This window comes from Streptomyces sp. NPDC086147 (assembly GCF_040702165.1).
Lineage (GTDB): Bacteria > Actinomycetota > Actinomycetes > Streptomycetales > Streptomycetaceae > Streptomyces.
The window spans coordinates 112,695-169,557 of the sequence record NZ_JBFBJO010000010.1; the positions used below are offsets into that span (position 1 = coordinate 112,695).

Annotated in this window: 52 protein-coding genes (1 of these 52 running past the window's edge); 21 read left to right on the forward strand and 31 right to left on the reverse strand. The window is 73.0% G+C overall.

Annotation, left to right across the window (positions count from 1 at the left end; translation table 11 throughout):
• Positions 1-423: 423 nt before the first annotated feature.
• Positions 424-1,125 (forward strand): YoaK family protein, encoded by a 702-nt coding sequence (locus AB0398_RS22335; RefSeq protein ID WP_366377356.1) that lies wholly within the window; start codon positions 424-426, stop codon positions 1,123-1,125.
• Between the two features lie 28 nt (positions 1,126-1,153).
• Here the strand turns inward: AB0398_RS22335 and AB0398_RS22340 are convergent, their stop codons facing one another.
• Positions 1,154-2,071: an NADP-dependent oxidoreductase gene (locus AB0398_RS22340; protein ID WP_366377488.1), complete on the reverse strand. Its 918-nt coding sequence runs from the start codon at positions 2,069-2,071 to the stop codon at positions 1,154-1,156.
• Between the two features lie 257 nt (positions 2,072-2,328).
• Here AB0398_RS22340 and AB0398_RS22345 point away from each other — a divergent pair, with 257 nt between their 5' ends.
• Positions 2,329-4,335 (forward strand): regulator, encoded by a 2,007-nt coding sequence (locus AB0398_RS22345; RefSeq protein ID WP_366377357.1) that lies wholly within the window; start codon positions 2,329-2,331, stop codon positions 4,333-4,335.
• 43 nt (positions 4,336-4,378) lie between these two features.
• Here AB0398_RS22345 and AB0398_RS22350 read toward each other — a convergent pair whose 3' ends face one another.
• Together AB0398_RS22350 and AB0398_RS22355 are read right to left on the reverse strand one after the other, a co-directional pair.
• Positions 4,379-4,675, reverse strand: coding sequence for a hypothetical protein (locus AB0398_RS22350; protein WP_366377358.1), 297 nt, complete (start codon positions 4,673-4,675; stop codon positions 4,379-4,381).
• A gap of 93 nt (positions 4,676-4,768) precedes the next feature.
• Positions 4,769-5,182, reverse strand: coding sequence for an ATP-binding protein (locus tag AB0398_RS22355; protein ID WP_366377489.1), 414 nt, complete (start codon positions 5,180-5,182; stop codon positions 4,769-4,771).
• 212 nt (positions 5,183-5,394) lie between these two features.
• On the opposite strand from AB0398_RS22355, the gene AB0398_RS22360 reads away from it, so the two are divergent.
• On the forward strand, positions 5,395-5,772 hold the full coding sequence (locus AB0398_RS22360) for an STAS domain-containing protein (RefSeq protein ID WP_366377359.1): 378 nt from the start codon (positions 5,395-5,397) through the stop codon (positions 5,770-5,772).
• Positions 5,773-5,987: 215 nt separating this feature from the next.
• On the opposite strand, the gene AB0398_RS22365 is transcribed toward AB0398_RS22360, so the two are convergent.
• Complete coding sequence (locus AB0398_RS22365) at positions 5,988-6,800, reverse strand: DUF6042 family protein (protein ID WP_366377360.1); 813 nt, start codon at positions 6,798-6,800, stop codon at positions 5,988-5,990.
• A gap of 301 nt (positions 6,801-7,101) precedes the next feature.
• On the opposite strand from AB0398_RS22365, the gene AB0398_RS22370 reads away from it, so the two are divergent.
• Entirely contained in the window at positions 7,102-7,380 is a 279-nt protein-coding gene (locus AB0398_RS22370) for a GlsB/YeaQ/YmgE family stress response membrane protein (RefSeq protein ID WP_366377361.1), read from the forward strand.
• A 548-nt stretch (positions 7,381-7,928) separates the two neighbouring features.
• Here AB0398_RS22370 and AB0398_RS22375 read toward each other — a convergent pair.
• On the reverse strand, positions 7,929-8,630 hold the full coding sequence (locus AB0398_RS22375; protein ID WP_366377362.1) for a MerR family transcriptional regulator: 702 nt from the start codon (positions 8,628-8,630) through the stop codon (positions 7,929-7,931).
• Positions 8,631-8,717: 87 nt separating this feature from the next.
• On the opposite strand from AB0398_RS22375, the gene AB0398_RS22380 reads away from it, so the two are divergent.
• Entirely contained in the window at positions 8,718-9,191 is a 474-nt protein-coding gene (locus AB0398_RS22380; protein WP_366377363.1) for a DUF6194 family protein, read from the forward strand.
• A gap of 52 nt (positions 9,192-9,243) precedes the next feature.
• Here the strand turns inward: AB0398_RS22380 and AB0398_RS22385 are convergent, their stop codons facing one another.
• Positions 9,244-10,137 carry a PaaX family transcriptional regulator C-terminal domain-containing protein gene (locus tag AB0398_RS22385; protein WP_366377364.1) on the reverse strand — a complete coding sequence of 298 codons (894 nt, stop codon included), beginning with the start codon at positions 10,135-10,137 and terminating at the stop codon, positions 9,244-9,246.
• Positions 10,134-10,790, reverse strand: coding sequence for a GNAT family N-acetyltransferase (locus AB0398_RS22390; protein ID WP_366377365.1), 657 nt, complete (start codon positions 10,788-10,790; stop codon positions 10,134-10,136). Before AB0398_RS22390 ends, AB0398_RS22385 begins: the two co-directional genes overlap by 4 nt.
• Before the next feature lie 156 nt (positions 10,791-10,946).
• On the opposite strand from AB0398_RS22390, the gene AB0398_RS22395 reads away from it, so the two are divergent.
• Complete coding sequence (locus tag AB0398_RS22395; protein WP_366377366.1) at positions 10,947-11,999, forward strand: CocE/NonD family hydrolase; 1,053 nt, start codon at positions 10,947-10,949, stop codon at positions 11,997-11,999.
• Between the two features lie 55 nt (positions 12,000-12,054).
• Here the strand turns inward: AB0398_RS22395 and AB0398_RS22400 are convergent, their stop codons facing one another.
• Positions 12,055-12,528 carry an ATP-binding protein gene (locus tag AB0398_RS22400; RefSeq protein WP_366377367.1) on the reverse strand — a complete coding sequence of 158 codons (474 nt, stop codon included), beginning with the start codon at positions 12,526-12,528 and terminating at the stop codon, positions 12,055-12,057.
• Between the two features lie 387 nt (positions 12,529-12,915).
• Here AB0398_RS22400 and AB0398_RS22405 point away from each other — a divergent pair, with 387 nt between their 5' ends.
• Positions 12,916-13,581, forward strand: coding sequence for an MSMEG_1061 family FMN-dependent PPOX-type flavoprotein (locus AB0398_RS22405; RefSeq protein WP_366377368.1), 666 nt, complete (start codon positions 12,916-12,918; stop codon positions 13,579-13,581).
• A gap of 64 nt (positions 13,582-13,645) precedes the next feature.
• Here the strand turns inward: AB0398_RS22405 and AB0398_RS22410 are convergent, their stop codons facing one another.
• The gene (locus AB0398_RS22410; RefSeq protein WP_366377369.1) at positions 13,646-14,527 is read right to left on the reverse strand and encodes a winged helix-turn-helix transcriptional regulator; all 882 of its coding nucleotides are present in this window, start codon (positions 14,525-14,527) and stop codon (positions 13,646-13,648) included.
• Between the two features lie 138 nt (positions 14,528-14,665).
• Here AB0398_RS22410 and AB0398_RS22415 point away from each other — a divergent pair, with 138 nt between their 5' ends.
• From AB0398_RS22415 to AB0398_RS22430, 4 genes are all read left to right on the forward strand, one after another.
• Positions 14,666-15,922: an MFS transporter gene (locus tag AB0398_RS22415; protein ID WP_366377370.1), complete on the forward strand. Its 1,257-nt coding sequence runs from the start codon at positions 14,666-14,668 to the stop codon at positions 15,920-15,922.
• A gap of 276 nt (positions 15,923-16,198) precedes the next feature.
• Positions 16,199-16,882, forward strand: a complete 684-nt coding sequence (locus AB0398_RS22420; protein ID WP_366377371.1) for an HNH endonuclease — start codon at positions 16,199-16,201, stop codon at positions 16,880-16,882.
• A 226-nt stretch (positions 16,883-17,108) separates the two neighbouring features.
• The gene (locus tag AB0398_RS22425) at positions 17,109-17,645 is read left to right on the forward strand and encodes a hypothetical protein (RefSeq protein ID WP_366377372.1); all 537 of its coding nucleotides are present in this window, start codon (positions 17,109-17,111) and stop codon (positions 17,643-17,645) included.
• A 95-nt stretch (positions 17,646-17,740) separates the two neighbouring features.
• A complete protein-coding gene (locus AB0398_RS22430) occupies positions 17,741-19,258 on the forward strand; it encodes a hypothetical protein (RefSeq protein ID WP_366377373.1) in 1,518 nt (505 codons plus the stop codon).
• Between the two features lie 94 nt (positions 19,259-19,352).
• Here the strand turns inward: AB0398_RS22430 and AB0398_RS22435 are convergent, their stop codons facing one another.
• The 3 genes from AB0398_RS22435 to AB0398_RS22445 all read right to left on the reverse strand — a co-directional run bounded on the left by AB0398_RS22435 (position 19,353) and on the right by AB0398_RS22445 (position 22,712).
• Entirely contained in the window at positions 19,353-19,769 is a 417-nt protein-coding gene (locus AB0398_RS22435; RefSeq protein WP_366377374.1) for a hypothetical protein, read from the reverse strand.
• Positions 19,770-19,852: 83 nt separating this feature from the next.
• Positions 19,853-20,884 (reverse strand): winged helix-turn-helix domain-containing protein, encoded by a 1,032-nt coding sequence (locus tag AB0398_RS22440; protein WP_366377375.1) that lies wholly within the window; start codon positions 20,882-20,884, stop codon positions 19,853-19,855.
• 295 nt (positions 20,885-21,179) lie between these two features.
• Complete coding sequence (locus AB0398_RS22445) at positions 21,180-22,712, reverse strand: MFS transporter (protein WP_366377376.1); 1,533 nt, start codon at positions 22,710-22,712, stop codon at positions 21,180-21,182.
• A 103-nt stretch (positions 22,713-22,815) separates the two neighbouring features.
• On the opposite strand from AB0398_RS22445, the gene AB0398_RS22450 reads away from it, so the two are divergent.
• From AB0398_RS22450 to AB0398_RS22485, 8 genes are all read left to right on the forward strand, one after another.
• Positions 22,816-23,682, forward strand: coding sequence for a helix-turn-helix transcriptional regulator (locus AB0398_RS22450; RefSeq protein ID WP_366377377.1), 867 nt, complete (start codon positions 22,816-22,818; stop codon positions 23,680-23,682).
• Between the two features lie 377 nt (positions 23,683-24,059).
• Entirely contained in the window at positions 24,060-27,461 is a 3,402-nt protein-coding gene (gene car, locus AB0398_RS22455) for a carboxylic acid reductase (RefSeq protein WP_366377378.1), read from the forward strand.
• A 107-nt stretch (positions 27,462-27,568) separates the two neighbouring features.
• The gene (locus AB0398_RS22460) at positions 27,569-28,285 is read left to right on the forward strand and encodes a 4'-phosphopantetheinyl transferase superfamily protein (RefSeq protein ID WP_366377379.1); all 717 of its coding nucleotides are present in this window, start codon (positions 27,569-27,571) and stop codon (positions 28,283-28,285) included.
• Positions 28,286-28,577: 292 nt separating this feature from the next.
• Positions 28,578-29,750 carry a 3-deoxy-7-phosphoheptulonate synthase gene (locus AB0398_RS22465; protein WP_366377380.1) on the forward strand — a complete coding sequence of 391 codons (1,173 nt, stop codon included), beginning with the start codon at positions 28,578-28,580 and terminating at the stop codon, positions 29,748-29,750.
• 106 nt (positions 29,751-29,856) lie between these two features.
• Positions 29,857-30,513: an isochorismatase family protein gene (locus AB0398_RS22470; protein WP_366377381.1), complete on the forward strand. Its 657-nt coding sequence runs from the start codon at positions 29,857-29,859 to the stop codon at positions 30,511-30,513.
• Between the two features lie 28 nt (positions 30,514-30,541).
• Positions 30,542-32,425 (forward strand): anthranilate synthase family protein, encoded by a 1,884-nt coding sequence (locus tag AB0398_RS22475; protein ID WP_366377382.1) that lies wholly within the window; start codon positions 30,542-30,544, stop codon positions 32,423-32,425.
• 183 nt (positions 32,426-32,608) lie between these two features.
• On the forward strand, positions 32,609-33,484 hold the full coding sequence (locus tag AB0398_RS22480; RefSeq protein WP_366377383.1) for a YihY/virulence factor BrkB family protein: 876 nt from the start codon (positions 32,609-32,611) through the stop codon (positions 33,482-33,484).
• Between the two features lie 132 nt (positions 33,485-33,616).
• Positions 33,617-34,144, forward strand: coding sequence for a cupin domain-containing protein (locus AB0398_RS22485; protein WP_366377384.1), 528 nt, complete (start codon positions 33,617-33,619; stop codon positions 34,142-34,144).
• Between the two features lie 37 nt (positions 34,145-34,181).
• On the opposite strand, the gene AB0398_RS22490 is transcribed toward AB0398_RS22485, so the two are convergent.
• Complete coding sequence (locus AB0398_RS22490) at positions 34,182-34,844, reverse strand: DUF5701 family protein (protein ID WP_366377385.1); 663 nt, start codon at positions 34,842-34,844, stop codon at positions 34,182-34,184.
• 35 nt (positions 34,845-34,879) lie between these two features.
• Positions 34,880-35,746 carry a LysR family transcriptional regulator gene (locus tag AB0398_RS22495; protein WP_366377386.1) on the reverse strand — a complete coding sequence of 289 codons (867 nt, stop codon included), beginning with the start codon at positions 35,744-35,746 and terminating at the stop codon, positions 34,880-34,882.
• Positions 35,747-35,815: 69 nt separating this feature from the next.
• Here AB0398_RS22495 and AB0398_RS22500 point away from each other — a divergent pair, with 69 nt between their 5' ends.
• Positions 35,816-36,412 carry a short chain dehydrogenase gene (locus AB0398_RS22500; RefSeq protein WP_366377387.1) on the forward strand — a complete coding sequence of 199 codons (597 nt, stop codon included), beginning with the start codon at positions 35,816-35,818 and terminating at the stop codon, positions 36,410-36,412.
• A gap of 71 nt (positions 36,413-36,483) precedes the next feature.
• Here AB0398_RS22500 and AB0398_RS22505 read toward each other — a convergent pair whose 3' ends face one another.
• The 7 genes from AB0398_RS22505 to AB0398_RS22535 all read right to left on the reverse strand — a co-directional run bounded on the left by AB0398_RS22505 (position 36,484) and on the right by AB0398_RS22535 (position 44,815).
• A complete protein-coding gene (locus AB0398_RS22505) occupies positions 36,484-37,281 on the reverse strand; it encodes an alpha/beta fold hydrolase (RefSeq protein WP_366377388.1) in 798 nt (265 codons plus the stop codon).
• A gap of 5 nt (positions 37,282-37,286) precedes the next feature.
• A complete protein-coding gene (locus tag AB0398_RS22510; protein ID WP_366377390.1) occupies positions 37,287-38,060 on the reverse strand; it encodes an alpha/beta fold hydrolase in 774 nt (257 codons plus the stop codon).
• Positions 38,057-38,662 (reverse strand): 4'-phosphopantetheinyl transferase superfamily protein, encoded by a 606-nt coding sequence (locus tag AB0398_RS22515; RefSeq protein WP_366377391.1) that lies wholly within the window; start codon positions 38,660-38,662, stop codon positions 38,057-38,059. Before AB0398_RS22515 ends, AB0398_RS22510 begins: the two co-directional genes overlap by 4 nt.
• Positions 38,663-38,709: 47 nt before the next feature.
• Positions 38,710-40,323 carry an amino acid adenylation domain-containing protein gene (locus AB0398_RS22520; protein WP_366377393.1) on the reverse strand — a complete coding sequence of 538 codons (1,614 nt, stop codon included), beginning with the start codon at positions 40,321-40,323 and terminating at the stop codon, positions 38,710-38,712.
• Positions 40,320-43,481 carry an amino acid adenylation domain-containing protein gene (locus AB0398_RS22525; protein WP_366377395.1) on the reverse strand — a complete coding sequence of 1,054 codons (3,162 nt, stop codon included), beginning with the start codon at positions 43,479-43,481 and terminating at the stop codon, positions 40,320-40,322. Before AB0398_RS22525 ends, AB0398_RS22520 begins: the two co-directional genes overlap by 4 nt.
• Positions 43,482-43,493: 12 nt before the next feature.
• Positions 43,494-43,763: an acyl carrier protein gene (locus AB0398_RS22530; RefSeq protein WP_366377397.1), complete on the reverse strand. Its 270-nt coding sequence runs from the start codon at positions 43,761-43,763 to the stop codon at positions 43,494-43,496.
• A 131-nt stretch (positions 43,764-43,894) separates the two neighbouring features.
• Positions 43,895-44,815, reverse strand: a complete 921-nt coding sequence (locus tag AB0398_RS22535) for a LysR family transcriptional regulator (RefSeq protein ID WP_366377398.1) — start codon at positions 44,813-44,815, stop codon at positions 43,895-43,897.
• Between the two features lie 212 nt (positions 44,816-45,027).
• Between AB0398_RS22535 and AB0398_RS22540 the strand changes: the two genes are divergently transcribed.
• Entirely contained in the window at positions 45,028-45,237 is a 210-nt protein-coding gene (locus AB0398_RS22540) for a hypothetical protein (protein WP_366377399.1), read from the forward strand.
• Here the strand turns inward: AB0398_RS22540 and AB0398_RS22545 are convergent.
• The 10 genes from AB0398_RS22545 to AB0398_RS22590 all read right to left on the reverse strand — a co-directional run.
• Positions 45,231-48,173 (reverse strand): BTAD domain-containing putative transcriptional regulator, encoded by a 2,943-nt coding sequence (locus AB0398_RS22545; RefSeq protein ID WP_366377400.1) that lies wholly within the window; start codon positions 48,171-48,173, stop codon positions 45,231-45,233. The two genes, AB0398_RS22540 and AB0398_RS22545, sit on opposite strands and share 7 nt — an antisense overlap.
• Before the next feature lie 63 nt (positions 48,174-48,236).
• Positions 48,237-48,650 (reverse strand): nuclear transport factor 2 family protein, encoded by a 414-nt coding sequence (locus tag AB0398_RS22550; RefSeq protein WP_366377401.1) that lies wholly within the window; start codon positions 48,648-48,650, stop codon positions 48,237-48,239.
• Between the two features lie 22 nt (positions 48,651-48,672).
• Complete coding sequence (locus AB0398_RS22555; protein WP_366377402.1) at positions 48,673-50,271, reverse strand: AMP-binding protein; 1,599 nt, start codon at positions 50,269-50,271, stop codon at positions 48,673-48,675.
• A gap of 96 nt (positions 50,272-50,367) precedes the next feature.
• Entirely contained in the window at positions 50,368-50,889 is a 522-nt protein-coding gene (locus AB0398_RS22560; protein ID WP_366377403.1) for a flavin reductase family protein, read from the reverse strand.
• 10 nt (positions 50,890-50,899) lie between these two features.
• Positions 50,900-52,480 carry an amino acid adenylation domain-containing protein gene (locus tag AB0398_RS22565; RefSeq protein ID WP_366377404.1) on the reverse strand — a complete coding sequence of 527 codons (1,581 nt, stop codon included), beginning with the start codon at positions 52,478-52,480 and terminating at the stop codon, positions 50,900-50,902.
• The gene (locus tag AB0398_RS22570; protein ID WP_366377405.1) at positions 52,480-53,508 is read right to left on the reverse strand and encodes a hypothetical protein; all 1,029 of its coding nucleotides are present in this window, start codon (positions 53,506-53,508) and stop codon (positions 52,480-52,482) included. Before AB0398_RS22570 ends, AB0398_RS22565 begins: the two co-directional genes overlap by 1 nt.
• A 56-nt stretch (positions 53,509-53,564) precedes the next feature.
• On the reverse strand, positions 53,565-54,170 hold the full coding sequence (locus AB0398_RS22575; protein WP_366377406.1) for a 4'-phosphopantetheinyl transferase superfamily protein: 606 nt from the start codon (positions 54,168-54,170) through the stop codon (positions 53,565-53,567).
• Positions 54,167-55,309 (reverse strand): acyl-CoA dehydrogenase, encoded by a 1,143-nt coding sequence (locus AB0398_RS22580; protein WP_366377407.1) that lies wholly within the window; start codon positions 55,307-55,309, stop codon positions 54,167-54,169. Before AB0398_RS22580 ends, AB0398_RS22575 begins: the two co-directional genes overlap by 4 nt.
• A gap of 148 nt (positions 55,310-55,457) precedes the next feature.
• The gene (locus tag AB0398_RS22585; RefSeq protein WP_366377408.1) at positions 55,458-56,696 is read right to left on the reverse strand and encodes an acyl-CoA dehydrogenase family protein; all 1,239 of its coding nucleotides are present in this window, start codon (positions 56,694-56,696) and stop codon (positions 55,458-55,460) included.
• Positions 56,693-56,863: the 3' portion of a phosphopantetheine-binding protein gene (locus tag AB0398_RS22590; protein ID WP_366377409.1), read on the reverse strand. Its footprint extends 87 nt past the window's final position; 171 of the gene's 258 nt are visible here — the last part of the coding sequence; its start codon lies beyond the right edge, outside the window — the gene reads right to left on this strand; the stop codon is at positions 56,693-56,695. The genes AB0398_RS22585 and AB0398_RS22590 overlap by 4 nt, the downstream gene beginning before the upstream one ends.

Below are 56,863 nucleotides of genomic sequence, written 5' to 3' on the forward strand. Positions count from 1 at the left end.
GCGGAGGAATCCGTTCGTCAGTGGTTGTTCGATCATGGGCCGGGGCCGCTGCGCGGCATCCGTGGGCCATCGGGACCACAGGTTTTCTTCCCACGTGTTCCGCTTCGCAAGCGGTGCGACCGGTTCCCGTCTCGGCATCCTGTGCCACGGACCGGTTCCATGGAGGAGACTGCCCGTCAGAAGGGCTGTCCGCCAGGGCCGACACGCCCGTGCGGCGGCTCGGCAGCCGGGGGACGCCGGTAGCCGGAGTGACACCTGCACCCGGAGGGACACCTCCGCCCGGCGTGGGACGCTCGCCCTTCCTCATCGCCTCTGTTCCAGTGGAGGGGTGACACGGACACGAACCATCGGCGGGGGCGGCGGCCGCACGCTCGGGCAGGCCGCCTTCGCGGGCCGGGGCGGTAGCGGTCGGGAGGGGGCACGGTGAGCGGTGGAGGGGCGGTCGCACGGTGGCTGTTCCCCGACGGCCACCGCTACGCGCGGTTCGTTCCCCCGCTGCTCGTGCTGACGTTCGTCAGCGGGCTGGTGGACGCGGCGAGTTTCCTCGGTCTCGGCCGGGTGCTCGTGGCCAACATGACCGGCAACGTGGTCTTCCTCGGGTTCGCGCTGTCGGGGGCGGCCCAGTTGTCGGCCCCGGCCTCGGCGGTGGCGCTGGCGGGGTTCCTGGCCGGGGCCGCCGCGGGCGGTGCGTGGCGCCGGGAAGCCGAACCGGGAGGGCTGTTCGCGCCGCTGGTCACCGCCCAGGCGCTGCTGGTCGCGCTCGCTCTCGCCGGCCAGGCGGCCGGCTGGGGCCGGTACGCGGTCCTGGTGCCGCTGGCCTGCGGAATGGGGTTGCAGAACGCCGTCGTGCACCGCTTGGGGGTGCCGGACCTGACCACCACCGTGATGACGCGGACACTGACGGGGTTCGCCGTGGACCGGCCGGGGCCGGGCACCGTACGGCGCGGGGTGTCGGTGGTCGTACTCGCGGCGGGGGCTCTCGTGGGAGGCCTGCTGCACGCCCGTACCGGCGTGGAGGGAACCCTTGCCGTGGCCCTGGCCCTCCTGCTCGCCGTCGTACCGGCGGCACGCCGGTGGCACGACGAGCCCGCCGGTGGACGAGGGCCGTTGCCCGACCACGGTTAGGGCTCGCGACCGGTGGCGGGGTGCGGCTTCAGACCTCGATGACGATCTTCCCCGAGGCATGGCCCTCCTGGCTGAGGGTGAAGGCCGCCGCGAGTTCGGAGAGCGGGAACGTCTCGGCGACGTCGACCACGAGCCTGCCCTCGTCCACGAGCCGGCCGAGGACCGTGAGGTCCTCGCTGGACGGCCGGACCCACATCCACTGGCCACCCGCTCCGAGCACGGAGTCGTCGGCGATGGAAGCGTGTCGCCCGCCCTCGGCCAGGACGGCCAGGGTGGTTTCGAGGACCCCGCCCACGAAGTCGGCGACGACGGTGACGCCGTCCGGGGCCAGGGCGCGGACGCGTTCGGTCAGTCCGTCCCCGTAGGCGACGGGCTCGCAGCCGAAGCCGCGCAACCGGTCGTGGTTGCGCGGGGAGGCGGTGCCGATGACCCGCGCGCCGAACGCCCGGGCGAGCTGGACGCCGAAGGAACCGACACCGCCGGCCGCGCCGTGCACGAGGACGGTGTCGTCGGCGCCCGTGCCCAGACGCGTGAGGAGCTGGTAGGCGGTCAGGCCGGCCAGCGGCAGTCCGGCGGCCTGCGCCCAGTCCAGGGAGGCGGGCTTGGCGGCGAGGGTGCGGACGGGCACGCTGACGTACTCGGCGAAGGTGCCGCCGTGCACGTAGTCCTTGCGGGCGTAGGCCATCACCTCGTCACCGGCCGCGAACTCGGGCACGTCGATGCCGACCCGCTCGACGGTGCCGCTGACGTCCCAGCCGGGAACCACCGGATGAACGGTGTCCATCAGACCGTCGAGCCCGCCCGCCATGATCTTCCAGTCGACCGGGTTGACCCCGGCGCACCGGACCTTGACGAGAACCTCACCGGGGGCGACCTTCGGCACCGGCAGCCGGGTCTCGCGGAGCACTTCCGTCCCGCCGTAGGTCTCGTACGCCATCGCCCTCATGGTGTCCTCGGACATCCCTGCACCTTTCCCTGAACCGTCGGTCGTGCCGCTCCATCTGAGCACGACGGGCCCGGGACACCCCGAGAGGCTCGCCCGCACGCGGTGTCGCCCTCGGGGAAGGAGGACGCATCGGATCGGCCACGGCCCCGTGCCACGGATCCGGTCGGTCCGGCACCCGGCGGCGGGAGGGTACCGGAAGGTTCGTACTTCGCCGAACGCGTGCGTCCGGTTCCTCGTTCTGCCGGAGAATATGAAGAATGGATACGTGGATGCCGCCGGAGAGCGGGACGTTCGTCGGGCGGGCCGAGGAGGCCGAGGACCTGGCGTCCCTGTTGGGCGAGCGGCGGCTCGTGACGCTGGTGGGCATGGGCGGGATCGGGAAGTCCCGGCTCGCCTCGTACGTCGTCGGCGGCGGTGGGCCGGACGCCTTCGCGCGTGTCCACTGGGCTCCGCTGTGGTCGCTGGCCCACGACTCCCTGCTCATTCCCCTGGTCGCCGACGCCTGCGGCCTGTCGGACCACTCCCCCGGCGATCCCGTCGACACGCTGGCCGACTGGATCGGCGTGCGCCGCGTCCTGCTGGTCCTGGACTCCTGCGAGCACCTCGTGGCGGCGTGCGCGGCGCTGGTCTCGGAGCTCCTCGCCCGTTGTCCGGGGCTCGTCGTACTGGCGACCAGCCGTGAACCGCTGGGCGTGGAGGACGAGTTCCTGTTTCCCGTCGGTCCGCTGCCGGTCGACTCCGACGCGATGGAGCTGTTCGCCGATCGGGCCGGCGCCGTCGGGGTCCGCTGGACGCGCCCCGAGGACTTCGTCGCCGCCGCCGAGGTGTGCGGCTGGCTGGAAGGCGTACCCCTGGCGCTGGAGCTGGCCGCCGCGCAGTTACGGGAGAGGCCGCTGCCCGCGATGGCCCGGCTCCTGCGCGGCAGGCTGTCCCTCTCCGAGGGTCCCGAGAGCCGGGTCCAGCCGTCGCGCCACCGTGCGTTGCGTACCACGATCGGGTGGAGCCACGAATTGTGCGAGCCGCGGGAGCGGCTGTTGTGGGCGCGTCTGTCGGTGTTCCGTTCGGCCGCCGCGGTGGACGACGCGGTACGGGTGTGCGGCGGCGGGCCGTTGACCGGAGCCGCCTTGGAGCAGGCCCTGGAGGGGCTGGTACGCAAGAGCGTCGTGACCCTGTCCGGCGGCCGTCTGCACCTGTTCGACTCCGTTCGTGAGTACGGGGCGATGTGGCTCGCGGAGCTCGGTGAGACCCGGATGACGGCCGACAGCCACGCGCGGCGCCTCCACGAGCTGGCGCTCGCCGCCGAGGACTCCTGGTGGGGGCCGGGACAGGCGGCTGCCTACGCGCGGCTGGTCGGCTGCTACGGCGATCTGTGCGCGGCGTTGGAACACCTGCTGGCCACCGATCCTCCGGCGGCCGCGGAGCTGGCGGGGGCGCTCGGCTTCTTCTGGGCGTGCTCGGGTCATCTGCACGAGGCGGCGCACTACCTGGAGGAGTGCGTGCGACTGGTCTCCGGGCCCGAGGCCGTCGTGGGCAAACTGGTGTGGGCGCTCGGGGTGGTGCGCTGCCTGCGGGGCGAGTACGACGTCGCGGCCCGGCTGGCGGGCCGTGCCGACGAGTGCGCGGTACGGGCGCGGGACGCGACGCTCCTCGTCGACGCCGGCTATCTGCGCGGCCTGGTGATGCTGCTGCGGGGCGAGCCCCGGGAGGCGCTGGCGGTCGCGGACCGGGCGCTGGCGGAACGGGGGGCGGCGATGCCCGCGGTGGCACGGTGCCGGGTGATGCGGGTCTTCGCCCTGACGGCGTCCGGCCTGCTCGAAGAGGCCCGGGCGGGGGCCGAGGAGCTGCGGCACGACGCGGCGTCGGCGGGCGAGCAGTGGACGCGGTCCTACAGCGAGTACCAGCTGGCGGTGATAGCGCTGCGGGAACGGCGCTCGGCCGATGCCGCCCGCCACGCCCGGGCCATGCTGCGGGGCAAGCGCCTGATAGGTGACGTCTTCGGCCTCGGTCTGGGGCTCGACCTGCTCGCGGTCGCGCTGTCGGCGCTGTCCCGGGGCGAGGAGGCGGCCTCGGCGTACGGGACGGGTGAGGTGTTCTGGCGGATGGTCGGACATCCTCAGCGGGGCACTCCCGAATTGCAGCCGCTGCGGCACAGTGCGGAGCTGTCGGCCCGGAAGCAGATCGGCGACAGCGTGTACGACGGCGCGTACCGCCTGGCCACGCTGACGGATCCGTTCGCCGCGCTGGAGGCGATCCTGACGGAGTGAGCGGGGCGCCCACCTTGCTCGGCCGGCGGCCGGGGAACGCGGGTCAGGGGATGTCTCCGGTGTGGTAGAAGCGGCAGGCGACGCCCGGGCCCGGGGCGCGCGGCTCGCCGGGGCGCGGGTCGTACAGCGCGCGCCCGCCCGGCCACCGGGAGAGCTCGGTGGCCAGGGCGACCCCGTCGTCGACCTCTGCCGGCGGCCACCCGTGGATGTCCAGCAGGAGACCGTCCAGCGGCCCGCCGACGAGTTCGGCATAGGTCCGCCCGGCTCTCGGGCCGGGATCGGGGTCGTCGTGGTCGCGGCCGTAGACCCGGCCGCGCAGCAGCTGCTCGTCACCATCCATCCGATCAGCTTCTCAACCACCACTGACAAGGGGGTACGGACGGCGGACCCGGCCCTGATCCGCCGGACACGCCCTAGTCCGCGGGAGCCCGTGTCAGACGAGGGCGTCACCGGGGTCGTCGGTCAGGGCGAGGGTGACGATGATGCGCTTGCCGACCGGCTCACGGCGTGCCTCGAAGCTGCGGGCGACCGCCATCACGATCTCCAGGCCGTGCTGCCCGACCCTGCCGATGTCCGCGGCCCGTGCGACGGGCAGAACCGGGTCGCGGTCCCACACCGTGATCTCGACCGCGTCACCGTCGATCCTCAGGTCCAGTGATGCCGGGCCGGGCGCGTACTTGCGGACGTTGGTGACCAGTTCGCTGACCACAAGGCGGGTCAGGTCGACCGCGCGGCGGGAGACGTCCAGACCGTGCTCGGTCCGGACGCGGGCGAGAAAGTCGGCCGACAGATGGCGGGCCCGGGCGATGTCGTCGTCGTCTCCGCACAAAGTGGACGCGATCCGCAGGGGCCGGTCCGCCGACGCCGTCCCATGGTCCTTCACCGAATCCGATTCCGTCACAGCCGTCACTCACTCCCCGTTCCCCGTCAGCGACGCCTACCCGCACACCCGCGGATGACGCCCTGTCCCTCGCCCCGTCTCCTGCCGAAGGAGGTCCTCCCGCAAGCCGGGCCCAACGGCCCTACACACACGGGTATGCATATGCCAGGATCACTCGCATGACCAGGGGAGAGACATTGGGGACCGGACACGCCGGGCAGCCCGGACGGCTGTCGGCGGCGACCACCGACATCGAGGGCGTCCGTGTGGTCGCCCTGAGCGGAGAGATCGACCACACGACCGGCGACACCCTCCGCCAGGCGCTGGCCGTTCCCGACACCCCCGGCCCCCGCGTCGTCGCCGACATGCGGGAGGTCACCTTCATGGACTCCAGCGGCATCAACGTCCTCATCACCGCCCACCACGCCCTCACCGAGGCCGACGGCTGGCTCCGCCTGGCCGGAACCACCGACACCGTCCTGCGCACCATCGGCCTCGTCGGCCTGGACACCGTCATCGACTGCCACGAAACCCTCGCCCAGGCCCTCGAAGCCTGACGCTCCTCGTCACGGTCGGAACGACGCGGGCGCCCGACGGTGCGGTTCCGACGACGACCGTACGCCGGCACCCGCCGCCCGGCCCCTCAGCCGGCCGCGGCGGGCTGCGGCGGACGCCGTGCCGGTCCGTCAGCGGTCGATCGGGGCGTCGTACTTCGTCGCGTGCCTCGGCAGACGCGTGTCCTCGGTCCCCACCGCGTCCCGCGCGCCCCCGCTCACGCGTCGTCGGTCTTGACGACCACGTGCACCCGGTTCTCGTTGAAGCGGTCCCAGTCCATGACCAGACGGAAGCGCCGATGCGCCTCCAGCCCTTCCGCGTCGGCGGGCTCTTGGCCGCGCCACACCCGGGCGTCGTCGGACTTCACGAGCGCCACGAGGGCGAGGCGTACGTCGTCGGCGTCCTGGCCGGTGGCGACGGCCAGGCGGTCGAGGGAGGTGAGGACCTCCCGCGGTTCGCCCAGATCGTCGGCCAAGTGCATGACGAGCCCGTCGACGAGTGGATCGGTGCGCGTCGTCCAGCGGATCCCGGCGAGCCGCTCGGCGAGTTCGGCGTCCAGGGGCAGCAGGTCGTCGGGCAACGGCAGCGGGTCGGGCATGGACCACCGGGTGCCTTCCGGCGTCTCCTCCCGGTGCGCCAGACCCCAGGTCAGATAGAGCTCGGACAGCTCCCGCACGGTCGTGGGGACCGGGAGGCCGGCCTCCGTCAGCACCGCGTCGAACCTCTTCCAGTGGTTCGCCTCGAACGCTTCGCGACCCTCCGGCGCGTCCTCGTCGTGCCACTCGTCATCGGGCCACGAGAACGTGAGCGCGGCGTCGAGATCGCCGCCGAGCATGTCCCAGTGACCGTCGAAGGCCTCCTCCAGGAGCTCGTCGAGGGAGCCGGTGAAATCGGGCTGGCTCGCGGTGCTGATCAGCATCGTCAGCGGAAAGGCCTGACAGGGAAGGACGTGGGTCCAACCCGAATCCCACCAGCCGTTGTGCATCGCGAAGTCCCGGCGCGGTCCGGGCACAGACGGATTCTCGGTCATCCACGGCTCTTCCTCGGAGGGCGGTCGAAGGCTTGCAGCGTACGCACCGCGGTGCTGCGAGGAGTCGGTTTCGTTCACTTCCGGTGGTTACGGTTCAAATGGCGCGTTCCTCGTTCCCGCGAGGCGCTGCCGGTGGCCGTGGCGCCACGGGAGCGCGTGTCGACGTACGACCGGCCGGCGGCACCGCGCCGCTCCCCAGGAAGAAGACGGCTGGAATTTTTCGGTGGGGAACGTTTACTCAAGCCCGATTGGTCCAGACGAACACCTGACAACTTCCTTATATGACGAACTGGAGAGCATGATGGGCATCATCGCGTGGATCCTCATCGGTCTGATCGCCGGCGCCATCGCCAAGGCCCTGATGCCGGGCAAGGACCCCGGCGGCATCATCATCACCATGCTCATCGGCATCGCGGGCGGCCTGCTCGGCGGCTGGCTCGGCAAGGTCATCTTCGGCGTCGACTCCGTCGACGGGTTCTTCGAGATCTCCACCTGGGTCGCCGCGATCGTCGGCTCCGTCATCCTGCTCGCCCTCTACCGTCTCGTCACCGGCAACCGCCACTCGCACCGCCACGCGTAACACGCGAGAACCGCACGTCGAAGTCACTCCCGAACGGCTCTCCCCTGTTCACAGGGCGAGAGCCGTCGGCGTTTCCCGGCCGACCGCGCGCCCTCGCCCGACAGGCTCCGTGGAACGCGCCGGCAGCCGTCAAACCACCCTCCTGGTGGAACAAGCAGCAGGTCAGGGCATCGGCCCGTGGAGAACGACCCGTACGGCCCACGGGACGCCTTCACCCGGACATGCGATCTTCGTCCTTCTGGCTCATGGTGAATCGAAACCTTCTGCTTCACGCCACCTCCCGTGGCACCCCTGTCAGGAGGCGTCATGGTGGCTTTGGCTCTGCTCGTCCCCCTGCTGCTCATAGGCATGATGTTCGTGCTGGACGCTTTCGAAGGATTCCTGTTCCCACCTCCGGCCCCTCTTCCCGATGCGCCGCCGGAGCCTCTCGGAAACCCGTCTGACCAAGAGGAGTGAGGTTTCGTCCGGCCCGTCCACGGACGGGCCGGACGGCCGTCGCGCTTCGGGGCGCGCCGCCGGTCCGCGCGGGGCGTCACGGTCGTCCCGGGTCAGTCCGCCCGCTCACGCAGGGAGAGTACGGCTCCGAGTGCCGAGGCGGCGTCGAGAAGGGCTCTGGAGCGCGTGGTGATGCTGGTGTCCCTGGCGGCCAGCGCCGAGGCGACGTCCTCCGATCGGCGGGTGCGCCGCAGCTGCGGCATGAGGATCCGGAGGGTCGTGACGCGGTACCCGGCCCTGCGCAACTGATGGACGATCCGTGCGTCGCGTACCTGAGCCGGTGTGTAGCGTCGCGTTCCGCGCGCGGGATCGCGGTCGGGGGTGACGAGAGCCTCCGCGTCCCAGTGCCGCAGCGTCGACGGACGCACGCCGAGGGCGGCGGCGAGTTCGGAGATGCTCATCGAGTCCGAGGCGCGCACGTCGTCGATCGGCTCGCCGGAGATCGCGCGGGCGGCTTCCTCGGCCCGCCTCAGCCCCTCGCGCTCCGCGTCGAGGCGGGCGTGCGCCGCGTCGAGAAGGGCCAGGGCCTGTGGAACGGGGCTCCGGTGAAAGGCGCGGACGATGTCCTTGGCCCCGACCGGTCCCACTCCCGCGGCAAGGGCCCGGTAGGCCAGCGCGGACTGCAGATGCACCTCGTCGTAGGTCCGGTAGCCCGTGGCCGTACGCGCGACGGGTGGAAGCACGCCGTCACGTTCGAGGTTGCGCACTTGCTGGACCGAGCACCCGACACGACGCGCGACATCAGCGGTGCGCATGCCTCCCGATTTGAGACTTGCCATTCCGAAAACCCCGTACCTGCGCCTCAAAGTCTCCACAAGCACTTTAATGGAACGCTGAAGCACATGACGAGTGAAGAGATTATCGACTTCGTGACGGGCCTCGACGGAGTCCTGGCGCTCAGGCCCGTGCCCGGCGACGGCACACCGGCGATCGGTTGGGGCGACGCGTTCTTCTCCTACGCGCCCGACGGCGTCGTCCCGACGGCGGGCCAGCCCTTCGCGACCGTCGTGACCAAGAACTACCCCGGCGACGAGGCGTCCCGTCTGGACCGGCCGGACACCTTCCGCGTGAACATCGCCGCCGGGAAGGAGGCGTTCGTCCGGTGGGCCGGTCACTCGCCGCGCGAGCCGGCCTCCACCGAGGTCGACCCCAGCACCTCCGACGTGGTGATCGCGCACCCCGTCTACGGCGGCGCCGGCTGGCTGGCGGTGGTGAACCCGGGTGAACGCACCGGAGCGTCGACGCGTGAGCTGCTGCGAACGGCCTACGGCCTCGCACGCGCACGCCATGAGCGGCGCGCCGAATCGGCGACATGAGCAGGATCCACGGCCTGCGGCAGGAGGGGGCACGGGCCCGCTCCCCCGCCGGTCATCCGGCGTCCTGCGGGCCGAGCGCGTCGGCGTAGAGCGCGAACAGGCGAAGGCCGGGGCCGGAGCCCGTGCGCGAGGCTTCGTCCAGGTGTTTCCAGCAGTCGGCCGCCAGCCGGCGGGCATGACGTCCGGGCCAGGGCTGCGGCAGGAGTTCGGGCGGCAGGAGAGGGTCGGGGTCCATCGCCTCGGTGAAGCGGGCGGCGAGTTCCACGGCCGTGGTGAGCCGTTCGACATCGGTGAGTCCCGGCTCTGCCCCGAGCAGGGTCAGACAGGTTTCGGCGAAGGCGGCGAGGCGCTCGTGCCGCCGGGCGATCTCGGCGAGCGGCCACAGTGCGGCGGCCAGTTCCCGTGGACCGGTGAGATCGCCGACGCGCAGATCGGTGGTGGTCAGCCGGGTGAGGGTGTCCTCGATGCCGAGGTGTCGGGCCTGGGCGTCGACGAGTTCGCCGACGGGGTTGGCGGTGACGTACAGGCCGTTCTGGACGGGCGCGGCGCCGAGGTGCAGGAGGTGCTCGCGCAGGGAGTCGCGGGCGACACGCCGGGCTTCCGGAACGGCGAAGGCGTACAGGTGCCAGGTGCCGTCCCAGGGGGCGAGTCCGGCGTCCTGCCGGTAGGCGTGGCGGACGTAGGAGGCGTCGGGTGCCAGTGATCCGGTGGCGTCGGCCACGGCGCGCAGGGTGGCCTTGCGGCCCCGGCCCCGTCGGGTGAAGCGCCCTTCGGCGACCAGGCGTGTGACGCACAGCCTGACCTGCTGGTCGCTCATGCCGAGCAGGCCCGCGACGGCGTACAGCTCGTCGGCGTCGACCGTTCCGTCTTCACGGACCAGGCTCTGCACGACCAGCCGCGTGGGGATCTCCGGCCGTTCGGTACGCGCGGGCGGGGTGGTGTTCATCGGGCCTTTCCCTGGCTGGTCACGTCCGCCGGGGTGACCGGGCGGTGCATGGTGGTCACGGCGCCGAAGCCCATCAGGCGGCGCAGGTACGGGGTGTGCTCGGTGTGCCGGGCGGTGAAGCCGTGCCGTTCGTACAGTGCCCTGGCACGGGGGTTGGTGTCGATGACGTCCAGCCGGATCCGGCGGCAGCCGTTCTCGGCGGCGAGGGACGCGATCTCCCCGAGCAGGAGGGTACCGATGCCTTCGCCGCGGTGCGCCGCGTCGACGGCGATGCCGTCCATGACGAGTTCGCCCGCGGCGGGAGTGCGCTCGAACAGGGCGAGGACCACCAGACGGGGCAGCCCTCGGAACGGGCCGTAGGCCGAGAGGACGTCCTTCACGCCGCCGCCGGTCAGCGCGCGGTCGCCGAGGCGGTAGCCGGCCACTCCGACCACCCGGCCGTCGACGAGGGCGACGACGCCCCGGTCCCGGTGGAGGTGGGCGGCGATGAACGCGCGCCCCGTTTCCGGCGGGTCCAGTGCCGGCGCCAGCTTGCGGCCGAAGGCCTCCCAGTACAACGCCGCCACCCGTCCTTCAACGCCCTCGGGTATCCCCCTGCGCACCGTCGGCCGCCCGCCTTCAGGGGTACGGGCTTCGCCCGCTGCCATGTCCACCCGACTCCTCCGCCTTCCCACCGGCCCACCTTGATCTATCAACCATAATACGTTCATTATCGACACGATCGTTGGTGAAGTGATAGCTCTTGGGAGGTCGAAGTGTTCCGAACGCGAGGACGGCCGATACCGGGCAGGTGGAGAACGGCCTTACGGGTGCTGGTCGCGGTAGTGGTGGTGAGCGCCGGGCTCGGCGGCACGGTGGCGTGGCAGAACACCTACGCGCTGCGCGAGGAGAAGGTGGTCCTGCACCACCGGGGGCAACCGCTCGAAGGGGTACTGGCCCTGCCTCCGCACGGGCGGGGACCGTTCGGGCTGGTGGTCTTCGTCCACGGCGACGGCCCGGTCGACGCGACGCACGAGACGTTCTACCGACCGCTGTGGGAGGCCTTCGCCCGGTCCGGTTACGCCTCGCTGTCGTTCAGCAAGCCCGGAGTCGGGGGATCAGGAGGCGACTGGCTGGACCAGAGCATGGACGACCGGGCGCGGGAAACCCTGGCCGCCGTGGCGTGGGCGCGCGGACGTCCGGACATCGACGGCCGCCGCATCGGCCTGTGGGGGGCGAGCCAGGCGGGCTGGGTCCTGCCCAAGGTCGCCGCGCGGGACCGGGGGCTGCAATTCGTCATCGCCGTCTCCCCGGCCGTCAACTGGTTGCGGCAGGGTCGCCACAACCTCCTCGCCGAACTGGACCGCGACGGTGCGACCCCCCGGGAGAAGGAGACGGCGCTGCGCCGGCGGGAGACCGTTCTGGACCTGCTGGACAGAAGGGCGTCCTTCGCCGAGTACCGCGCCGCCACCGGTGACACGGACGGCATGACCAGCGCGCGGTGGGTCTTCATCGCCCGGAACCACCGCGCGGACGCGACCGCCGACCTGCGTACCGTGCCCGGCACGCCACTGCTCCTGGTACTGGCCGGGCACGACGTCAACGTGGACGTCACCGACACCGAGACCGTCTACCGCGAACTCCTGCCGCCGGCGTCCCTGGCGGTCGCGCACTACCCGGGTGCCACGCACTCCCTGGTGGACGAAGACCTGGAACGCTCGGACTGGCGGCTGACGCTGACCGCGCTGTTCGCTCCCCGACGGTTGTACACCGACGGGTTCCTCGCCGACCAGGCACGGTTCGTGGACCGGCTTCCTCCTCACCGAGGAGGCATCACGGCCGCTCCCGAAACGACGAAGTATCCGGAAAATCGGAGACCTTGAGGATCGACCGGAAAAAATTGCGGAAACGGCCCGCGGCACGGGAAACGGCTTTCCTCTATACCGGGCTGAGGCTGTCGGACAGGGCGATACGGGCCGTAACGCACTTACCCTCTTCCCCCCGCTCGACGAAAAGGTCCTCGGCGATGGCCCTGATGATCTCCACGCCGTGGTGGCCGATCCGGTCCGGGTCGGCGGCCTGAACCGTGGGAACGGCCGGGTCGCTGTCCCACACCACGATGTCGACACTGCCGTCCGTGACGCGCACCTCCACCAGCACCATTCCGGGAGCGTACTTGTAGGCGTTGGTGACCAGCTCACTGACCACGAGGCCGGTCAGGTCCTTCGCGCGATCGGAGACCGGCACACGGTGCTCGGTGCGCGCCTCTTCGAGAAAGACGGCGGCACGGTGCCGGGCGTCCGCGATGCAGCTGCTGTCCCTGTCCAGCCCGTAACCGGCGCACATGAGCAGTCCGCCGGATTCGGGCCGGACACCGTCCTCGCCATTGACATGCGTTTCCACCGAATTCACCCTCTCTCCTGTCAGCACAGCACGATTACCCAGTCAACCGGTTCTGACACAGAAGGGCTTGATCAACTCCGCCACCCCCGGACAGAGGGTCCCGGAATCGAACGGTCACCGTAATCGACCGGCAGTGGAGCCGCATGAGCGGAAAAGCGGAGATTCACCCGGCAGGTAATGGCCATATCCTCGCCGACCGTAGTGACGCGGACGAGCACGACGCGTTCGCCGGTGGACTCGACCAGCGAGACCAGGCGATCGTGGTCGATCGGATCAGGAGCGTACCGACGCTCGACGACGATCCTCACATCATCCATGCGGCCCGACGCCACCGGTCGGCGCGGGCGGGGTCACGACCCGGCCATGATCCGCCGGACACGCCTTGGGGTCGTCCGCATGACGATCGACACCGGGACCCCTGGCTCGCTCTTCGAATCCCTCCGGGCGGACGCCCTCACCGGCACGGACCGGCTGCGCGAGCTCTACCCGCGGCCGAACCCGCACGCGCTCCGCAAGGAGATCGACCGCCTGACCGAGGAGACCCGGGCGCTGATCGGCTGTTCCTCGCTGGTGTTCATCGGCAGTGCGGACGCCGAGGGCCGGGCGGACGTGACGCCGCGCGGCGGTCCGGCCGGGTTCGTCTCGGTGCTGGACGAGAGGACCTTGGCGATCCCCGACGCGACCGGCAACAAGCGGCTCGACACCCTGCACAACGTGCTGCAGACCGGACGCGTCGGACTGCTCTTCCTCGTCCCCGGCCGCCCGACCACGCTGCGCGTCAACGGCCGCGCCTGCGTCTCGGCCCGCCCGGAGCTGCTCGACCGGCTCACTCCCGTGGGCAAGCCGCCGGTCACGGCGATCGTGGTGGATGTCGAGCAGGTCTATCCGCACTGCCCGAAGTCGCTGATGCGCGCGGGCGCCTGGCGACCGGAGCAGTGGGTGCCCGCCGACGCCCAGCCGAGCAGCGCCCAAGTGACCCTGGCCCAGCTGGACCTGCCGGGCCTGACCGTCGACCGGATCGAGGAGAGCGAGCGGGAGTCGCTGCGTCTGCGTTACGAGTGAACCGGGCCGAGCCCCGCCCCTCCTCGGCGACCGGGCTCTCCACCGCCCGAGGGCGGCTGCGCCCTCAGCCCTCCCCCGCCGGCCGCCGCACCTCCGCCAGCGCCTCGTCCACCGCCGCCGGGATGTCCGTGACCGGGAAGCGCGCGTGCCGTACCACGCGGTCGCGGTCCACCACCAGCACGGCCCGCTTCAGCCGCAGCAGCTGCCCGGCGCGGAAGGTGGGCAGTCGCAGGGCGGCGGCGAGGTACAGGTCGACGTCCGAGAGGAGGGTGAAGGGCAGGCCCTCCTCGACCGCGAACATCCGCTGTTCGTCCGGGCGTTGGGTGCTGACGCCGCGCACCTCCGCGCCCGCCGCGCGGAAGTCCTCGTACGCGTCCCGGAAGAGCCGGTTCTCCAGCGTGCAGCCGACGGTCCCGGGGATGCCCGACCAGCCGTCCGGCAGGGGACTGGGGGCCCCGGTCGCCGGATAGCAGAACAGGACGGTGGCCACGCCGTCGGCCACCGGGTCCACCAGCGCGCCGTCCCGGTGCCCCGGCAGCTCCAGGCGCGGCAGCCGCTCGCCCACCAGGCCCGCGACGCGCCGCGCCTCCGCGCTCGCCTCGTCGGCGGTGCCGCTGAGCGAGCCGTCGCCGAAGACCCAGCGGTCCGCCCAGTCCTGCATCGACAGCAGCACCGGCAGCAGCCCCCGGCCGCTCTCCGTCAGCCGGTACTCGTGCCGCACCGGCCTGTCCTGGTACGGGACCTTCTCCAGGACCCCCGCGTCCACCAGGTGCGCCAGACGCTCGGTGAGCACCTTCCGGGAGATGCCCAGCTCCTCCTGGAGCGCGTCGAACCGGTGGTGCCCCCGCGCGGTCTCCCGGATCAGGAGCAGGCTCCACCAGTCGCCGACCACCGCCGCCGCCTGCGCGATCGCGCACGCCGCGTCCCGCTCGGGAACCGACCTCATCACAGCGTCTCCACTCCTCCGCGCACGGCGGCCGCTCGTCGGAACCATCTTGCGCCATGAGGTCGGTTCCCGATAGAAACTCACCCGGGGCGAGTGAGTTCCCAAAAGAGACTGACGAGACTCAGGGGTGGGCGCCGCATGAGCGGGACACGAGCGATTCCGAAACACGACCGATACGACGACGAGCGGGAGACCTCGCCGACGGGCGCCTTCTGGCGCTTCTGGGCCGCCGCCACCGTCAGCGGCGCGGGCACCGCCGTCACCGCCCTCGCCCTGCCGCTCGTCGCCCTCACCGTCCTCGACGCCACCGCCCTCGAGGTCGCCCTGCTCGCCGCGGCCGGACAGGTCTCCTGGCTGCTGCTCAGCCTCCCGGCGGGCGTCGTCGCGCAGCGCGTACCGCTGCGCCGGCTCCAGGTCGCGCTCGACCTCGTACGGTTCGCGGCGCTCGGGTCGCTGCCGCTCGCCTGGTGGCTCGGCACCCTCACGTATCCGCACCTGCTGTTCGCGGCGCTCGTCACCGGCGCGGCGACGGTGCTGTTCGACATCGGCAACTCGACCTTCCTGCCCGCCGTCGTCCCGGCCCGGCAGCTGGCCGCCCGCAACAGCGTCATGTCCGGCACGCACGCCGTCACCCACACCGGCGGCCCCTCCCTCGGCGGCGTCCTGATCGGCGTGACCGGCCCGGTCGGCGCGCTCGTCGTGGACGCCGCCAGCTATCTGACCTCCGCCGTGCTCCTGCGCACCCTCCCCGAGAGCCGCCCCGCCCCCCGCACCGGCGAGAGCGCGCTCCGGCTGATGCGCGAGGGCCTGCGGTACGTCACCGGACACCCGGTCATGCGGCCCTGCATGATCTGGGCGACCGCCGCCAACTTCCTCAACGCGGCCCTCGTCGCCCTGACCCCGCTCTACCTCGTCCGCGAGGCCGGTCTCGACTCCGTACAGCTCGGTCTGGTCCTCGCCATGGACGGGGTCGGCGCGCTCGCCGGCGCCGCCGTCGCGGTCCGGGTGACCACCCGCCTCGGCACCGCGCGGGGCGTCATCGCCGCCGACCTGGCCGGCGGCGCACTGCTCCTGCTCGCCCCGCTGACCACGTCGGCGGGGGACGCATACTGGTTCGCCCTGGGGAACGCCGGCTTCGCCTTCGGCACCGTCATCGGCTCGATCACCACCCGCACCTACCGGCAGACCCAGTCGCCCCCGGAGCTGCTGTCCCGCGTGATGGCCACGGTCCGCTTCGTCTCCTGGGGCGCGCTGCCGCTCGGCGCGCTCACCGCCGGTCTCCTCGCCACCTGGGCCGGTGCCCACACCGCCCTCTGGACCGTCTGCGCCGCCGCGCTGCTGCCCCCGCTCTACCTCTTCTCCACCGGGGTGGGCCGCCACCGCGACCTCGCCTGACGCCCGGCTCGACGGGGCGAGCGGTCGAGATCGGCCGCTCCGCGCTCTCCACCGAGCCCTGACGCCCGATCCCACGGGGCGAGCGGCCCCGGAGTCCCGAACGGCGACGGCCCGGTACGCGTCTTCCGGCGCGAAGCCCGCCGCGGAGTCGCCCTCACGGGTGAATCCGGCAGCTCCGCGTCGGAACGTTCCTCCTCAGAACCACAGCCGTCCGCGCTGCCGGCACGCACGTCGACTCCGACATGTCCGCGACGCGAGTTCGCTATGCCTACGGGCGTGATCATGAACCTGCTGCGCGGCACTGCCGCGTTCTGCCTCGCTCTGACCTCGTTCACCCCCCTCTCCCCCACCGCCTCGGCCACGACGGGGGCCGCGTCCGTTCCGGCGGCTCTGCTCCTGGAGGACGCGGTCGGCCGGCTCCTCGTCGCCGACGAGGACCGCACCGGCTACGCCTCCGGATCCTTCGAGCACTGGAACACCGGCCTCGACGCGGCCGACGGCTGCGACACCCGCGCCGAGGTCCTCCTCGACGAAGCCGTCGAGGAACCCGCAGTCGCGGCCGGCTGCGAGCTGACCGGCGGGAAGTGGCGGTCCTTCTACGACAACGCCGAGGTCACCGACCACGGCAAGCTCGACATCGCCCACACGGTCCCCCTCGCCGAAGCCTGGGACTCCGGAGCACGAGGATGGACGGCCGCTCGTCGTGAGGCCTATGCGAACGACCAGGGTGCCGCGACCAGCCTGGTCGCCGTCACCGCGCGTTCCCACCGGGCGAAGGCCGACCGGGATCCGGCCGAGTGGATGCCGTCGCCGCCCGAGACGCACTGCCGCTACATCGGCGAATGGACGGCGACGAAGCTGCGCTGGGGCCTGGCGGCGGACCATACGGAGGTCGACGCGCTGAAGGTGTACGCCGAGGCGTGCGAGACCACCGTCGTCCACTACGCCCCCGCCGCGTAGTCCTCGATCGGACCCGATAGATCGGTTCACCGGGCCCGACGTTGCCGCCCGGCAGGGTGTAACGGTGCGCGGGCACCTGCCAGGCCGGCATCACCACCGCCACCCGCAGCAGTGCCGACGGCGCCAAGAGCGCCCGAGAGCAAGGCTTCGCCGGTGACCACGCGCTTCGGTCACGACTCGGGGAAGCGGGTGGGCCTGTCGTGTGCCCGCGGTACACGCTGTGCCCATGACGAGACGATCACAGGTTCGGACGGGCGCACCGCTCGGTTGTCTTCTCAACGGATGCCTGACCGTTCTGGGCCTGCTGGTCGTAGTCGTCGTGGGTGTGTCGGTCTGGCTGGGGACGCAGCCGACGCGTGACGACGCCCGGGCGCGCGAGGAGCTGCGGAAGAACGTCGAGGTGCTCCGCGACCGGCTGGGCGCGGCGGCGGCCGACGGCAGCCTTCCCGATACGGAGATCGCCCGGATCCTCCCCCCTTCGAAACCCGCCAAGGGCCTCTTCGGCGTGACCCGGCAGGGCGGGGCCGTCACCGTGGTCGCGGAGGTGCTCGGTCAGGGGCCGCCGCGAGCCTACGTCTTCGTGTACGAGAAGACGGTGACGGGCTGTTACGCCTTCGAGGTGCCGCCCCCGGCACCCGGGGCCCCACGGCCCTCCGTCCGGGAACTGCCGCGGGAGGAGTGCGCGGCGGACCCGGGCACGTTCCCCGGCCCCGGCCGCCCGGATCAGCAGTCACCCAACGCGAAGGCGGAAACGGCTCGGTAGGCGCGGGCGTCGAGAGCGCGTCCGCTGTCGCCGTCGGCCCGGTGGCGTCGAAAAACCGCGAGCCGTTCGGTCCCGGCCCCGGCAGTATGCCCTTCGTGAATCATGTCCTGTGCGGGCTGGCCGCCAATACCGCACTACCGCCCGAGCTGGTCGACCGGCTGATCGCGGTCGCGGACGACGACATCGCCGAGAGACTCGCCTGCCGTACGGATCTCAGTCGTGCGCAGGCGGTCGCGCTGGCGCTGCGCGTCGAGGAGAGCGCCGTGCAGCTGGCGTACGCGGGCCGCCTGACCGCCGCCGACATCGACCCTTCCGTACAGCCGGACGCCGCCCTGGCCCTGCTCGACGAGGGTGCCGGAGACCCCGCGTGGGCGTTCCTGCTGGCGGCCGATCCCCTCGTCGAGCGCCGGGAGAAGCTCGCTTCCTGTCCCGGGCTCCCGGCCGGCGTGGTGGAAGCGCTCGGCGCCGACACGGACGTGCGGGTCGTGGCCGAGCTCGCGTCGCGGGCCGCGCCGTCGGTCGCCGCCGGGCTCGCCGGGCATCCGCACGCCCAGGTCCGCCGCGCCGTGGCGTTCAACGAGGCGACGCCACCGGCCGTACTGGCGGCGCTGCTCACCGGCGAGGGGCTGCCTCCCGCGCGGTGGTGCCCGGTCTGCGAGCGCGAGGAGACGCCGTTCGTACACGAACCGCAGTGCCCGCGGCCCGACTGCTATCTTCCGCCCGGCGCCTCGTGCGACGGCTCCCACGAGTCCACCGTGCACGACATACAGCGGACGGTCCTGGAGAACCCGGCCGCCCCCGCCGACTCCGTCGCCCGTTTCGCCGCCCATCCTTCGGCGCTGCTGCGCTGGGCGCTCGCCGCTCGCCCCGATCTCCCTCCGGAGGCCTACCGGCGGCTCGCCGTGGACCCCGTCCCGGGTGTCCGTGCCGACCTCGCCGGGAATCCCGCGATCGGCGCCGACCTGATGAACGCGCTGGCCGGTGATCCCAGCCATGGCGTACGGCGCGGACTCGCCCACAATCCGCGCGTCCCGCTCGATGTGCTCGTCCGCCTGGCGGCCACCGTCAAGCTCGGTGGCGCTCTGCTGCCGCGCATCGCCGTCGCCGGTCCGGCCGAAGTGGCGGAGCTGGCCCGGTCGCAGGATCCGGCCGTGCGGATGCTGGTGGCCCTGCGCCGCGATCTGCCGCCCGGGATCCGTGACGCGCTCGCCGTCGACCCGGACGCGAAGGTGGTGAAGGCCGTCGCTCCGCACCCGGGTCTTTCCGAAGCGCGACTGCGCGCCATGGTCGACCGGCACGGAGCCCGTGTCGTCGCCGGGGTAGCGGCCAACCCGGATGCGACCCCGGTGCTGCTGGAAGACCTGACCCGGGGCGAACCCCCCGTACGGAGGGCGCTCCGTGAGGTCGCGCGGCACCGCAACGCGACGGGGGCGGCGCTGCGCGACTGCTTGGCGGACGCGCGGGCACGGCCCCTGGCCGCCGGCCACCCGGCCCTCTTCCCGCACGTCGTCACCGAGCTGCTCACCGACGCCGACTGGCAGGTGGTGGAGGCCGCGGCCGCCAACCCGTCGCTACCGCTCGCCGTGATGTCGGATCTGGTGCGTCGTCCGTGATCGTCCCGCTTCACCCGGTAGGACGGGACCGGGGCGTGTCCGGCGGAACGCCCGCCTTCTCAACGGTGCGGATCCGTACAGGCGGTGTCCCCGATCAGCAGTTGCGGATCGAGTAGACGGGCGCCCAGTTCACGGCGTACACGCCGTTGTCGGCGGGGAAGGTCCGGATCACGTTGCCGCCCGAGCCGTAGACGGTCGCGACGGCGCCACCGCTCTGGCTATTCTTGGCCTCGCCCCAGTCGCCCCAGTCGGACAGCCGGTACCGGGTGCAGTTGTAGAAGTAGAAGACGCGGAACCGGTTCACCGTCGGGTCCCAGACGGAGGCGCAGAAGTTCCCCGGGCTGCAGCTGACACCGGCGCCGGGCGGCAGCAGCTCCGTGCGCGCGGGGGCCGGGGAGGACGTCGGGGCGACGGCGGCCGGGGCCGCCTGGACGGGGCCGGCGGTGAGGACGGAGGCCAGTGCCAGGGTGACGGCGCCGAGGACTCCGGGCAGAGAGCGCTTGGTGGGCATGATTCGTGATCTCCCTGAGGGTGCTCCGGGTGCGGGCGGGTCGGGTCAGCGGATCCGCTGCTCCCGCGCGTCCATGGTCCCGGTCAGTTCCCGGCCGGCGCCACGGGTTTCGAGCACGGTCGAATGCCGCTGGTCGTCCCGTGTTCCAGGAGGTCCGCGCCGAGGCGGGTCACGCTGTGCAGGACGGCGCCGCCGATCCGCCGGCTGGTGAGGAGACCGGCCTCCCGCAGGACGGCCACATGGTGGCTGACGGTCGCCGGGCTGAGGCCCACCCTGCTCGCCAGCTCGCTCGTGGTCCGGCCCTCGGCCACCTCCTCGAGGACAGCCGCCCGCGCCTTGCCGAGCAGCGCCGCGAGCGCCCGGTGCGTGGTGGCGGAGGAGGGCGACGGGGGCGAGAGCCAGCGCGGGTCGTGCGTGACCGGGTGGACGAGCACCGGTGGCAGGGTCCCGTCCTTCAGCACGATCGGCCCCGGCCAGCAGAAGAACGACGGGATGATGCGCAGCCCCCTCCCCCGCAGGTACAGGTCGCCCTCCAGGTGCGGCCCCGCGACGTGCAGCACCGGCGCCGCCCAGCGCACGCTCGGATGCAGCCCCTCGACCAGGCCGGCGAACCCGGACCGCAGGAACGCCTTGGCGGCCACCGACCTCGCCTCGTCGAACCGGGAACGGACGTGGGGCCAGTACGGGGCCACGAACCGCTCGTGGTGTCCGCGCACCAGCCCGGCCAGCCCGCGCAGCGCCTGTGTGTCGCCCTCGGCGAGGGGGCGGGCCCAGCCGGGCAGCGGCCGGGTCCGGGCGAGTTCCGCCAGGTCGGCCCGCAGCTGTCGACGGGGTGTCGTCAGGAGCGCCTCCACACCCGCCTCGAACCCGGCGGACGCCGCCGACGGGGTCAGGAAGTCGGCCGAGTAGCCGTACGGCGGGGCCAGTCGCCGCAGACGGAGCAGCTCCGGGGTGACGAGACCGCCCGCCGTCCTCCTCCAGCGGCCGTAGACCAGGGGCGCGTCCCGGTTCTGCAGCAGATGCAGGCTGAGCAGCCCCTCCCACAAGGGGTCGGGTTCTTCCGCCAGGACCACGTGCGCCAGGTCCTCGTACGTGAAATGGATCCGCAGCCCCACCGGTCGCCGCTCTCCCGTTCCGCGCTGTGTGCGATGCCCGTGCGTGCACTGCGGTGCGCAGGTCATGCACTGGTGTGAACGGTGGCGCGATTGCCCTGAGCGGGCAAGCCGGACACGCGGGCTGCACGACACCGGCACTTCCCGTGGGCACGGCCGTGCCCCGGTCCGCAGGGGGGAGGCTGCGGGCCGGGGCATGGCTGTTCATGGAGGGTGCCTGGCGTTCCTGTCGACCTCGTCGATCAGGGGGAGGGCGGGAGGACGGAGGAGGCCGGGGCCTCCGGCGCCCGTACCGGCGTTACCGGGGCGTGCTCTCCGCGTGCTCCCACTTCTCCTCGGAGGAGGAGGCACCGTCCTGGGCCTGCTCCTCGTGCGTCGTCCTGGGCAGCCAGCGGAGGGCCAGGATCCCGAGCGCGGCGTGCAGGATGCTGGCCACCGCCACGGCCGCGTGCAGACCGGTGACGAAGGCCGACTTCGCGTCCGCGACCACGGCGGGGGCGAGACCGGGCAGTTGCAGGGTCTCGTCGAGCGTGGGCGCGAGGTCGGGTCCCTGGAGCCGGAAGAGCAGCGCGGCGAGGGAGCCGATGAGCGCGATGCCGAGGGCGTTGCCGATCTCGTTGCTGGTCTCGGCGATCGCACCGGCCGAACCGGCCCGCTCGGCCGGGACGGCACCGACCGCGGTGTCGGCGACGACGCTGAAGGAGATGCCGTAGCCGAGGCCCGCGATGGACGTGGAGGCGATGTACCAGCCGACCCCGCCGGTGATCGTGGTGGGGAGCAGGAACAGCAGTCCCGCCGCGATGGAGAAGTGGCAGACGATGAGGATCGTCCGCTTGCCGATGCGGTCGACGACCATGGGCGTGACGACGCAGGTCACGATGAGGACCACTGCGCCGGGCAGGGCCAGGAGCGCCGCCTTCAGGACGGGGAGGTCCAGGACGGACTGGAGGTAGACGCCCGACAGGTAGGCGGCAGCGGACCAGGCCGCCAGTGGCAGCAGGCCCGTGATGATCGCGACGGTGAAGACCCGGTCGCGGAAGAGCGAGAAGTCCATCAGCGGGTGTTCCAGGTGCCGCTGCCGGCGCACGAACAGGGCGAGGAGCACCAGGCCGCCCACCCCCACGAGGACGGAGAGCGGCGAGAACCCTTCGGCGGCGGCGTGCTTGAGGCCGTACACGAAGCCCAGGAGGCCGGCGGCGGAGGCGACGACGCTGAAGACGTCCACGCGACCGGTACGGGTCGTGCTGACTTCGCGCAGCAGGATGGGCGCGAAAACGAGGAACAGGGCGATGACGGGCAGGTTGATCAGGAAGACGGAACCCCACCAGAAGCGTTCGAGCAGGAAGCCGCCCGCCACCGGGCCGATGGCGAACCCCGCAGCGAAGGCCGCGGCGAAGATGCCGATGGCCTGCGCCCGGCGCCGCGGGTCGGTGAACAGCTCGCTCAGCACGGCCAGCGCCGACGGCAGGAGGGTCGCGCCGGCCACGCCCATCAGCGCGCGGGACGCGATGAGGAGTTCGGGGCTGGGAGCGAAGGCGGACGCCGCGGACGCGATACCGAAGACGGTCGCTCCGATCATCAGCAGCTTCAGACGGCCGTACCGGTCGCCGATGTTGCCGAACGCGATCAGCAGCGAGCCGACCGCGAAGCCGTAGATGTCCAGGGTCCACAGGGCCTGGTCGGCCGTGGGGGTGAGGTCCTGGCTGACCCGGGGCATCGCCAGGTACAGGATCGACCCGTCCATGGAGACCAGCAGGACCGGGCCGAGTACGACGAGGAGTCCCAGCCACGCGCGCAGGCCCGGGGAGTTGTGTGTGTGCTGTTCCGACATGTCTCGACCGTCGTCCATCGCCCGGCGGACAGCCAGCCCTCTGCTGGGGGTATACCTGACAGGTATACCCATCGACGGGGACGATCGGCTTACGCTTGCGGTCGTGGAGAGCCTCGGAACGTTCTTGAAGAGCCGCCGCGACCGGGTCACCCCGGACGAGATCGGACTGCGCACCCACGGGAACGGGCGCCGTGTCCCCGGGTTGCGGCGGGAAGAACTCGCCCAGCTCGCCGGGGTGAGCGCCGGCTACTACACACGGTTGGAGCAGGGGCAGGCGGAGACGGCCTCGGAGCAGGTGCTCGACGCGCTCGCACGGGCGTTGCAGCTCGACGCGACCGAGACCATGCACCTGCACAACCTCGCCAGGCACTCGCCGACGCCCCGGCTCACCGAGCCTCCGGTGGAGGAGCCCCACAAGCGCGTCCTCGCGCTCCTGGAGTCCCTCGGCGAGGCGACGCCGGCGATCGTCCTGGGCCGCCGCGGGGACGTGCTCGCGTGGAACCGCAGCGGGCACGCCCTGCTCGCCGAGCACATCGCCTTCGAGACCACGGACGACCCGGAGCGCCGTCTGTCGATCCCCCGGATGTTCTTCCTCGATCCGGTGACGCGCGACCTGTACACCAACTGGCACACGCTCGCGCGGGCCCACGTGGCGTACCTCCGGCTGACCGCCGGCCGCTACCCCACCGACGCGCGCCTGGCGGGGCTGATCGGCGAACTCACCATGCGCAGCGACGACTTCTCGGCCCTGTGGGCGAATCGGGACGTCGCGGACTGTACGACGGGCACCATGCGCATGCAGCACACGACCGTGGGCGCGGTGAGCGTCGACTACCAGGTCTGGCTGCAGCCCGACAGCCCCGACCACCGGCTTGAGGTCTACACCCCGAACGACCCGGGCTCCGCCGACGCCCTCCAGGTTCTGACCCATCAGAGCCGCCGCCCCGCCGATTCCCTGCTCGACGACTGAGCGACGCCCTCGCTTTTCCTCTCGCCGACACCGTACGAGCCCTCGCGCGTACGGTGTCGGCGTATTCCCGCGCGCCCGTTCTGCATTCGCCCTGCGGGCACCCGAAAACTGGACAGCCGCTTTCGCCGGGCAACCTGACATATACGTTCTTCATATTTATCCACGAGGGGCCTGAGTAGGTAGCGTTGTAGTGCAAGCAAGAGTGGCACGCCCTGGGTTTTCCCTGCCCACGGGCCAGTGCAGCGTGTCCGAATTCGACGATCCTTTCCCTGTCCGAAGCGGCGCGGCGGCGCCGGGAGAACACCGGCCGCCCCTCCCCTTCACTGTCAGACCCACTGTCAGCCGAGACCAGGTCCGTACACGACGCGGAGATCAGAATGCGACTTGCGCAAGTGATGGAAAGCGTAATGGTGCGCCATGCCGATCGGCCGGCCATCGGAGAACGTGCCAAGGAATTCGTGCGGGACCCGGATACGGGCCGTGTTTCGTACCGGTTGCTGCCGCGTTACGAGAAGACCGGCTTCGGTGAATTATGGGCGCGGGTCCGCGCGGTGGCGAGCGAATGGCACGGTGGCGCGGGCCACCGGCTGGAGCCGGGAGACCGGGTCTCCGTGCTCGGTTTCGCGAGCGGCGACTACACCGTCGTCGATCTGGCCTGCACGTACCTCGGGGTCGTGAGCGTTCCGCTCCAGACGAGTTCGCCCACGTCCCAGCAGAGGGCCATCGTCGACGAGACGGCGTCCCGCGTGGTCGCCGCGAGCGTGGAGCGCCTGGACAGGGCGGTGGAGCTGGCCCTCGACAGCCCGTCGGTCGAGGGCGTCCTGGTCTTCGACTTCCACCCGGAGGTCAGCGACCACGTCGACGCGCTGGACGGGGCGCGCGACCGCCTCGCGGGCGCCGGGCGTTCCGTGCGCGTCGACACCCTTCCCGAGGTGCTCCGCCGGGGGGCCGGCCTTCCTGAGGCGCCGCTGTTCGTTCCGGCCGACGGGGACGACCCGCTGGCGATGCTCATCTACACCTCCGGGAGCACGGGAACGCCCAAGGGCGCGATGTACACCGACCGCCTGACCAGTGCGATGTGGGGCGGCGCGTGGTCGAAGCTCTTCTCCGAGGACGAGACGGTCACCTTCAGCTACATGCCGATGAGCCATGTCGCCGGCCACTCCTCGCTGAAGAACACCCTGGCGCGGGGCGGCATCACGTACTTCACGGCCAGGAGCGATCTGTCGACCTTCTTCGAGGACATCGCGCTGGCGCGCCCGACGGAGCTGTCGCTGATCCCGCGCATATGCGAGCTGATCTTCCAGAAGTACCAGAGCGAACTCGACCGGCGGACCACGGCGGCCACCTCGGACCGCGCCGCCCTGGAGGCCCTGGTCAAGGAGGAGATACGGGTGGACCTGCTCGGCGGCGACGTCGCCTGGGCCGGCTGCGCGTCCGCTCCCCTGTCGGCCGAGCTGACGGCCTTCATGGAGTCCCTCCTCGGTCTCGACCTGCACATCATCTACGGCTCCACCGAGGCCGCGGCCGTCTCGGTCGACGGGGAGATGCTGAGCCCGCCGGTCATCGACCACAAAATCATCGACGTCCCCGAACTCGGCTACTACCGCACCGATTCCCCGTATCCCCGCGGAGAACTGCTGCTCAAGACCGACGCCCTCATACCCGGCTATTACAACCATCCCGAGCTGACGGCCGAATTCCTCGACGAGGACGGCTTCTACCGGACGGGTGACATCGTCGCGGAGACCGGGCCGGGGCGGCACACCATAATAGACCGCCGTAAAAGCGTGCTGAAACTGTCGCAGGGCGAATTCGTGGCGACCGCGCGCCTGGAGGCCATCTTCGCCTACAGCCCGCTGGTCCGTCAGGTGTTCGTGTACGGAAACAGCGAGCGGTCCTATCTGCTGGCCGTCGTCGTTCCTTCCGCGGACGCGCTCGCCCGCTTCGAGGGCCGGACGGAAGAGCTGCGACAGGAACTCAGCGAATCCTTCGTCCGCGTCGCGAAGGAGGAGGGACTCAATTCCTACGAGATACCGCGTGAATTCCTGATCGAGACCGAGCCGTTCAGCCAGGACAACGGCCTGCTGTCGGACCACCGGAAGCTGCTGCGCCCCCGTCTGCTCGAACGCTACCGGGCGCGGCTGGAGGAGCTGTACGCGGACATCTCCGCGCGGGAGGACAGGGAACTCCTCGACGTGCGCCGAGGCGCCGCGGACCGCCCGGTGCTGGAGACGCTCCAGCGTGCGGCCCGGGCGCTGCTCACCGGTTCGGGGGTCGAGGTGGACCCCTCGGCGCACTTCAGGGACCTGGGCGGCGACTCGCTCACGGCGGTCGCGTTCTCCGACCTGCTCGACGACGTCTTCGGCGTCCGCGTCCCGGTGGACATGATCATCAGCTCGGCCACCGATCTCCAGCAGATGGCCGACCACATCGAGACCAAGCGCAAGAACGGACTGAACCGGCCCGACTTCGCGTCGGTGCACGGACGGGAGAGCACCGAGGTGCGGGCCTCCGACCTCACCCTGGAGAAGTTCATCGACGCGGAGACGCTCGCCGAGGCCAAGCGGCTGCCCCTTCCCGTGTCGCCCCGGACCGTGCTGCTGACGGGGGCGAGCGGGTACCTCGGACGGTTCCTGGCCATGGAGTGGCTGGAGCGGCTGGCGCAGTCCGACGGCCGGCTGGTCTGCCTCGTGCGCGGGCGGGACGTGGCGGCCGCGCGGAGCCGTCTGGAGGAGTCGTTCGCCGGAGGTGACGGGCGGCTGGCGCGGCGGTTCGAGGCCCTGGCCGCCGACCACCTGGAGGTCGTGGCGGGCGACATGGCGGAACCCCGGCTGGGGCTGGGCGACCACACCTGGCAGAGGCTGTCCGAGGAGGTGGACGTGATCGTCCACGCCGGCGCCCTCGTCAACCACGTGCTGCCCTACAACCACCTGTTCGAGGCCAACGTCCTTGGCAGCGCCGAGTTGATCCGGCTGGCGCTCACCGAGCGGATGAAGCCGTTCGCGTACCTGTCCAGCGTGGCCGTCGCCGCCTCCCGGACGCCCGCTCTCGGAGAGGACCCCGACATCCGTCAGGCGCTCCCCGTGCAGCCGGTCGACGCCGGGTACGCCGGCGGCTACGCGACGAGCAAGTGGGCGGGAGAGGTGCTGCTGCGCGAGGCGCACGACCTGTGCGGCCTCCCGGTCACCGTGTTCCGGTCGAACATGATCCTCGCCCACAGCGACTACGGCGGGCAGCTCAACGTCCCCGACATGTTCTCCCGGCTCCTCTTCAGCGTGCTCGCGACCGGCCTCGCGCCCGCGTCCTTCTACCGCGCCGAGGACGAGGGGAGGCGGCCGAGGGCGCACTACGACGGTCTGCCCGTGGACTTCACCGCCGCGGCCGTCGTGTCGCTGGGCGGGCAACTCGCCGACGGGTACCGGACGTTCAGCCTGGTGAACCCGCACGACGACGGGATCTCGCTCGACACCTTCGTCGACTGGCTGGGCGACGCGGGCCACCGCATCGAGCGGATCGACGACTACGCGGACTGGCTCGACCGGTTCGAGACGGCCATGCGGGCGCTCCCCGAGGAACAGCGGCAGTACTCGTCCCTGCCGCTCCTCCACGGATTAAAGGACCCGGAGACCGCCGTACGCGGATCCGGAATTCCCTCCGAACGATTCCGGGCGGCCGTCCGGGCCGCGCGGATCGGAGCCGACGAGGACGTCCCGCACATCTCCCCCTCGCTCATCGAGAAGTACGCCAGGGACCTGACGTCGCTCATGTCCGCCTGAAATAGACCGAGCAGACGGGTCCGACGTCCGGCGCGTCCATCGATTCGGCGGGAACGATCGCATTCCTGCCCGGCCGTGCGCCCTCTCTTCAATGGACCGAGGTTGCGTTGATCGAAACTCTCCTGCCCTCTCCGATTCTCTTCGCGGAACGGTTCGGGAACGTCCCGGGTGATGTTCTCTTTCCTTCCGAGCGACAAGTGGTCGCCGCGGCGGGCGTCGCACGGCGCCAGGAATTCACCACCGTACGGGCCTGTGCGCGCACGGCGCTCGCACGGCTCGGTGTTCCGCCGGCGCCGATCCTGCCCGACGCCGCGGGCGCTCCCCGGTGGCCGGCCGGTGTCGTCGGTTCCATGACCCACTGCGCGGGCTACCGGGCCGCGGCCGTGGCCCGTGCGCACGACGTCGTGACGGTCGGCATCGACGCCGAACCCGACGCGCCGATCCCCACCGGGGGCGTCCGCGCGCGCGTCACCGCGGCCGAGGAGCGCGCCCACATCGCGGAGCTGGGGGCGCGCCGGCCCGGCGTCAGCTGGGACCGGTTGGTCTTCAGCGCGAAGGAGAGCGTCTACAAGGCCTGGTATCCGCTGACCGGCAGGCGGCTGGACTTCGATCAGGTACTGGTCACCGTCTCTCCCGACGACGGCGTGTTCTCCGCCCGTCTGCTCGTACCGGGCCCGAAAGTCGGGGCGCGAAGAATTCGGGTTTTCACGGGCGAATGGAAACAGTCCCGGGGGCTTCTGCTCACGGCCGTCTCCCTTACGGCCGCCTCCCTTGCGGCGACAACTCATTCCACCTTTTCCGGCCCCGATCCCGAGTGCACTTGACTTATTCTTTGCGCCGTCGTTGCACGATCCATTCCGTCGGCCGAGAGTTGAGTGCACCGGATCGATGCACGTACTGAAACGAAGCACTCAGGTGTTCGGCCGCCGAGAAGAACATTCCGGCGGTGCACGGCGCTCTCCGAAATCGTTCACGGCCCGCCGAAACCTTCCGTGAACCGCCGGACACCGCGTTGCCCGGACCGATCCGGTCGGCACGCTCCCGTCCGCACCCCCCGCAAGTCGACCACGTCCGCCCCCGCCCGGATCCCCTCCGGCGTGTTCGCTGAGGAAAACGATGATCGACATTCAGTCCTATCTCCGGTCCATGCCCGCGCTGCAGCAGCCCGACTGGCAGGAGCACTCCTCCCTGGACGAGGTCCGTACGGACCTCGGACGGATGCCGGCGCTCGTGGACGCCGAGGCCGTGCGCCGTCTGCGCGCGCTGCTCATGGAGGCCGCCGCCGGGCATCTGCAGGTGATCCAGACCGGCGACTGCGCCGAGGACCCCGCCGAGGCCACCCCCGAGGACGTCACGCGCAAGGCCGCGCTGCTCGACGTGCTGGCCGGGACGATGAAGCTGGCCTCGGGCAGGCCCATCATCAGGGTGGGGAGGATAGCCGGGCAGTACGGCAAGCCCCGCTCCTCCCCGACCGAAACGGTCAACGGCGCCCGACTGCCGGTGTACCGGGGGCACATGGTCAACCGCCCGGAGCCGGACGCGGCGCTGCGCCGCCCGGACCCCCGGCACCTGCTGAGCGGCTACCGGGCCGCGAGCGACACCATGCACTACCTCGGCTGGCGCGGCACCGCCAGCCGCTCCGACCTCGAAGTGCCGGTGTGGACCAGCCACGAGGCGCTGTTACTGGACTACGAACTGCCGCTGCTGCGGCGCGAACCGGACGGCTCGCTGCTGCTGACGTCCACACACTGGCCGTGGGTGGGCGAGCGGACCCGGCAGCTGGACGGCGCCCACATCGGGCTGCTGGCCGCGGTCTCCAACCCGGTCGCCGTCAAGGTGGGCCCGACCATGACGCCCGACCAGCTGCTCGCCCTGTGCGAGCGCCTGGACGCCCAGCGGCGGCCCGGCCGGCTGACGCTGATCTCCCGCATGGGGGCCGACAACGCCGCCGAGCGGTTGCCCGCGCTGGTCGAGGCGGTCGCCAAGGCCGGTCACCCGGTGCTGTGGCTGTCGGACCCGATGCACGGGAACACGGTCTCCAGCCCCGAGGGGCTCAAGACCCGCCTGGTGCACACGGTCGTCCGCGAGGTCAAGAACTTCCAGGACGCGGTGGGCCGGAACGGCGGCGTCGCGGCCGGCCTGCACCTGGAGACGACCCCGGACACCGTCACCGAGTGCGTGGCGGACGAGTCCGGCCTCGCCCGCCTGGGCGACAAGTACCTCAGCTTCTGCGACCCCCGCCTCAACCCCCAGCAGGCCGTCGAGGTCGTCTCGGCCTGGCAGGGCTGAACCCGGCGCCGCCGCACCGCCGCACCCGCGCACGCATCGTCCGCAGCCGTGGAGCCCCCGTCTCCCGTGAGCGGACCTCCCCCGCGAAGAGAGGACCGACCGGCCCATGTCCGGTATCCCCCCGATCGAGCCCTATCCGATGCCCCAAGAGGGCGAGCTGCCGGAGAACACCGTCGGCTGGCCCGTGGATCCCCGCCGGGCCGTACTGCTGCTGCACGACATGCAGGAGTACTTCCTCAAGCCGTTCCCGCGCTCCGAGGCGCCCGGCGACGCCCTGGTCGGCAACACCGCGCTGCTGCGCGAGCGGTGCGCCGAGCTCGGCGTCCCCGTGGCGTACACGGCGCAGCCCGGCGGGATGACGCCCGAGCAGCGCGGCCTGCTGAAGGACTTCTGGGGGCCGGGGATGGACCCCACGCCCGAGCACCGCAAGGTGGTCGAGCCCCTCGAACCGGGCCCCGGCGACTGGACGTTCACGAAGTGGCGCTACAGCGCCTTCTTCAAGTCCGACCTGCTGGAGCGGATGCGCTTCCACCGGCGCGACCAGCTGATCGTCTGCGGCGTGTACGCGCACGTGGGCGTCCTGATGACGGCGGTCGAGGCGTTCACCCACGACATCCAGCCCTTCCTGGTGGCCGACGCCGTGGCCGACTTCTCGGCCGAGTACCACCGGCTCGCCCTCGACTACGCGGCACAGCGCGCGGCCCGCGTCGTGTCCGCCAAGACCGTGCTGAGCGAACTCGACGCGGGCGGCACGGCGCTCTGACCGCGCCCCACCCCCGAAAGGAGTCCCCATGGCAAGGCAGGACCGCGCGCACGACCTCCTGGCGCGCATCCTCGACGGCTCGGCCGGCGCGTTCGCACTGATCCACCGGCCCGAGACGGCGAACCCGGACACCCTGGAACTGCTGGCCGGCGACGTGACGGAGATCGCGTCGCTCGCCGACCTCGACCTGCCCCCGCAGGACGGCGCGGGCGCCCGTACGGAACTGCTCGCGCTCATCCCCTACCGCCAGCTCGCCGAACGGGGCTTCGCCGCCCCCGACGACGGGGCGCCGCTGCTGGCGATGTCGGTGCGCGAGCAGGCCTCGGTGCCGCTGCGCGCGACGCTCCCGCTGCTGCCGGACGAGCCGGTGAAGGTGACCGCCGGCCACTTCGACCTGGACGACGAGGCCTACGCGGAGATCGTGCGGCAGGTCGTCACGGACGAGATCGGCACCGGCGCGGGCGCCAACTTCGTCCTGCGGCGCACCTTCACGGCGCAGCTGCCCGACTTCGGCCCGTCCGCGGCGCTGTCGTTCTTCCGCCGCCTGGTGCAGCGGGAGGCGGGGGCATACTGGACGTTCCTCGTGCACACCGGCGAGCGGACGTTCGTCGGCGCCACGCCCGAGCGGCACATCAGCGTCCACGACGGCACGGCCGTGATGAACCCGATCAGCGGCACCTACCGCTATCCGGCGGGCGGCCCGGAGCTCGACGGCGTCATGAGGTTCCTCGCCGACTCCAAGGAGACCGACGAGCTGTACATGGTCGTCGACGAGGAGCTGAAGATGATGGCCCGGATCTGCCCGCGGGGCGGCCGGGTGACGGGCCCCTACCTCAAGGAGATGGCGCGGCTGGCGCACACCGAGTACTTCATCGAGGGGCGGACCGACCGCGACGTGCGGGACATCCTGCGCGAGACGCTGTTCGCGCCGACCGTGACCGGCTCACCGCTGGAGAGCGCCGCGCGCGTCATCAGCCGGTACGAGCCGCAGGGCCGGGGCTACTACAGCGGTGTGGCCGCCCTGATCGGCCGCGACGCAGCGGGCCGCCGCACCCTCGACTCGTCGATCCTGATCCGTACCGCCGACATCGACGACGAGGGCGTCATGCGGATCGGGGTCGGCGCGACCCTGGTACGCCACTCCGACCCCGAGTCCGAGGTGCACGAGACCCGGGCCAAGGCGGCCGGGCTGCTCGCCGCGCTCGGCGACCCCGAGCCCGTCCGGTTCGGGGCGCACCCCGCGGTCCGCGAGGCCCTCGACGAGCGCAACGAGCACATCGCCGACTTCTGGCTGAAGGACCAGGGGGCGCGGGACGGCACGGATGGACCGCTGTCCGGCCGGCAGGTGCTGGTGATCGACGCCGAGGACACCTTCACGGAGATGATCGCACAGCAGATCCGGTCGCTGGGCGGCGAGGTGAGCGTACGGCGCTTCGACGAGCGCTACTGCTTCGACGCGCACGACCTGGTCGTGATGGGGCCGGGACCCGGCGACCCGCGCGAGACGGGCGACCCGAAGATCGCGCACCTGCGGTCCGCGGTGGCCCAGCTCCTGGAGGAGCGCCGGCCGTTCATGGCGGTCTGCCTGAGCCACCAGGTGCTCAGCACCCTGATCGGGCTCGACCTGGTCCGCCGGCCGACGCCCAACCAGGGCGCCCAGCACGAGATCGACCTCTTCGGCGCGCGGGAGCGGGTGGGCTTCTACAACACCTTCGCCGCGCACTCCGCGGGCGACTCCTTCGAGCACCCGGCGCACGGGCGCGTCGAGGTCAGCCGCGACCGGCGGACGGGCGAGGTGCACGGTCTGCGGGCGGCCGGCTTCGTGTCCATGCAGTTCCACGCCGAGTCCGTGCTGACCGTCGACGGGCCCCGGATCATCGGCTCGCTCCTCACGGAGGTGGCGGGCGGCTGATCCGGACGGGGCGCGGCGTCCCCCGGCCGCTCGGAACGGCCGTCGGGGCGCTCGGGGTGTGCGGCGTCCTCTCCCCCGGGCCGCCGCGCCCCCGCACGGTCGCTGCGGAGACCGCCCGGCACGGTCCGGATCCCGAGGCCCGGGGCCCGGGGTGAGAGCGGCGACGCGGGGCAGGAGGACGTCGTGGCAGCGAACATCCTCCGGACGCGCCGGAGCACTCCGGGCAACCGCACCGCCGAGTCACTGCGGCTGGTGCCCTCGGCCCTGCGCGGCACCGCCGTGCGCCTCTGGAACGACAACATCGCCGACTACGCGGCGGCCCTCACCTACTACGCGGTGCTGGCTCTGGTGCCCGCCCTGCTCGTCTCGGTCTCCCTGGTGGGGCTGGCCGGGGCCGGCACCCGCGAGCGGCTGATCCTCGACCTCACCTCCTACGCCCCTCCCCAGTCGGCGCAGGTGCTCCGCGAGGCGCTGGAGGGCCTCACCTCGACGCCGTCCTCTCTGTGGGCCCTGCTCATCAGCGGCGTCCTGAGCGCGCTGTGGTCCGCCTCCAGCTATCTGGCGGTCTTCCGGCGCGCCCTGCACACGATGTACCGGCTGCCCGACACCCGGCCGCCGCTGCGCGCGGCGCACATCCTCGTCCTCACCGCCGGCGCGCTGCTGGCCCTGCTCGTCACGGGCGCCGCGAGCCTCGTCGCGACCGGCCCCCTGGCCCGCCGGCTCGCGGCGGCCGCCGGGCACCCGGGCACGGACGTCGTGGCCGTCCTGCGGTGGCCGGTGCTCCTGGCGATCGTCACGGGCCTCGTCCTCATCCTCTACCGGTCCGGTCCCGCCCAGGCCCGTGAGAAGCGCCGGGGTTTCTCGGGCGGCGTCCTGGCCGCGCTGCTCTGGCTCGGCGCCTCGGCCGCCTTCACCCTCTACACGCAGTTCGGGACCTACAGCCGCCTCTACGGTTCGCTGGCGGGGATCGTCGTCTTCCTGGTGTGGCTGTGGTTCACCAACCTGGCCCTGCTGGCCGGCGCGCAGTTCAACGCGGTGCTCGCGCGGTCGGGGAAGTGAGCGGGCCCGTAGCGGCGCGGTGCGGGGCGGCCGGAGCAGGTACGGGCGGCCCACGATCATCCGCGAGTACGATGCGCCCTTCCCGATGCGGGAGCCACCATGCGGGTGGTCCCCCGCAGAGAGGAACGCGCCATGTCGTACCCGGAAGCCCGCCACCACGGCGACAAGGGTGAGGTGAACGCCGTCTTCCTCCCGGCCGGCGGCCCGCCGGACATCTCCTCGCCCGGCGCCTCCACCCACTACCTCGCCACCCACGAGTCGACCGGTGGCGAGTTCGGCCTGTACAGGATGGAGCTGGGACCGCGGTCCGCCGGGGCAAGGGCCCACTTCCACCGGACGGTGTCGGAGTCCTTCTACATCCTCTCCGGCGCGCTGGAGCTGTACAACGGCGAGAAGTGGGTCACGGGGCGCACGGGCGACTTCCTGTACGTGCCGGTCGGCGGCCTGCACGCCTTCAAGAACGTGACCGACGAGCCCGTGTCCATGCTGGCGCTCTTCTCGCCGGGCGCCCCGCGCGAGGAGTACTTCGAGCGGCTCTCGGAGATGTCGCGGCGGGGTGGCGAGGAGCGGAGGCGGTTCCGCGTACGACACGACAGCCACTTCGTGGAGGACTTCGAGGACGGGAGTTCCAAGGACGAGGTCTTCGAGGTCGAGGAGTAGTCCGGAGCCGTCGCGGGCCCTCGCGTCTTCGTAGCGGTCACGCGGCGGGGTGGCGGCGGTCGGTGGTGGAGGCGAAGCCCAGCCAGGTGTGGCGGTTGTTCCACCAGCACCAGCCGATCTTGGGGGCGTTGCGTCGTTCGCGGCCGTCCCGTCCGGTGCCGTTGCTGATCCAGATCGCCGGGGTGCGGGCGTCCCAGGAGCCGTTGGCCTTGTGCAGGCGGGAGCCGATGGTCATGAAGCAGTGGTTGCGGACGAGGACGTCCGGCGTCTGGAGCACCCAGTGCATGCCCTCGGTGAGCAGCAGGGGGGTGCGGCCCTCGGCGGTGAGGGCGGGCAGGGCCTCGTCGGGGCTCCGGTTGGACAGGTGGTCGCCCCGGTCGACGCCGTCGACGAGGTAGAGGGGGCCGTCGGGCAGCTCGACGGCCGTCGGGGCGAAGAGGTCGACGTCGGACATGTCGGTGACGACGAAGCCGGGCCGTCCGGCGTGGCGCAGCAGCGGAGCGAGCGCCGAGGCGGGAAGGGCGCGGGGGTGGACGGCGAGCAGGGAGCCCTCGGTCCCGGCGCCGGCCTCCGCGGCGAAGGACCGCACCTCTTCGGCGGTCAGTCCGGCGAGTTCGGACACGCCCAGGCCGATCAGCCGGTCGGCCTGGGTGCCGAGGTCCGGGAGCGCCGGGAGCGGAGGCGGGGTGGTGTGGGGCACGGTGGGTCCGTTTCGCGGTCGGAGGGCGGGGAGGGTCACGGGTGGGCGAGGTGGTGGCGTGTCAGGCGGACGAAGTCCGCGGTGGCGGGGTGTGCCGGGTCGGTCGGCCAGGCGAGGTAGACCGGGACCGGAGCGGCGTCGGCCAGGGGGACGTAGCGCACGCCGGGGTGGGAGTGGTGGTGGCTGGTGCCTTCGGCGGTGACTCCGACCGCCTCTCCCGTGGCGATGGTCGTCAGCCACTCGTCCACTCCGGGTACGTCGATCGTGGCCGGGCGCCGTCCCCGCGGCCACAGTTCCGGTCCGGTGGTGGCCGCCGTGGAGCACAGGGCCACCACCTGGTCGGCCAGGTCCTCCAGGAGCAGTGCGGAGCGGCCGGCCAGGGGGTGGTGGTCGGGCAGGACGGCCAGGCGCCGTTCGCTGGCGAGTTCGGCCAGCGCGAGCGGGGCGCCGAGGTGGGGGCGGACGCGCAGGAAGGCGAGGTCGGCCCGGCCGCGCCGTACGGCGGCCTCGGGGTCGTCCAGGCGGTGGATCTCCACCCGTACCCGCGGGTGCTGTTCGCGCCAGGCGCGCAGCAGCGGGACGGTGTGGCGGCCCAGGGCGGCCCAGGCGAACGCCAGTCTGAGGGGCCGGGGCTCCCGGGCGGGCGCCGCCGCTTCGGCGAGGGCGTCGTCGAGCTGGCGCAGGATGCGGTGGGCGTGCTCCCACAGGCGCGTGCCGGCCTCCGTCAGCTCCAGGCGGCGGGTGGTGCGCTCGACCAGCCGGACCCCGAGCCGGCTCTCCAGTTGTTCCAGGGTGCGCGACAGGGCGGGCTGGGTGATGTGCAGGACTCGGGCCGCCCCGGTCACCGATCCCTCGTCCCCGATCGCCGCGAGGGCCCGCAGGTGCCGCACGTCCACATTCATGACCACCGAGCATAAGTCCCGAAGAGTGGGCATTTCCCTCACGGCGGCGCGCGTGCCACCGTCGAGGGCATGAACATTCTCCTGATCGGCGCTTCCGGCACGCTGGGCCGGGCCCTGGACGGCGCCCTGCGCGAGCGCGGACACCACGTCGTGACCGTCGGCCGCACCTCCGGCGAACTGCGGTACGACGTGAGCGACCCCGAGCGGATCGCGGCCCTGTACCGGGCCGCGGGCCCGGTGGACGCCGTGGTCGGCGCCGCGGGCCACGTCCCCTACAAGCCGCTGCCCGAGATGGCCCCGGACGACTGGCACGCCGCCTTCACCGGCAAGGTCCTCCCGCAGATCGAGCTGGTCCGCCAGGGCCTGGACCACGTCGCCGAGCGCGGCTCGTTCACCCTGATCAGCGGCATCCCGGTCCGCGAGCCCGTCCGTACCGGGTCCGCCGCCGCGCTGGCCAACGGCGCGGTGGAGGCGTTCGTCCGCACCGCCGCCGTCGAGATCGCGCCCCGGCGGATCAACGCCGTCAGCCCCAACGTCTTCACCGAGTCCCTGCCCGACTTCGGCGCTTACTTCCCGGGCCTCGGCTCGGTCGACCTCAAGGACGTCACCGAGGCGTACGTCCGCTCGGTCGAGGGCGCGCAGACGGGGCGCGTCTACGCGCTCTGACCCCGGCCGGCACCGTCCTTCCGGACGGGTCGGAGCAGGAAAGGGCCGGACAGGACGGGGCGGGCACGGGTTCACCGGGTGAGCGGGGTCAGGAGGTCGAGGAGGCGGTCCAGGAAGCGCTCCTCGTGGTCCCGCAGGTAGAAGTGGCCGCCGGGTGACAGGTGGACGGTGACGGGTTCCGCGGTGTGTTCCCGCCAGGCGCCCAGGGCCTGTTCCGTCACCCGGTCGTCGGTGCCGCCGAGGACGGTCAGCGGGACCGGCAGGGGGACGGCCGGACGGTGCCGGTACGCGGCGACCAGGCGCAGGTCGGCGCGGAGCGGGCGGGCGACCAGGACGCGCAGCAGCCGGGAGTCGAGGACCTCCGGCGGGATCCCGCCGTGCCGGTCCGCCACCGCGTGCAGCAGTTCGGCGTCGGAGAGCCCGTCCGGGTCGGGGGCGGGGAGGGGCGTGTGGGGTGCCGGGAAGGCGGACACGACGAGCTCCGCCGGGAGCCTCCGGCCCCCGTCCCGGAGCGCCCTGGTCGTCTCGTAGGCGATCAGGGCGCCGAAGCTGTGGCCGAAGAAGGCGTACGGTCGCGGGTCGCCGAACCCGGTGTCGGCGAGCAGCCCGTCGGTCAGGGCGGTGACCAGGTCCCCGACGGAGCCGGGGTCCGGCTCGTCGTGGCGGGCGCCGCGTCCGGGCAGGTGGAGTACGTGGATCTCGACGGCGGGCAGCAGTTCGGCCCAGCGGAGGTACTCGACCGGGTTCCCGCCGGCGTGCGGGAAGCAGTACAGGCGTGGTGCGCCGGGCCGGTACGGGCCGGACAGCAGCCACGGCCCGTTCCGGGTCCGGTCCTCCGCCGTCCTCGTCGCCCTTGCCGTTCCCGTCACGCCGCTCAGCCCCTGTCCTGGGCGGCGGACGCGGTCAGGATGCGCTCCGAGAGGTGGGCGAGGAGTTCCGGGGCCCGGTCCTGGAGGTAGAAGTGCCCGCCGGGCAGGGCCAGTTCCTCGGTGTTCCGCGACGAGTGGCGGGCCCATTCGGCGGCCGGGACCGCCGCGTCCTCGTCGTCGGTGCCGTAGGCCACGACGAGCGGCACGTCGAGGGGCTCGGCCGGGGCCGGCCGGTAGGTCTCGATGAGGGTGTAGTCGGCGCGGAGGGCCGGCAGGAGGAGTTCCCGCAGTTCCGGTTCGGCGAGGAGCGCGCTGTCGGCCGCGCCCATGTCCAGGACGTCGGCGACGATCGCGTCGTCGCCCCGGAGGTGGATCGTGCCGGCGGGCGGGAGGCGGTGCGGCGGCGGGAAGCCGCTGACGACGAGCCCGGCCGGCCGTACCCCGTGCGCGTCGGTCAGGACGCGGGCCGTCTCGTAGGCGACGGCGGCGCCCATGCTGTGTCCGAAGAGCCACAGGGGCCGGTCCGCGAGGGGGGCGAGGGCCTCGGCGACCTGCCGGGCCATGTCCGGCATGGCGGTGACGGCGGGGTCCGTGAAGCGGTGGTGGCGGGCGGGGTAGCAGATCGCGTGGGCCTCGACGGCGGGGTCCAGGTGTCGGGGCCAGTCGCGGAAGAAGGACGGCGAGCCGCCGGCGTGCGGCAGGCACACGAGCCGGGCGAGCGGTGTCCCCCGGTCCTGGCCGGCGGTCCGGAGCGGGTGCAGCCAGTGCTGCTCGGTCACGGGGGTGTTCCTCTCTCCGTGCTGCTGAAGGCGCAGCTCAGGGGTATCGGTGACTGCTGTCGCAGGCTCACCCAGCGGTACGCGCCCCAGGTTCCGGCGCGGGCGCCCGGGGGGACGTCGAGGGTGAGGGCGGGGCCCGCGAGACCGGTTCCGAGGGCTTTGCCGCAGGCCTCCTTCACGGTCCACATCCAGGTGAACTCGCGGGCCCGGTCGGCCGGGTGCAGTGCGGTGAGCGCCTCGTGGTGGGCGGGGGCGCACCAGTGAACCATCGGGTCGGTCACGTCCGGGGGCGGGAACTGGACGTCGACGCCGACGGCGCGGCCGTGGGCGACGCCGACGGCGCAGGCCTCGGCCACGTGGCTGACGCTGATGCCCAGGCCGGGGTGGCCGAGGAGGGTCGGGCGGCCGGACGGCGTGTAGCCGATGGCGGCGCCGGCCGCGGCGGGGAAGCGGTCCGCCAGGAGGGCGCGCAGCAGACCGCGCGCCCGCAGCCGGTCCGTCCGCCGCCGCGGCGGCAGCCGTCGGGCGTCGTCGTGGTCGGCGGCGGTCGCCCACCGGGCCGGGGCGGCGTCCCGGTGGGCTCGGGCCAGGGCGACCCACACGCCGGGCCCCACCTCGACGGAGGGCGGAGGCCCGGCGGGGGCCGGTGTCACTGAGTGTCGCCCGCCCCGGCCCGCACCCTGGCCCGGTCGACCTTGCCGGTGACGCCCAGCGGGAGGTCGGCGTGGAGCCTGAACTCGGAGGGCACCATGTAGTCCGGCAGGGTCCGCATCAGGGTGCCGCGCAGCGCGGAGCGGAAGACGACCGGGTCCTCGCGGTCGGCCGGGTCGGCCGGGACCACGTCCGCGACGAGCCGGTCGCCTCCGTCGGCCCGCTGTTCGACGCCGACGACGGCGGTGCGGACGCCGTCGGCCGCCTGGAGCGCGGCCTCGATCTCCTCCAGTTCGATGCGGAAGCCGCGGATCTTGACCTGCCGGTCGGCGCGGCCGAGGAACAGGAGCTCCGGGCCCCGGACGGCGACCAGGTCGCCGGTCCGGTAGTACGTGCCGTCGCGGCCGGGCAGGGTGACGAACCGCTGGTCGGTCAGGTCAGGCCGGCCGAGGTAGCCCTCGGCCACGCACGGGCCGCCCAGGTGGAGTTCGCCCGTGCCGCCGTCACCGACCTCCTCGCCCGCCGCGTCCAGGACGACGGAGAGGTGGCCGGGCAGGCAGTGTCCGATCGGGACCCGGTCGCCCTGCCAGCCCTCGCCGATCCAGTACAGGGTGGCGGTGACGACGGTCTCGGTGGGGCCGTAGGTGTTGCAGACGGGGATCGATCCGAGCGGTCCGTTGGACCAGTGGCGGACCACCGCCGGGTTGACCGCCTCGCCGCCGAAGACGACGCCGCGCAGGGTGGCGAGGGAGGCGATGTCCTCCTCGGACAGCTCCTCGCCGAAGAAGGCCTCGAAGTAGGCGGTGGTGCAGGAGATGTACGTGACGCGGTGGGCGCGGACCCGCTCGAAGAGCTGGCGTCCGGTCCACAGGGCGGCGCCGCGCAGCAGGACCGTCCCGCCGCCGGCCATCGGGGCCCACATCTCCTCGACCGCCGCGTCGAAGCTGGGGGACGCGAAGGACAGCAGGACGTCCTCGGGGGTGAGGCCGTACGCCTCCAGGGCGCCGAGGAGGTGCACGGCGAGCGCGTGGTGGCCGACCGCGACGCCCTTGGGGCGTCCGGTGGACCCGGAGGTGTAGATGAGGTAGGAGCGGTCGCCGGCGGTCGCCCGGTGCGGGCGGATCCGCTCCTCCCTGGCGGCGAGCGCGTCCGGATCCGCGTCCTCGGCGGCGTCCGTCCCGTCGAGGACGACCCGTTCGGTGCGCAGACCGGTGTCGGGTCCGGTGCCGCTCTCGGCGGTGGCGAGGACGATCCGGGCGCCGGTGTCGTCGAGGACGTACCGCACGCGCTCCTCGGGCAGGCGCGGGTCGATCGGCACCCAGGCGGCGCCGGCCAGCCAGGCGCCCAGGGCGGCCGCCATGAACGCGGTGTTCCCGGGACCGACGAGGGCGACCGTCTCCCCCCGGGAGCAGCCGTGCGCGAGGAGGCGTTCGGCGACCTCGTGCGCCGCGTCCCACAGCCGGCGGTACGAGATCCGGTCCGGGCCGCACAGCACGGCCGTGCGGTCCGGTGCGCGGCGGACGTGGCCCTCGATCAGGTCGAGGACGGTGTGGCCGGCGGGGAGCGGGGAGGCGGTGGACGGGGAGGCCGTGGAGGGCAGGGTGGTGGTCATGTGTTCGCTCCGCGGTCGGTGGTGAGGTGGTCGGCAAGGGCCCGGATGGTGGGGGTCCGGAAGAACTCGACCACCGGGACGCGCACTCCGGTGCGTTCCGCGACGGTGTTCAGCAGTCGCAGGACGTCGAAGGAGTTGCCGCCGAGGAGGAAGAACGACTCGTCGGCGCCGGTCGGCTCGCTGCCGAGCAGCTGGGTCCAGACGTCCCGGACCAGGGCCTCGGCCGGGCTCGGCGTCCAGGTCCCGGCCGGCTTCGCGGCGGTGGCCTCGGCGAACTCGCCGCGGTCGAAGCGGCGCAGCAGCGTCTTGCGGTCGATCTTGCCGTTGTCGGTGAGCGGCATGGCGTCGATGGTCAGGACGTGACGCGGGATCATGTACGGCGGCAGTTCGGCCCGGAGGGCGTCGCGCAGCTCCCGCGCGTCCACGGCCCCGCCGGGCGCGGGGAGGGCGAACAGGCACAGGGCGGCCCGTTCGCCGGTGCCGTGCACCGCGGCCGCGGCGGCGCGGAGGGCCGGAAGCTTCTCGGCGGCGAGCTCCAGTTCGCCCAGTTCGACGCGGTGGCCGCGGAGTTTGACCTGGGAGTCCCGGCGGCCGAGGAAGGCCAGGGTGCCGTCCTCGGAGAGGATCGCCAGGTCGCCGGTGCGGTAGACGCGGCCCGTGCCGTCCGGGGCGGGCAGGAACGCCGCCCCGGTCCGTTCGGGGTCGTTGAGGTAGCCCTCGGCCGGGCAGACGCCGCCGAAGTACAGCTCGCCGACCGCGCCGGGCGGCACGGGCCTGCCGTGCGGGTCGAGGAGGTGGGTGTCGACGCCGGGCAGGGTGTGTCCGATCGGCACGTGGGAGGGCCGGTCGTGGCCGGGGCCGCCGGTCAGGACGTGGCCGGTGACGGCGTGGGTCTCGGTGGGCCCGTACAGGTTGACCAGGGTGAGGTCCTCGTGGCGGTCCAGGAGCCTTCGGGAGCGGCTGTCCAGGTGGAGCTGCTCGCCGGAGACGCAGAGGTGCCGCACGTCCGTGAGCGGGTGGCCGCCGTCGTGGACGGCGTCGGCGAACGCGCCGAGGACGGCGACCGGCAGGTAGACGTGGGTGAGGCGCTCCTCCTCGACCAGGGCGGCGACCCGCGCGAGGTCGCGCCGGTCGGTGTCGCCGAGGCCCTGGACCGTGCCGCCGGCCGCGAGGGTCGGGAAGATCTCCTGGTAGGAGACGTCGAACCCGAGCGGCGCGAACTGCAGGAAGCGGGTGAGGGGGCCCATCTGGAGGGTGTCGATCTGCCAGTGCAGCAGGTTGACCAGGGCGGGCTGGCCCATGAGGACGCCCTTGGGGCGGCCCGTGGAGCCGGAGGTGAACATGACGTAGACGGGGGCGGTGCCGTCCGGGGGCTCCGGCGCGGCGTCGGCGGAGCCCGCCTCCTGGAGGGCGGCGACGGTGGTGCGCTCCGGCTCGTCGGGCATCACGCGCCGGGAGCCGATGACCAGGGAGCAGCCGGAGTGGCCGATCATGTAGCTCAGCCGGTCCTCGGGCAGGGTGGTGTCGACGGGCAGGTAGGCGGCGCCGCACCAGAGGACCGCCAGCATGGCCACGACGGTGTCCGCGAGGCTCTCCGGGACGACGGCGACGACGTCTCCGCGCCGCACCCCGCGGGCGTGCAGGGCGGCGGCGGCGCGGCCCGTGCGCCGCAGCAGCTCCGCGTAGGTGAGGCCGGGGCCGCGCGGGTCGGTGACGGCGAGCCGTTCGGGGTGCCGGTGCGCGGCCTCCCGGACCAGGCCGACCAGTCCGCCCGGGCTGTCGGTGACGGCCTCGGCCGCGCGCCGGAAGCCGGGGACGGTACGGGTCTCCAGGCCGGCCGTCAGGCGGTGCAGGGGGGTGCTCGGGTCGGCGGCCGCCCCGAGCAGCACCTGCCGGTACTCGTCGAGGAACCGCTCGGCGTACGGGGCGGGGAAGAGGTCCTTGTCGTACTCGACCTCGATCAGGAGCCCGTCCTCGACCGGGGTGGCGCCCAGCCAGAGGTCGAAGCGGGCCGCCTCCTGCGAGACGAAGCGGAGCGTGCCGCGCAGTCCGCCGGCGAACTCCAGCCGGGTGCGCAGTTCGTCCTGCATGGCGAACATCGACTGGAACAGCGGGTTGCGGTTGGTGGTGCGTTCGGGCGCGACCTCGGCCACCAGCGCGTCGAAGGGCACCGCCTGGTAGCGCTTCGCCTCGCGCACCACCTCGGTCACGGCCGCGACGTGCGCGGCGAACGGCACGTCGCCGGCCGGCAGGACCAGCGGCAGGGTGTTGACGAAGAACCCGGCGAGGTCGTGCGAGGCGATGGTGCGGCGGGTGGAGAACGGGCTGCCCACGACCACCCGGTCCTGGCCGGAGTACTCGCCGAGCAGGGCCGCGTAGCAGGCGAGCAGCACGGCGAAGGGGGTGGTGGACAGTTCGCGGGCGGTGCGCTCGACGAGCTCGCGCTCGTCGGTGCCGAGCAGCAGGTTCAGGTCCGCTCCGGCGAAGGACGTGTTCGCGGGGCGGGTGGGCGTCGCGTAGAGGGTGGTCGGCGGGACGCCCTCCAGTTCGGCGGCGAGCCGCTTGACCTCGCCGGCCTCGACGGCGGCCTCGGTCGCCCGTACCTGCGCGGCGAGTTCGGCGGCGAGGTGCCGTTCGCGCTCGGCGGCGGTCGGGGCGGCGGGGGCGGCCGGGCCGGGCGCCTCGACGGCGAGCCGGTAGCCCTCGGTCAGTTCGTCGAGCAGGGCGGTCATGGAGACGCCGTCGCTGACGGAGTGGTGGACGTTGCACAGCAGGGCGCTGCGGCCCGGTGCGGTGAGCAGCTTGAAGCGGCACAGCGGTGCCGTCCGCAGGTCCACGGCGAGGCGGGCGAAGGCGGCGCTCTCCTCGTCCAGGTGACGCTGCCAGTCGGCGCCCTCGGCCGTGCTGCCGGCCACGTCGAGGGGGACGGCGCCGGTCGGGGTGATGCGGGCCCTCGCCTCGCCGCCGTCGAGGACGAACTCGGTGCGCAGGGTCGGCTGGAGGTCGAGGAGCCGGCGCAGGGCGGAGCGCAGGGCGTCGGGGTCCGCCTCGCCGTCGAAGGCGATGCGGAAGCTGATGTTGTAGAGGTCCTTGCGCTCCATGGCCTCCTGGATGAACAGCAGGCTGCGCTGGGAGGCGGTGACGGGGATGCCGCTCATGTCCCGCTCCCCTCAGTTCCAGGAGTCGACGAAGGCCACGAGGTCCGCGACCGTGACGACGTCGGCGAGCAGGTAGGGGTCGATCTCCTGCGTGGGGTCGGCGGCGAGGTCGCCGAGGATGCGCAGCAGCATGAGGGAGTCGACGCCGAGCGCGGTGAGTTCGGTGTCGGGGGTCAGCGGCTGTTCGCCGAGGCGCCGGACGACGGCGGCGTGGACCCGGTCGGCGGTGGAGGCGGGGCCGGCGGGGTCGGGGAGGGACTGCTCCGTGGCGGAGACGGTCATGGGGCGGGCCTTTCTTGCTACGGGAGAGGGAGGGAGCGGTGGTTCCGCTTCCGGTTCCGAGGTCCGGGGGCCGGGTGCTGCTGTTCCCGGGTCCGGGTGCCGCTTCCGGGTCGTGGTGCGGGGCCGGTCGGTCAGCCCGCGGCGAGGACGCGGTCGTCGTCGAGGTGTTCCGCGGCGACGTCCAGGGCGGTGGCCACCAGGGCGTCGAGCGCGCTGTTGGGGGTCCGGGTCCGGCGCCGTACGACCTGGGTGCACGTCTCGAACGGCGGCACCCAGTCGACGACGGCCAGGGTGCCGTCGGCGAGCTCCCGCTCGACCGAGACCAGGGGGATGAACGCCAGGCCGATGCCCAGGGCCACGCTGCGCTTGGCCGCGTCGATCGAGTCCAGGTCGAAGACGCGGGGGCGGTCCGGTCCGTCGAGCAGGCCGAGCGCCTGCTCGAACTGGAGCTGGTAGCCGGCCCGGGTGTCGGCCCGGATGATCGGCGTGGTCCGCAGCACGTCCCCGCCGACCGGGCCGCGGCCGGTCACCGGGTGGCCGGGACTGCTCACGAGCACCATGGGCTCGGGGCACAGGACCTGGGTCTCCAGGCCCTCGTGCTCCTCGGGGGAACCGACGACGAAGGCGCAGTCCAGGCGCCCTTCACGGACGGCCGCAACAGCGTCCGGGCCGGCGCCGGCGTGCAGGGCGACCTGGACGTTGGGATAGCGGCGGTAGAGGTACTCGACCATCGGCAGCAGGCGGTAGCTGGTCAGGCTCTCCACCGTTCCGACGTCGACCCGGCCGTGCGGCCGGCCCCCGGCGACGATGGCCTGCCGGGCGCGGCCCGTGAGCGAGATGATCTCCCGTGCGTAGGGCAGGAGCTGACGACCGGCGGCGGTGGGTCTCACCCCGCTCGGCAGGCGCTCGAGGAGGGTGACCCCGAGTCCCTGCTCCAGGGACTTCACACGCGTGGTGACCGTCGGCTGCGACAGGTTCAGCCGGGCGGCCGCCCTGGTGAAGCTTCCGATGTCCACCACGGCCACGAAGGCGTGGAGTTGAGGAGTGTCCACAGTCCGAATCCTCTCTGTGCAGAACAGGACTGCTGTGCGGATCCCATGCTTCGCAGACGCCCTATCGGTGCCCTATTGATCCGGTACTGGTCGTTCCGCCGCGACGGGGAGCGGGACGGGGCCGGACCGATAGCCGATGAGTGGCGGCGGTCCGTACCTTTCTGAACAGCCGGCACCCCGGCCCGACCACCACCACACACGGGGAGATTCCAGTGCGCATCCGCCTCGCGGTCCTCCAGACCGCCCTCCTGATCACCGCCGCGGTCACCGCCGCGGTCACGGCCCTCGGCACACCGTCCACCGGCGGGACCGCCGCGGCCGAGCAGGTGCGGACCGTCGCCGGTGACACCCCGTGGCCCCAGCCGACCCCCTCGCCCGCCCCGGCCGGTGACACCCCGTGGCCCGGCGGCGGGGGTCAGTGACGCACGGCGTCCGAGTCCTCGCGTCCGGGCCCGGCGTGGGCCGGCGGTCCACTCTGGTCGGCTTCCAGCTGGGCCAGTTCGAGGCGGACCTCGGCCGCGCCGACCAGGTCCATCGTCCGCTCGCGGATGGACGCCACCTCGCGCAGCAGGCGCTGCGCCGTGGTGAACCGTCCCAGCCGGGCGTTGACCGATCCCAGCCGGTGCAGGATGCGGGACTCCCCCGCGATGTCCCCGCGTGAGCGCACCAGGTCCAGGACGTTGCGCAGCAGCCGTTCCGCCTCCGGGTAGCACGCGCGGCGCTGCATGAGGTCGCTCATCACGAACCTCACCTGCGCCTCCATCCGCTCGTTGCCGGCCCGCCGGCAGATGTCCAGCGCCCCGTCGAGCAGGTGCTCCGCGTCGTCCAGGCGGTCCTGGTCGAGGGCGAGGCGGGCGAGGTGGGCGAGGGTGTTGGTCTGGCCGACGTGGTCGTCGACCGCCTGGAAGTCCGCCACCGCCTGCCGGTGCAGCGCCAGGGCCGCCCGCTGGTCCCCCTGGCGTTGCGCCAGCATGGCCAGGTTGCGCCGGACCAGCGCGAGGCCCCGGACGTCGCCCAGCTCCGAGAACGCCTCCCGGGCCGGTTCGAGGGCCGCGCGCGCCCGGGTCGGCCGGGAGCGGGTGAGGTGGAGCGAGCCCAGCGAGCACATGACGGCCGCCCGGCCCCGGATCAGACCCGCCCTCGTGGTCGCTTCGAGGGCCTTGTCGTGCGTGCGCTGCCAGTCGTCGAAGTAGCAGCGGGACTCGAACATCGTGACCAGGGTGACGGCCAGGTCCCAGCACGCCTCCGCCTGTCCGGTCGCCGCCGCCAGGTCCACGACGTGGCAGAGGTTGGCGCGTTCGGTCTCCAGCCAGGACAGCGGCTCCCGCAGGAGCCGGTCCGTCCGCGCCTCGGGCAGGTGCCAGCGCGGGGCGTCCCCGTGCAGGATGGTGAAGTCCCCTCCGTACAGGCGCCGGTGGGCCTCGTCGGCCAGGGCGAGCCAGCCGCCGACGAGCCGGGTGAGGGCGAGGTCGGCCCGGTCGCGGTCGGCGTGCCGTTCCAGCTCCTCGCGGGCGAACAGGCGGACCAGGGCGTGCAGCCGGTAGTGGGGCTCGGTGGGGGACGCGGTGCCGTCGACCTCCAGCATCTGGGCGTCCACCAGCGATTCCAGCAGGTCCCCGGCGCGGAACAGGTCGGTGTCCAGGAGGGCGGCCGCGACCCAGGTGGGGACGGAGCCGCCGTCCTGGAGGCCGAGCAGCCGCAGCAGCCGGCGGCCCTCCTCGGTCAGCCCGTCGTAGGTGAGGGCGAGGCTGGAGCGGATGGCGAGTTCGCCGTGGGACAGTTCGTCCAGCCGGTGCCTCTCGTCGGAGAGCCGGTCGCGCATCCACGCGAGGGACCAGTTGGGGCGGGCGGCCAGGCGGGCGGCGATGATCCGCAGGGCCAGCGGCAGCCGTCCCACCAGCCGTACCAGGTCCGCGGCCACCTCGGGCTCCGCCGCGACGCGTTCCGCGCCGATGACCGCGGCCAGCATGTCGATCGACTCCTCGGGGCTGCACACGTCCACGTGCAGGAACCGGGCGCCGGGCAGTCCGGTGATGCCGGCCTGTCCGGTGACGATGACGGAGGAGGTGCCGTTGCCGGGCAGGAGGGGGCGGACCTGCTGGGGGCCCGAGGCGTTGTCGAGGACGATCAGCATCCGTTTGTCGGCCAGCAGGCCGCGGTACATCTCGGCACGTTCCTCGATCGGGCCGGGGATCTGCGCGCCGGGTATGCCGAGCGCGCGCAGGAACCGGCCCAGGGCGTCGAGGGCGGTGGCCGACGAGGGGTCGGCGTCGGCGAGGTCGCAGTAGAGCTGTCCGTCGGGAAAGGCGCGGGCCAGGCGGTGTCCGAGGTGGACGGCGATGGTGCTCTTGCCGACGCCGGACGGTCCGGCGAGGACCGCGATCGGGGTCGGCCGTCCGTCGCCGCCCGCGAGGAGCAGCTCCTCGGCGGCCTGCACGATCTGGGTGCGGCCGGTGAAGTCGGCGTTGTCGGCCGGTAACTGGAAAGGAACGATTCTGCCGGGAGGGTTCGGGGCCCCGGAGGGCGTCCCGGCGCGGTGCGGGGAGGTCTGCGCGGGGCGGTCGGCGGCCGGCCGGGGGTGGGGCGGGCGCAGTTCCGGGTCGGCGGCCAGGATCGCGGACTCCAGCTCCCGCAGCTCGTCGCCCGGTTCGATGCCCAGCTGCTCGACGAGGATGGCCCGCCCCTCCCGGAACGCCTCCAGGGCCTCGGCCTGCCGGCCCGAGCGGTACAGGGCCAGCATCAGCCGGCCGCGCAGCGGTTCGCGCAGCGGGTACGCGGCCACCAGGGCGGAGAGTTCGGGGATGAGGCGGGCGTGCCGGCCGAGCCGCAGTTCCAGGTCGGCGTAGGTCTCCAGGTTGATCAGCCGGTACTCGTCGAGCCGGGCCGCCATGGACTGGAGCCGTTCGCTGCGGCACCCGCTGAGCGCGGGGCCGCGCCACAGGTCGGCCGCCCGCCGGGTGAGCGCGGCGGCCTCCTCCACCCGCCCGGCCTCCGCCGCTTCGTGCGCCTCCCTGCGGTACCGGGAGAAGAGCGCCGCGTCCAGCAGGTCCCCGGTGGCCTCCAGGACGTATCCCGGTTCCCGGGTGAGCAGTCGGGCGCCCTCCCCGATCACCGAGAGGTTGGCGCGCAGCGCGGACACGCACATCTGCACCTGGGTGCGGGCGGTCACCGGCGGCGCCTCGCCCCAGATGGCGTCGATGAGACTTTCCGTACTGACCACCCGGTTAACTTCCAGGAGAAGCGCGCCGAGCACGACTTGCTGGCGTCCCCGGGGAATGCGACAGGCCTCACCCGACGCTCCCGTTACCTCCAGCGGCCCGAGGACGCGGTAAATGGGTTCGTCGGCCATCGTCGGCATATCGGTGCGGCTCCCTTTCGCGGGCTTGCCAAACTAACATGCCCCCGGCAGTCCGGTGAGGGGCTATGCCTCCATGGATACGATTCGGCCAGTTCCCGTCCCGGTATCGGCCTCATCAGGGATGATCCCCGAAACGTAGGTCCTCCGGGAAACGATCAGGCCACATTCCGACATGACGAAGATGGCCGCGAAATCCACTTCCGGACATCCTGGTTCCGGTTGCCGGAGAATGCCCGTGACCACCATTCTTCCCGCCGCGCTCCAGATCTCGTCGAGCGTATAGACGAAGCGTCTGCGTTTTTCCGCCGCTATCACGTCCTCCCGTCCCGAAGCCACCACGCCTTCCGGTCCCCGGAAGACGACGTCGGCGTCGAGGAGCGAAGCGAGGGCGTCGTAGTCGCGTGCGTTGAGATATGCGTAACTGAGGTATACGTGGTCTGCGGGCGCTATTTTCGGCCACCGTTCGGTCCGGTTCACCGTGTCCCCCTCCCCCGCCGGCTCAGCGGGCCACGGCGAGCAGCGTCGCCAGCGCCCTGCGGTCCGCCTTGCCGTTCGTCGAGACCGGCATCGCGGCGAGGACGTGGACCGTGTCGGGGATCATGTACCGCTGGAGCGACGCGGCGCAGAAGTCGGTCAGCCGGCCGTCGTCGAGGGGGGCCGCGCCGTCCCGCGCCACCACGCAGGCCGTGAGCCGGGGCTCGTCCTCCTCCCGTTCGACCAGGAGGACCACGGCCTCGGCGACCTCGGGGTGTTCGCGCAGCCGGCGCTCGATCTCGCCGAGTTCCACGCGGTTGCCCCGGATCTGCACCTGGGAGTCGGCCCGTCCGCAGAAGTAGAACTCGCCGTGCGGCCCCCGGTAGGCCAGGTCGCCCGTCCGCAGCACCAGTTGGCCCGAGCGCGGCTCGGCCGGATCGGGCACCCGCGCGGCGGCCGACGCCACGGGGTCGTCCCAGTAGCCGGTGAACAGGGCCGGGGTGCGCAGGTGGATCTCGCCCGGGACGCCGGTCTCCTCGATCAGCCGGCCGGTCTCGTCGGCCAGGAGCATCTCGGCGCCCCGGTGGGCGTACCCGATGGACAGCTTCTCCAGGTCGGCGGGGATCGGGCGGGGGACGTCGGTGAAGGAGCAGGCCATCGACTCGGTCGCGCCGTAGCAGTTGATCAGCCGGGCCTGCGGCAGGAGCTCCTGGAGCGCGCGGAGTTCGGGCAGCGGGAAGTCCTCGCCGCAGAACAGCACGCCGCGCACCCCGGTGAGCTCGGCCAGCCGGTCGGGCAGGTGGCGCAGGCTCTGCCGCCAGATCGACGGCACGCCGTTGACCTGGGTGGCTCCGGTGTCGGCGAGGACCCGCAGGAAACGGCTGGGCCAGCGCAGCAGGCCGCGCGGCACCGGCACCACCGCGGCGCCGCTGCCCAGGGCGAGGCCGATGTCGAGGAGCGAGAAGTCGAACTGGAGGGGCGAGGTGGTCGCGACCCGGTCCCCCGGGCCCACGATGCCCTGGTCCAGCATGCCGCGGTAGAAGGAGGTGACCGCCCGGTGGCTCATCACGACGCCCTTGGGGCGTCCGGTGCTGCCGGAGGTGAAGATCATGTAGGCGGTGTCGGTCGGGCACAGCTCGGACCTGCGGCGGGTCCGCGGCTGCGGGGGCCGCTCAAGACGCAGCCGGCCGGAGCCGAACCGGGCCGTGCCCGCCGTCACCGGCACGTCCTCCCGTTTCCCCTCCTCGGTCTGGAGGTGCAGGGCGGCGCCGGTGGTCTCCATGATCGTCCGCAGCCGCCGGTCGGGGGTCTCCGGGCTGACCGGGACGAACGGCAGGCCCGCCACCGAGCAGGCGAGGAGCAGCGCGATCGAGTGGGCCGAGGTGTCGGACTCCAGGATCACCCTGTCCCCGATGTCGAGGCCGAGCGCGTCGAGGTCGGCGGCGTACGTCCGGACGAGGTCGGCCAGTTCGCCGTAGCGGGTGGTCCGTACGGAGCCGTTCGCGACGAACTCGACGACGGCCGGGCTGTCCGGGGCGGCGGGCGCGGTGGAAAGGAGGAAGGAGTGCAGCAGTTCGTGACGGGTGTCGAGGGGACCTGCGGCGGTCTGGGTGGACGGTGTCACGGGAGGTGGTCTCCTGGGTCTGTCGAAGAGGTCGGAGGGGAGGAGCCGGGGGACGGAAGGCCCCGGTGCAGCGGCCGGAAGGGTCAGCCGGAAGGGTCAGAGGGCGGGGAAGTCCGCCGGTGCGAGCCGGTGCGCCTGCCCGTCGAGGAGCACCATGGGGGCGTCCGGGGCGTGCTCGGCCCGTTCGGCGGTGCCGATGAGCAGGGTGTGGTCCAGGGCCTCGACGGCGTCGTGGAGCCGGCACACCACGGTGGCCGAGCAGTCGTCCAGGACGGGGACGCCGTCCGTCCAGGAGTGGGAGACCCCGTCGAACCGGCGTTCCGGGTCGCCGGTGGCGAACCGCTGGGCGAGCGCGCGCTGTTCCCAGGCCAGGGCGTTGACCGCGAAGGCGCCGGAGGCGCGGATCTCGCGGAGGGTGCGGCTCTCGCTGCGCAGCGAGACGAGGACGCTCGCCGGTGACAGCGAGAGCGAGAGCACGGCGGTGGCCGTGCATCCGGCGGGGCCGCCGGCCGTCCCGGTGGTGATCACCGTGACGAAGCTCGGGAAGCGCCCCATGGTGCGGCGGAAGGTCCCCTGGTCGAGCGGGGGCGCGCCGGGAAGGGTGGTGTCGATGGTCATGGTTCGCCTCTCAGGCCGCTTCCGGTCGGGACAGGGAGGCGACCAGGGCGGCCCGGTCGACCTTTCCGTTGGCGTTCAGCGGCAGGGCCTCGGTGAACCCGACGGTGGCCGGCACCATGTAGGCGGGCAGCTTCTCGCGCAGGGCGTCGAGGAGTTCGGCCGGGTCCGCCGGGCCGCCGGTGCAGACCGCGCGCAGCACGGGCTCGCCCTTGCGGCCGGGCACGGCCAGGACCACGGCGTCGGTCACGCCGGGCTGTCGCGTCAGCAGGAGCTCGATCTCGCCCAGTTCCACCCGGTAGCCGTGGATCTTCAGCTGGTGGTCGATCCGGCCCAGGTGCACCAGCGTCCCGTCGGCCTGTCGCCGCACCCGGTCGCCGGTGCGGTACCAGTGCTCCGGGGTGAGGGGCCCGGAGCCGTCGTACGCGGTGGCCCGCCGGCCGTCGAAGGCGTGGAAGCGGCCGGCGTCGTCCGCCGGGTCGAGGTAGCCGGGGAAGCGCTGGCTGCCGCGCGCGCACAGCTCGCCCTCGTCGGCGGGGCGGCCGTCTTCGTCCAGGACCAGGTGTTCCTGGCCGGGGTACGGGGTGCCGATGGGCACGGTCCCGTTGCCGGTGTCCGGCCAGTCGGCGGGGTCGGCCGGGAGCCGGTACTCGGTCCAGGTGACGGTCATCTCGGTGGGGCCGTAGATGTTCTCCAGCGTGCTGTTCGGGGCGGCGGCGGCCCAGGCCCCGGCGTGCGCCGTCTTCAGGGCCTCGCCGCAGAACAGGCTCCACCGGAGGGTGGGCATGGCGCCGGGTTTCAGGGCGCGCAGCCGCATCGCGATGGCCGCGACGGAGGGCACCGAGTTCCAGTGCGTGATCCGCCGCTCGTTGACGTAGCGCACCGGGGAGAGGACGTCGTCGCGGGTCGGCACGACCAGGGTGGCGCCCGAGCCCCAGGCCGCGAACATGTCGTACACCGACGGGTCGAAGGTGAGGTCGAAGGTCTGCGACACCCGGGCGCCGGGGCCGAGTCCGTAGCGGGGTATGACGTGGCCGAGGTAGGCGGCGACGTTGTCGTGGGTGACGGGGACGCCCTTGGGACGGCCGGTGGAGCCCGAGGTGAACAGGATGTACGCGAGGTCGTTGCCGGAGACGGCGGGCGCGGGCGGCGGGGCGGGCACGGGAGACTCGGCGGGCGGGTCGAGGAGGTCCCGGTCGGTGAGCCGGAGCACCGGGACGGGCAGGGAGTCCAGGTCGGGCAGGGACGCGTCGGCGAGCACCAGGTCGAGTCCGGCCTCCTTCGCGACGTCGCCGCTGCGGGCGAGGGGGAAGGCCGGGTTCAGCGGCACCACCGTGGCGCCGAGCCGGAGGATCCCCAGGTAGCCGGCGTACGCGAGGACCGAGCGCGAGGCCAGCAGCCCCACCCGGGCCGGCCGGCCGGCGTGCCGGGCGAGGACCGTCCCGGCGACGGTGTCGGCGAGGGCGGAGAGGGCGGCGTAGCCCAGGTGGTGGCCGTCGACCTCCAGGGCGGTGCGGCCGTCCCCGTGGCGGTGCGCGGACCGGGCGAACCAGTCGTGGAGGCGGGGTTGCGGTGCCTCGGGACGTACGGACATCAGCGCTGTTCCTCCTTCTGTACGCGGGTGGTGGCGGCGACGAGGCCGGCGAAGGCCCGCGCGACCACGCCGGGCCGGGGGCGGCCGCGTTCGGCCGAGGTGACGGCGAAGCGGAGCGAGCGGGGCAGCTCGCCCCAGGCGTCCGCGGCGGCCTCCGCGGCCGTCCGGGAGACCGCTCCGGTGCGCGCCAGCAGGTCCAGGCGGTGGCGCTGGTGGCGGGCGGCGGCCCACAGGTCGTCGGCGTGGGCGGCCAGCAGGACGGGGTCCGCGCCCAGCCGGTCGGCGAGGAACCCGAGGGTCTCCGACGGCTCGTGCAGCCAGCGGCCCTCGGGCGGGGCGGTGGCGGCCGGGGCGGAGCGCCGTGCCAGCCAGCCGTAGTGGTCCGGGGCGGGCGTCTCCGAGGCCTCGCCGAGGGCGTGGACGTCGCGCAGGGCGTACTGCGGTGCCAGGGTGCCCGGCGGGGTGAGCAGGGACCGCAGGGCGGTGTCGTCGACGACACCGGTGTGGGGGTGCTGCTCGCCCTCCGGGAGGAGGGCGGCGAACCGGTCCGTGACCCGCCAGGCTCCGGGGCCGCCGGGCACCGGCTCCAGCAGGATCCAGTGGGCCGCCGTGGACGTCCCGTACGCCGGGGACCAGGGAACGGTGCGGGTGTTGGCGACGGCGAGGACGCGGCCGTTGCGGTCGGCCTCCGCGCGCAGGGCGGCCAGCGCCTCGGGCCAGTGGGCGGCGCCCCGGTGGACCAGCCCGCCGGAGCCGGCCGTGAGGTCGATCCGGTGGTGGTGGGAGAACGCGAGGCGGCCGCTGGGGTGGTCGGTGCGGACCGCGAGCCGGACGGCCCCGGCGAGCCGGTCGGCGACGTCGGGCAGCTCCGGCTCCAGGTAGGCGACCAGGGCGGCGGTGTAGCAGCTCAGCTCCGGCGGGTCGGGCGGGGTGGCCGGGCCCGCCGGTACGGGCGCCGAGGTGTGCTCCGTACGGGTCGGGGGGTCGTTCGCGAGGTTTTCCCCGGGGTTGTTCGCGGGGTCTCTCACGGAATCTTTCGCGAGGTCCTTCTCAGCGTCGTTCACGAGGTCGTTCGCCACGCCGTTCATCCGGCCGCCTCCCATGCGCAGCTCAGGGGTGTCTCCGATGTGTCGCGCAGACTGCGCCAGGTGAAGTTCTTCCAGGTGCCCTCCGTCTGGCCGAGGCCCACGTCGACGGTCCAGGGGCCGCCGGCCAGGCCGCTGCCCTCGGCCTTCACGCAGGCCTCCTGGGCGGTCCAGATCCAGGCGAACGCCAGGGAGCGCTCGGCGGGCGGCAGGGCGTTGACGGCCTCGTGCCCGGCGCGGACGCAGCGGCGGACGACGCCGGGGGCGAGGTGCGGGGCGGGCCGCTGGACGTCGACGCCGACGGCGCGGCCCACGGCGACGGCGGTCGCGAAGTGCCCCTCGTCGTGGGCGACGCTGATGCCGAGGTCGGGCCGGTCGGGCAGGTGGGGCTTGCCGTGGGGCCCGGGGGCCACCCGCAGGCGTTCGGCCCCCGGCGCGACCTCCGCGAGGAGCGTGCGCAGCAGGGCCCGGCCGGCGAGGAACTCCTCCGCCCGCCAGGCCACCATGCCGGCGGCGGCCGCGAGGTCGTCCGGATGGCCGCGCGGTGGTGCGGTGACGCGTCCCGACGCGGTCCACACGTCGGGGACGATCTCGATGACGTTCATGAGGGCAGCTCCGCGAGGAGGGGGTCGGCGGCTCCGGCCACGGCCGCGAGCACGATCTCCGTGGTGCCGCCGCCGATGCCCCACAGGGCCGCCTGGGCCCGGGTCCACTGGGCGCCGGAGGTCGTGAAGCCCTCGGCGCCCTGGAGCTGGGCGCACTCGGCCAGGACGGCGTCGACCGTCTTCGCCGCGCTCGCCTTGAGCAGGGCCGCCGCGGCGGTGTCGTGGCGCTCGGCGACGCGGTCGCCGAGCCGGTGGGCGAGCGCGGCGAGTTCGTGCGTACGGAGCAGACAGGCGGCGAAGCGCTGCCGCACGCTCTCCAGCTGCCACAGGGTGCCGTCGCCGTAGGCGCGTTCCTGGAGGCGCCGCTTCGTCCCGCGCAGCGTCCGCGCGCACAGGGCCACGCCCCAGAGGGTGCCGGTCAGGCGTTCCACCGCGATGTGCGCCGCGAAGGAGGTCATGCCGCGTCCGACCCGGCCGACGACGTGCTCCCGGGGCAGCCGGACCCCGTCCAGACGGACGTGTCCGGTGCCGGAGCCGTCGAAGAGCGCGGTGTCGGCCGGTTCGACGCTCACTCCGGGCGCGTCGGCCGGGACCAGGACCCAGGTGAAGCTGGTGAAGTGGCGGCCCTCGCGGTGGCGGGCCAGGACGAGCAGGTGGTCGGCGTACAGGGCGCCGGTGATCCAGCGTTTGGTGCCGGTCACCGTCACGCCGTCGTCCTCGACGGCCACGGTGGTGCCGAGGCCCGCGAGGTCGGCGCCGGAGCCCTCGTCGGTGGCGGCGAGCGCGACGACGGCGCGGCCGGCGAGGGCGTCCCGCAGGGCGCGCGCGGCCGGGTCGCCGCCGAGGGCGAGCAGGGGGACGGAGGTGGCGAGCTGGATGCACACCGAGAGCGTGGCGCCGATGCCGAAGCGGGCGTCGACGTCGGTCATGAGCCGGCCGAGCGCGTCGGGGACGACGCCGGAGGCCGGGTCGCCGTCGCGGTAGACGGCGGCCAGCCGGCCGGAGCCGCCGAGCGCGGCCCAGATCCGGCGCCCGTCCGCCCCGGACGGCAGCGCGTCGAGCGCGGTGGTGCCGGGGGCGGGGGCGGAGTGGGCGGAGCCGGGCTCGGCGGGAACGGACTCGGCTGGTACGGGCGTCACGGGAACGGGCTGGGCGGGAACGGTCGTCACGGGAACGGACTCGGTGGGAACGGGCCGGGCGGGGACGGGTGTCGCGCGGTCGGTCCCGGTGGGCGGTGGTGGTGCCGATCCGGCCGCGCCCCTCGGCGCGGGCCGCAGAGCGGCCTGGTCAGACAAGGCGTACCTCCGGGTCGAGCAGGGCGAGCCGGCCGTCGGCCTGGTGCAGGCGGTCGTTGCTGTAGTTGAGCGGGGCCGAGCGCAGGTCGCGCAGGGCCGCTTCGAGCCGGGTGTCCGAGTCCTTGAGGTAGCCGTCCCGCAGCCCCACGGCGACGACCAGGTCGTCCACCGCCGCGTGGCACTGCTCCGAGGCGGTGATCTTCAGGGCGTTGAGGAGGAGCTGGATCCTGGGCTGGGACAGGTCGGCGGTGCCGTCGACGACGCCGGCGGTGTGGCGGAGCAGGGCGTGCACGGTGTCGATCCGCTGGCGGGCGGCGGAGAGCCGGGAGAGCAGCAGCTCGGAGCCGAGGTCGAAGCGGCGTCGTCCGGCCGGGCTCCGCAGCATGTGGACGACCCGGGAGAGGGCGCCGGCGGCGGTGCCGAGCCAGGCGGCGGACCACGCGAGGTGGGCCAGCGGTCCGAACACCCCGCTCGCGATGACGGAGAAGGCGCCGTGCGCGCCGACCACCTGATGGGCCGGGACGTGCCCGGTGAGGCGGAGGGAGCCGCTGTGGCTGGCCCGCATGCCCATCGGGTTCCACTCCCCGCTCGGTTCGACGGAGAGCTGGTCGCGGTCGGCGTAGACGAGGGAGACCTCGGTCGGGGAGGCCGCGTCGGGGGCCCGTACCGTGATCAGGAAGCCGTCGGCGTGGGCGCCGCCGGTCACGATCGGCGCGAACCGGTCGATGGCCAGGCCGGACGCGTCGCCGCGGGCCTCGGACTCGGCGGTGAGCAGGTGTCCGCCCTTGCCCGCCTCGGTGGTGACGGAGGCCAGGTAGAGCTCGCCGGCGGCGATCCGGGGCAGCAGCGCGTCGCGCAGCCGCGCTCCCGCGTGTCCGGTGACGGCGGCGACCTGCTGGCAGTGCATGCCGAGGATCATCGCGACGGACATGTCGGCGCGGCCGAGTTCGACGCACACGTCGAGCAGGTCGGTCAGGGAGCCACCGAGTCCGCCGTGGTCGGCCGGGACGGTCAGGCCGAGCAGTCCGGACTCCCGCAGCGCGGCCAGCGCCTCGACGGGGAAGTCGGCGTCGCGGTCGTGGCGGCGGGCGTGCTCGGCGGCGATCCGGGCCACGTGGCGGGCGCGCTCCACGGGGGTGCGTCCGGTGGACGCGTCCACCGGGGCCTCGGGAACGTCAGGAGCATCGGGCGTCTCGAACGCCTCGGGCGCGAGGGCCGTGTCGGCGCTCACGCCACGTCCGCCAGACCCTGGGCGCCCTCGGCCGCCGTGATCGCCTTCCACAGCGCGCCGGCGGTGGCGAAGGTCGCGTCGTTGAGGTCCTCGTCGGGCAGGGAGAGCCCGAAGGTGTCCTCGATGGCGAAGAGCAGTTCGATGGACTGCATCGAGTCCAGGCCGAG

Excerpts from the sequence above, each read along its gene's own strand:
- AB0398_RS22410 (WP_366377369.1), bottom strand. The coding sequence starts at position 14,527 with ATGAGGTCGGTTCCCGAGCGGGACGCGGCGTGCGCGATCGCGCAGGCG.
- AB0398_RS22405 (WP_366377368.1), top strand. The coding sequence starts at position 12,916 with ATGACGATCGACACCGGGACCCCTGGCTCGCTCTTCGAATCCCTCCGG.
- AB0398_RS22380 (WP_366377363.1), top strand. The coding sequence starts at position 8,718 with ATGACGAGTGAAGAGATTATCGACTTCGTGACGGGCCTCGACGGAGTC.
- AB0398_RS22495 (WP_366377386.1), bottom strand. The coding sequence starts at position 35,746 with ATGAATGTGGACGTGCGGCACCTGCGGGCCCTCGCGGCGATCGGGGAC.
- AB0398_RS22475 (WP_366377382.1), top strand. The coding sequence starts at position 30,542 with ATGGCAAGGCAGGACCGCGCGCACGACCTCCTGGCGCGCATCCTCGAC.
- AB0398_RS22560 (WP_366377403.1), bottom strand. The coding sequence starts at position 50,889 with ATGACCATCGACACCACCCTTCCCGGCGCGCCCCCGCTCGACCAGGGG.
- AB0398_RS22385 (WP_366377364.1), bottom strand. The coding sequence starts at position 10,137 with ATGAACACCACCCCGCCCGCGCGTACCGAACGGCCGGAGATCCCCACG.
- AB0398_RS22575 (WP_366377406.1), bottom strand. The coding sequence starts at position 54,170 with ATGAACGTCATCGAGATCGTCCCCGACGTGTGGACCGCGTCGGGACGC.
- AB0398_RS22425 (WP_366377372.1), top strand. The coding sequence starts at position 17,109 with ATGACGAGACGATCACAGGTTCGGACGGGCGCACCGCTCGGTTGTCTT.
- AB0398_RS22500 (WP_366377387.1), top strand. The coding sequence starts at position 35,816 with ATGAACATTCTCCTGATCGGCGCTTCCGGCACGCTGGGCCGGGCCCTG.
- AB0398_RS22345 (WP_366377357.1), top strand. The coding sequence starts at position 2,329 with ATGGATACGTGGATGCCGCCGGAGAGCGGGACGTTCGTCGGGCGGGCC.
- car (WP_366377378.1), top strand. The coding sequence starts at position 24,060 with ATGCGACTTGCGCAAGTGATGGAAAGCGTAATGGTGCGCCATGCCGAT.
- AB0398_RS22375 (WP_366377362.1), bottom strand. The coding sequence starts at position 8,630 with ATGCGCACCGCTGATGTCGCGCGTCGTGTCGGGTGCTCGGTCCAGCAA.
- AB0398_RS22565 (WP_366377404.1), bottom strand. The coding sequence starts at position 52,480 with ATGTCCGTACGTCCCGAGGCACCGCAACCCCGCCTCCACGACTGGTTC.
- AB0398_RS22530 (WP_366377397.1), bottom strand. The coding sequence starts at position 43,763 with ATGACCGTCTCCGCCACGGAGCAGTCCCTCCCCGACCCCGCCGGCCCC.
- AB0398_RS22360 (WP_366377359.1), top strand. The coding sequence starts at position 5,395 with ATGACCAGGGGAGAGACATTGGGGACCGGACACGCCGGGCAGCCCGGA.
- AB0398_RS22435 (WP_366377374.1), bottom strand. The coding sequence starts at position 19,769 with ATGCCCACCAAGCGCTCTCTGCCCGGAGTCCTCGGCGCCGTCACCCTG.
- AB0398_RS22525 (WP_366377395.1), bottom strand. The coding sequence starts at position 43,481 with ATGAGCGGCATCCCCGTCACCGCCTCCCAGCGCAGCCTGCTGTTCATC.
- AB0398_RS22545 (WP_366377400.1), bottom strand. The coding sequence starts at position 48,173 with ATGCCGACGATGGCCGACGAACCCATTTACCGCGTCCTCGGGCCGCTG.
- AB0398_RS22370 (WP_366377361.1), top strand. The coding sequence starts at position 7,102 with ATGGGCATCATCGCGTGGATCCTCATCGGTCTGATCGCCGGCGCCATC.
- AB0398_RS22470 (WP_366377381.1), top strand. The coding sequence starts at position 29,857 with ATGTCCGGTATCCCCCCGATCGAGCCCTATCCGATGCCCCAAGAGGGC.
- AB0398_RS22415 (WP_366377370.1), top strand. The coding sequence starts at position 14,666 with ATGAGCGGGACACGAGCGATTCCGAAACACGACCGATACGACGACGAG.
- AB0398_RS22520 (WP_366377393.1), bottom strand. The coding sequence starts at position 40,323 with ATGACCACCACCCTGCCCTCCACGGCCTCCCCGTCCACCGCCTCCCCG.
- AB0398_RS22340 (WP_366377488.1), bottom strand. The coding sequence starts at position 2,071 with ATGAGGGCGATGGCGTACGAGACCTACGGCGGGACGGAAGTGCTCCGC.
- AB0398_RS22485 (WP_366377384.1), top strand. The coding sequence starts at position 33,617 with ATGTCGTACCCGGAAGCCCGCCACCACGGCGACAAGGGTGAGGTGAAC.
- AB0398_RS22365 (WP_366377360.1), bottom strand. The coding sequence starts at position 6,800 with ATGACCGAGAATCCGTCTGTGCCCGGACCGCGCCGGGACTTCGCGATG.
- AB0398_RS22445 (WP_366377376.1), bottom strand. The coding sequence starts at position 22,712 with ATGTCGGAACAGCACACACACAACTCCCCGGGCCTGCGCGCGTGGCTG.
- AB0398_RS22350 (WP_366377358.1), bottom strand. The coding sequence starts at position 4,675 with ATGGATGGTGACGAGCAGCTGCTGCGCGGCCGGGTCTACGGCCGCGAC.
- AB0398_RS22465 (WP_366377380.1), top strand. The coding sequence starts at position 28,578 with ATGATCGACATTCAGTCCTATCTCCGGTCCATGCCCGCGCTGCAGCAG.